This is a genomic window from Neoroseomonas marina, from assembly GCF_012927745.1.
Lineage (GTDB): Bacteria > Pseudomonadota > Alphaproteobacteria > Acetobacterales > Acetobacteraceae > Neoroseomonas > Neoroseomonas marina.
Window position 1 is genome coordinate 1 of record NZ_JABBKX010000007.1, and the last position, 54,203, is coordinate 54,203.

Consider the following 54,203-nt stretch of genomic DNA (forward strand, 5'->3'; position numbering starts at 1 on the left):
CCCACCGGCCCCCGGGCGGGGGCGACCGGGGCGGGGCCCCCCTGGAGGGCCACGGGCGCAGGCCCCAGGGAAGGGCGAGCCCCCCCCGCCCGCCCGGCGCGGCGGGGCCCCTGCCGACAGTGGAAGGCGGCGTCAGGCGGCCGGGCGGTTGCCGGCCTGCGGCTGGGCCTGGGTGGCGGAAGCCTGGCCCTGCTGGGGGCCGGGAATGTTCCCGGCCGGCGCCTGCGGGGCCTGCGCCTCCATGGAGGCGTCCTTCTCGTCTTCCTTGATGTTCTGCTTGAAGGACTTGATGCCCTTGGCGAGGTCGCCCATCAGGCCGCTGATCTTGCCGCTGCCGAACAGCAGCAGAACGACCAGAAGCACGACCATCCAGTGCCAGATGCTGAACGAACCCATAGCGGCGCCTCAATCCCGTTATGGCCGCGCCTGACGGGCGGCCGTCTCTGTCTGAACGGGCCGCAACCTAGTGTCCCGGACGCGCCCGTGCAAATCCACATGGGCCATCCGGCGCCCCGCCGCAACGGGTCTTGACGCCGGAACCTCCCGAAACCATCTGCGCGCCTGATCCGGGCCCCTCTGGCGGCCGCCCTTCCGCGTGGAATGAGGCGTTCGCGATGTCGGATCGCGTGGAAATCGCGCGATCCGGGCCCTCTTTGGCCGATGTCGGATCGCGCCAGAGAGGAGATGTTTTGGGGATGGAATTCTTTTCTGCGGAATGGCTCGGCAAGCCCCTCTGGATGTGGAAGGGCTTCCTGGCGGTCGTGCTGGTGCTGCTCGCCTTCGACCTCGGCGTGCTGAACCGCAAGGACAAGGAGATGGGGATCGCCCAGAGCCTGTGGCTCTCGGCCTTCTACATCGGCTTCGCGATCCTTTACGGCGCGGGCATCTGGTGGGCCTATGAGGCCGGGGAGCTCACGACGAGCGACGGGGTGCATGCGGGCGTCGCCTATTTCACGGGCTTCTTCATCGAAAAGGCGCTGTCGATCGACAACGTCTTCGTCATCAGCCTGATCTTCACCTACTTCGCGATTCCGCGGGCCTACCAATACCGGGCCCTGGTCTGGGGCATCATCGGCGTGATCGTGCTCCGCGGCCTGATGATCGGGGCCGGCGCGGCGCTGGTGCAGCAGTATTCGTGGGTCCTCTACATCTTCGGCGCCTTCCTGATCGCGACCGGCATCAAGATGCTGGTGGTGCCGGAGGGCGACACGGACATCGCGCAGAACCCCGTGGTGAAGTTCATGCGCAAGCACATGCGCGTGTCCGACACCCTGCATGGCCAGAAGTTCTTCGTGAAGGAGACGGACGCGAAGACCGGGAAGCTGGTGCGCGTCGCGACGCCGCTGTTCCTGGCGCTGGTGGTGATCAACATCGCCGACCTGATCTTCGCGGTGGACAGCGTGCCGGCCATCTTCGCCATCACGACCGACACCTTCATCGTCTACACGGCGAACATCATGGCGATCCTGGGCCTCCGCGCGCTGTACTTCGCGCTCGCGGCCATGGTGCACCGCTTCCACTACCTGAAGTACGCGCTGGCGCTGGTGCTGGTGTTCATCGGCGCGAAGATCTTCTGGAACCAGATCGTGGGGAAGGTGGATCCGGCCATTTCGCTCGGCGTGACGCTCGCGACGATCGCGGGTGGCATCGCCTGGTCGATGTGGAAGACGCGCAAGGACACGCCCATCGCCGCCGGGTAAGCGGCACCGCACGACTCTTCGGCCCGAGGCACCCGCCTCGGGCCGGGAGCGCGGAGCACGACCGCGCCCAGACCGGCAGCCGCGCCCGGCGCGTCGGTCCAAGGCGCGCAAGCCAAGCGCGCGGATGCGCGCGCCGGCGCCTGAGGCCAAAACCTACGCCGCGCGCGGCGCGCGCAACCGCCGGACCTTGGTCCCGCTGTCCGCCGGCGGCGGCTCGCCGGCGAAGATCCTCTCCACCTCGGCCATCCGCCGCGCCTCCTCGGGCGGCATGTCGCCCGCCGCCTCGGCGACGGCGCGGATCGCGGCCAGGGCCTTGGCCCGCAGCGCCGGATCGTCCGGCAGCAGCCCGGGCAGCGTCTCGATGGCGCGCTCCTCGTCGATCAGCAGCATGAAGTACTGCAGCCGCACCACCTCCTTGAAGGTGGCGAGCGGCAATGACTCGCGCCCCACCGCGGCACGGATGCGGCGGATCACGGCGAAGGACCGCTCGTCGGCCGCGCGGGTCGGCAGGCGGACCCACAGCACCGCGCGGACCAGCGCCTCATGGATGCCGCCCTCGGTCATCGCAGCGCGCAGGCGCTCCACCGCCATGGCGACGAAGCGATGGTGCTCCGGGCTCTCGGTCGGGCGGGGACGCGGCGGCACCGTCGCGGCGGCAAGCCCCGTCGCGGCCTGCACCGCGGGGGCGGCATAGACCTCGCGGAAGATGCGCTCGCTCAGCGCATCGCGCTGGGCGCCATAGGCTTCGAGCATGCGGGTGACGGCCTCGGACACCTGGCGTTCAGCCACGCGGCCCGGATTGTCGTCCGCCACCGGCTGGCGGGAGGCGCGGGCGATCTCGGCCGCCCCGCGGATCCAGGCCATGGCGGGGTTGCGATCGGAGAAGAGCGTGTAGGACAGCCGCGAGGGGTGGAGCTGCTCGAGCGCCCAGGTCACGGGGGGCGTCGCCATGGCGCGCACCGCCGGCTGCAGGAACTGGCGGTAGAGCGCGAGGTTGCGTTCGGACACCCGGCGCACCGCGGCGAAGCGCTGCTCGTCCTCGGGGCTGGTGCCGCCATGCTGCGCCAGATCCTCGAAGTCACGGGCGTCGAAGGAGACGACCCAGTCGCCCGGCACCAGATCGGCGTTCGGGATGCCCTTCGCGGGCTGCAGCACCGCCTCGTAGAGGCCGGGCGGCAGCACGTCGATCATGTCCATGTTGGAGGCGAATTCGGCGTGTTCCTTCCGCGCCACGCCGCCCGAAACGAAGATGCCGAGGTGCCCGATGCTGCCATGCACGGAATAGACGATCGTCTGCCCATGCGTGCGCAGCGCGTCGAGGTCGCCGTAGAGGTCGCTGACCCAGGACAGCGCCTGGGCCGGCGGCGTGATGTCGTCCCCTTCCGAGCAGAACACCACGATGGGCGACTGGATCGCCTTCAGGTCGATGCGCGTACCGTCGGAGAAGGTCAGTTCCCCGGTCGCGAGGCGATTGCCGACGAAGAGCTGGTCGACGATGAACTGCATCTCCTCGGCGTTGAGGCGGACATGCCCGCCCCACCACTTCTCGAATCCGAGGTAGCGGTCGGCTGCCTTGTCGACGTCGGCCCAAACTTCGTACTGCTTGGTCCAGTAGGTGTTGGCGGGATTGCCGCTCTCGAAGTTCGACACCAGCCAGGCGCCGTCGAACTTGCCGCCCCCGAGGTCGCCGGTCATGGCGGTGAGCCAGGACCCGCCGAGCAGGCCGCCGAGGTAGCGCATGGGCGCCTTGCCCTGCACGCCCGCCCAGTAGGAGATCGGGGATCCCGCGACCATCAGCGGGCCGAAGGCTTCGGGGCGGAGGGCGGCGGCCATCAGCAACGCCCAGCCGGCCTGGCAATTGCCGATCGCGACCGGCTTGCCGTCGGCGTGGGCGTGACGGTGGCCGACGTCCTCGGTGAAGGCGACGATGGCGCGGACCACGTCCTCGATGGTCTGGCCGGGCTCGGGCTCGGGCCGGAAGCCGACGAAGTAGCAGGGATGGCCGGCGGCGATGGCGACGCCGATCTCGCTGTCCGCCTTGAAGCCGCCGATGCCCGGGCCGTGGCCGGCACGCGGGTCGATGACGATGAAGGGGCGGTTCAGCGGGTCGGTCGGCGGCGCGCCCGCGGGGGGCGTGACGCGCGCCATCCAATAATTCACCGGCCTTGGCAGGTCGCGCCCGTCCTTCACCACCTCGAAGCCGAAGGTGAGGACGTTGCGCATCGGGTCGTGCTCGGCGGCGAGAAACGCGTTGCCGCGTTCCCGCAGCACGTCGAGGAAGATGACCGAGCGCTGCCAGGCGTCGATGCCATAGGCGAGCCAGGGAAACGGCGACAGGTCGGCGGCCATAGGGGGGGGGCTCCGTGGCGTGGCGAAGCCCTCTTCTACCTCATCCGGGGGGGCCGACCCCATGATCTCGCGCAATCGCGCGGCCGGGAATTCGGGCACCCACCCAGTCGGAGCCCTGTCGGTGCGGCCCGGGTGGCGGCGAGCGCCGGTGCCCAACCGGCTCTCAGTTTTCCGGCCGCAGGCCAAGCCGGCGGATCAGCCCGCCCCAGCGCTCGATCTCGGCGGCCTGGAAGGCGCGGAAGGTGTCCGGATCGCTGCCGACCACGGTGAAGCCCGCCCCTTCCAGCGCGCGGCGCTGCTCCGGAATCTGCAGGGCGCGGGCGGTTTCGGCCGAGACACGGGCAATGCGGTCCGCCGGCGTGCCGGTCGGCGCGAACAGGCCGATCCAGGCCACGGCAGGGTCCGCGTTCACCCCGGCCTGGCGCATGGTCGGGACCTCCGGCAGCGCCGCCACGCGTTCCCCGCTCGTCACCGCCAGGGCGCGGACCTTGCCCTCGCGGATCTGCTCGAACAGCGTGCCGCTGGTCGCGGCGAAGAAGGCCTGGATGCGCCCGGCGATCAGGTCCAGCACCGCCTGGCCGACCGCGCGATAGGGCACATGCACCGCCTGGAAGCCCTGGGAGGCGGCGAGGTCCTCCATCGCGAGGTGCGACAGCGTCCCCGGCCCGGTCGAGGCGTAGGAGACCACCCCCGGATTCGCCTTGGCATAGGCGATGAATTCCGCCGCCGTCGTCGCCGGCACCGACGGATGCACCACCAGCACGAAGGGCAGCCGCGCCAGCAACGAGACCGGCATGAGGTCCGTCGCCGGGTCGTAGCCCAGCGCGGGGTTCAGGACCTTCGCCGTGCTGCCGGGTCCGCCGATGGTGACGCCGAAGGTATGGCCGTCGGTCGCCCGCGCGATGGCCTCGGTGCCGATATGCCCGCCGCCGCCGCCACGGTTGTCGACCACCACGGGTTGGCCCAGCACCTGCTGCAGGTGCGGCGCGATGGCACGGGCCGCGAGGTCCGGGGTCGAACCGCCGGGGAAGGCCACGATGATGCGCACCGGCCGGTCGGGCCAGGTTGCCTGGGCCCGCGCGGTGGCCGGCAGCAGCGAAAGGGCAGGCAGCGCGGCGCCCAGGGCGCGACGGGTGAGGCTCATGGCGGTGCTCCCGAAAGGCGGAATACCGCGGGGTTCCAGCATGGCGAGGATCGCTCGGCAAGCGGCCGAGGCAGATGACAAGGACCCTCGATTAATGATTGAGTGTTACTTGAAACTTCAATCTGGACGGGCTCCTGGCCTGGAAATGCAACCCATGACTGCATGGATGCGCGCCGCCTGCCTTCTCGGCCTCGCCGCGACCCTTCCTGGCTGCGCGACGGCAGCCATGAACGCCGCCCTGCGCGCCGCCCACCCGGAACCCGCCTGGGACGGCAAGGTGACGATCGCCTCCGAACCCGCCGGCGCCGCCTGCCGGGTGCTCCGCGGAGACCGCGTGGTGGCCGAGGTGCCCGCCACCCCCGGCACGGTGGAACTCACCCGCTCCCATGCCGTCCTCGAGGTCCGCTGCCAGGCGGACGGCCATGTGGAGACGGTCGACGTGCTGCGCCCGCGCGACGACCCCGCGGTGTTCCGCATGGCACCGAACGGCATCATCGGGGCCACGGCGACGGTCATCAGCCTCGCCGGTGCGCTGACCATGCGCTACCCCGGCGAGGTCACCGTCGCCCTGCCGCCCGAGGCCTTCGCCTCCGACGCCGAACGGGAACGCTGGTTCGCCGAGCGCCGCGACCGGATCCTGGCCGTGCGCGCCACCGCCATCGCGCTGGCCGAGGACCGCTGCCGGACCGTGACCGAGGGAAGCTGCGATCCGAACCTGATGGTCATGCGGCAGGAACAGGAGGACGACCTCCGGCGCCTCGACGCGCTGCGCCAGCGGGCGGGCCTCGCGACGCAGATGGCCGAGGCGCGCTGATCCCTATCGCGCGTCGGCGACCAGCCGGCCGCCGTGGATGAAGCCGTAGGTCGGGAAGTTGGTCTGGCCGAGCGCATTCGACGGCGGGTACCAGACGCGCACCAGCGACCAGTCGTTGTTCGGCGAGACGTCGACGATCGGCTGGTCGCGCGCGATGCGTCCCCGGTTCCGTCCCGAGGCCCAGTTCGCGTGGTCGACGCGGATCTCCCGCGAGGAGACCACCCGCGTGACCACCGAAAGGTGCCCGGTACGGTTGCGGGACGTACGCATGAAGACGAGCACGGCGCCGACCCTGGGCGAGCGCGAACGGTCGTAGCGGCCCGAACTTGCGGCGGCATCCCACCACTGCCAGGCATCCCCCTGCAGGTCGATGCCCGACCGCGCCCGCGCGTAGGGCACGCAGGACGTGTCCCCCCCGGCATAGCCGGGCACACCGCTGTGCGGCCCCGTGGTGCGCGAACTTCCGCAGGCCGCGAGCGACAGCGCCACGACCAGCATCGCGATCATGCGAAGCATGACCCCGAACCCCCTGATTCCCCTGGATTCAGTCTAGCGCGACTCGGGGCGGAAGTGGAGCCTTTCCATGGCCGGGGGATGGCCGGGCCCCGAAGCGTGGGGCCCGGGCCACAGGGTCAGGACAGGGTGGTCAGGTCCTGGAACCAGTGCTGCGCCTGGGTGTAGCCCCGCACGTTGCGGCCCAGGGCGCGGGCATTGGTGTCGTGGACGACGAAGACGAGCAGCGCCTCGTTCACCGCTTTCTCATGCACCTTGCGCATCAGCGCGTCCTGCTCGGCCGTGTCGAAGGATTGCGTCGCGGCGTCGATCAGCCGGTCCATCTCCGCATCCCGGTAGTGGGACCAGTTCACGCCGGTCGGCGCGATCTGGTTGGAATGGAAGAAGCGGATGAAGGCGTAGAGCGGATCCGACGTCACATAGGCGACGTTGTTCGCGGTGATGTTGCCGCCACGCGCGATCTCGCCCGCCGCGCCCTGGCGCCAGCAGGTGTAGGAGACTTCGAGCTCCACAACCTGGAATTCGACCTGGATGCCGACCTCGCGCCAGGCGGACTGGATGTACTCGTTCATCGGCATGGACAGCATCTGCCCCGAGCCGCCCGAGGGGACGAGGAAGCGCGTGCGCAGCGGGTTCTGCGGGCTGAAGCCGGCCTCGCGCACCAGTTTCCGCGCCTCGTCCATGTCGGTGCGGATGCGGAATTCGGGCTGGCCGAACCAGGGTGAGGACGGGTCCACGACGCCCACGGCGGGCTTCGCAAGCCCGTTCAGCAGGGCCACCACCTCGTCGCGGTTGATGGCGAGGTTCGCCGCCTTGCGCAGCCGGATGTCGCGCCAGGGCGAGCCCTCGAGCAGGCTGAGGTGGTAGTTCCACACATGCGGCGTCACGTTCTCGACGATCCGCGCACCGGATTGGCGCAGGCGCGGTACGATGTCAGCCGCCGGCGTCTCGATGACGTCGACCTGGCCCGAGATGAGCGCGTTCGATCGCGTCGTGGCCTCCGGCGCGACCACCAGGATCAGCCGGTCGACCTTCGGCACGCGCTTCGGGTCCCAGTAGCCGGTGTTCTTCACGAGTTCCGCGCTCTGCCGCGGCGTGAGCCGGGCGAGGCGGAAGGGGCCGGTGCCCGAGGGTTCCGAGGCGAAGCGGTCCCAGGAATTGCCGAGCCTCGCGTACTGCGCCGGGGAGGAGATCAGGAACCACAGCATCTGGTAGGGAAAGAAGCTGTCCACCGCGCGAGTGGTCACCTCGACCGTCATCGCATCGATCTTCCGGTAGGACGCGACGGACGGCAGGCGCGGCCGGACCTGGGCGGCCTGGCGCTGATCGAAATGCGGTGCCTGGGCGTTGAGCACCTTCTCGAAGTTCCAGATCACCGCATCGGCGTCGAAATCGCTGCCGTCGTGGAACTTCACGCCCTGGCGCAGGCGGAAAACCCATTTGCGGCGATCGGCCGGGTCGGCCTCCCAGGAGGTCGCGAGGCCCGGAACGAGCTTCCCGGGGCGGTCGGCGACGTCCATCTCCCAGGCGACGAGAGGGTCGTAGAGCGTGTAGCCGGTGAACTGGTAGGCGCCCGCCCCGCGATCCGGCTGACCGGTGGTCTGCGGGATGTCGGCCATGGAGATGCCGTAGCGCAGGACTCGTTCCTGCTGAGCGATGGCCTGCGGAGACGGCAGGCCGGCCACGCCGGTGGCAGCCGCACCCATCAAGGCGCGTCGGGTGAAGGTCATCGGTGAAGCCCCCTGTCTGGACCGGGGGGCGGGTTAGCAATCGGCGTGCCGAAGGCAGGTCGGGGGAGGGGAACCTCCCCCGAGCCCCCTCCCTTCTCTGGCTATTGGTGCCAAAGAAGGTTGAGGGGGGTGCGGGGGGAGAAGTTCCCTTCTCCCCCCGCCGACACTCAGACGGGCGTGAACATCGGCACGGGCGCGCCGCCGTCCTCGGTCGCCTTCAACACGACCTTCACCTTCATCCCGATCTTCAGCGTATCGAGGTCGCAGTCGACGATGTTGGTGAACATGCGCGGGCCTTCGTCGAGCTCGACATAGGCTGGGGCATGCGGCTCCTTCGAGCGCATCACCGTGAAGGAATAGATGGTCCCGGTCCCCTTCGCCTCGACCAGCTCCACGTTGTTGGACAGCGTGAAGGGCGAGCAGCCGCGCGGATACCAGAAGTGCTTGCCGGTGTCCTTGCACTTGCCGATCAGGAACTTGCCCGCGCGGGCGGCGTCCCAGAACGGCTTGGTGGTCGGGTCTTCCTTGGGGGCGGGGATGGCGCGGTTGGCGGCTTGGGTCGCCATGGTGATCACTCCCGTTCCATGATGAGCGTGGCGGAGCCGTGCCGATGGCCGAGCAGCCCGCCGATGCCGTTGGCCAGCGCCAGCTTGCAGCCCGGCACCTGGACCTTCGCATGCGCCTCGCCGCGCAGCTGGCGCACCGCCTCGATGACCTTGGTCATGCCGCCGCGGTTCGCCGGGTGGTTGTTGCAGAGCCCGCCGCCATCGGTGTTGAAGGGCAGCTTGCCGACGCCGCTGATGAGGTTGCCGTCGGCGACGAAGGCGCCGCCCTTGCCCTTCTCGGCAAAGCCCAGATCCTCGATCTGCATCAGCACCGTGATGGTGAAGCTGTCGTAGATCGAAGCGTACTGGATGTCGGTCGGCTTCACCTTGGCTTCGGCGAAGGCCGCCGCACCCGACTGGCGCGCCGCCGAATAGGTCAGGTCGAGCTGGCCGCCGGCCTGGTTCTTGGTGGCCTCGGCACAGCCGAGCACCTTCACCAGCGGGCGCTTGAGCGACTTCGCGATCTCCGGCCGTGCGACGATCAGCGCGCCGCCGCCATCCGAGATCACGCAGCAGTCGAGCCGGTGCAGCGGGTCCGCCACCATGGGCGAATTCACCACGTCCTCGACCGTCACGACCTTGGGCAGCATGGCGTGCGGGTTGTGCTGCGCATGCTGGGAGGCCGCGACCTTGATCCAGGCGAGCTGCTCCGAGGTCGTGCCGTATTCGTACATGTGGCGCGACGCGACATTGGCGTAGGAGGTCACGACGGTGCGCGCCATCGGGATCTCGAAGGGATCGTCCGGGATGTTCGGCGCCCAGGAACGCGGCACGGTGCCGGTCGCCATGCCCTCGGCGCGCGGGCGGCCGGCGAGGGTGATCAGGGCGATGTTGCAGCGGCCTTCCTTGATCGCCTGCGCGGCGTGGCCGACATGCATGACGTAGGAGCAGCCGCCCATGTCGGTGCTGTCCACGTGGCGGAGCTTCGTCAGGCCCATGTAGTCGGCCTGGTTGAGCGGCCCGAGGCCCGGCGCGGCGCCGGTGCAGAAGAAGCCGTCCACGTCGTCCTTCGACAGGCCCGCATCCTGGAGCGCGCCGAAGGCGACCTCCGCATGCAGCTGTGCGACCGACTGGCCCTCGGCCTTGCGCGTCGGGTGCTCGAAGGCCCCGACGATATAGGCTGCGCCGTTGATGCTCATGGCGGGGGCGGTTCCTCCTGGTGGTTCGTACGGCGCGCAGGGAAGCAGCGCAGGCCCCCGCTGTCGAGGGGGCCCACGCCCGTCCGTCAGCGGAAGGGCATGCCGTAATGCAGCCCGCCACGGGAGACGACATTGTTCTGCCCGCGCGGCAGGTTGATCGGCGTGTCCGGACCGAAATTGCGGTCGTAGACCTCGCCGTAATTGCCCACCGCCTCGATCACCTTCACGACCCAGTCGCGCGGCAGGCCGAGCATGCCGCCGAGATCGTCCTCGGTGCCGAGCAGCCGCTTCAGCGCGGGGTCGGTGGCGGTGCGCGCCATCTCGCGCGCATTGGCGCGAGTCACGCCGCGTTCCTCGGCCTCGATCAGCGCGAACAGCGTCCAGCGGGCGATGGAGAACCATTCCGCATCGCCGCGCGCGACGGCCGGGCCGTAGGGATCGCGGCTCAGTACCTCCGGCAGCACCATGTAGTCGCGCGGGTTCGTCACCTGCACCGAGACCGCGCCGGCGAGATCCGCGGCGCCCGCGGTGACCGCGTCGCAACGCCCGGCCAGGAAGGCCTCCAGCACGACGGCGAAGCGGTCGAAGGTCAGCGGCGTGAAGGGCTTGTTGCGGGCGCGGAGGAAGTCGGCGACCTCGGGCAGATTCGATCCGCCCTGGCTCGCGCAGATCGTCGCACCGTCGAGCTGGTCCATCCGCGCGACGCCCGAAGCACGGCGCACCATGACCCCCGTGCCCGTGTAGAAGCTGACGCCGACGAAGGTGATGCCGAGGTTCACGTCGCGGGAATAGGTCATGACCGTGTCGCGCGAGAGGATGTCGATCTCGCCGGAGGACAGCGCCGTGAAGCGGGTCTGCAGCGTCACCGGCACGAAGGTGACACGCGCAGGATCGCCGAGGACGGCGGTCGCCACGGCGCGACAGTAGTCGACATCGAGGCCGTGCCATTCCCCGCGGGAATCCGGCAGCGAGAAGCCGGCCAGCGAGCCGCCGACGCCGCAGCGCACCGTGTTGCTCTGCCGCACGCGGTCGAGCACCGGCCCGGCCTGCGCGGCCGAGGCCGCGACGAGCAGCGCCGCGGCGCCCATCAGGAAACGCAGCATGGTCAGACCTCCGTCGCCAGGGTGGATTGCACGAGCCGGTCGGCGATCAGCGCGATCTCCGCCTCGGTCATCGGGGTGGACAGCGCGCCGGAGCAGTTCGGCGTCAGCAGCACGCCCGCCGCGAGCATCGCGGCATGGATGCGCGGCAGCGCCGCGGCCTCGGCCGGCAGGGGCCGCGCGCTGCGGTAGTCCACGACTTTCCGCGCGCCGAGATGCAGCCGGAACAGCGATCCCATCCCGCCGAGCCGCGCCGCCGCGCCGGCCGCGGCGAAGCCCGCATTGACCCTGGTGCGCAGCGCGTCGCCGAGCGCGTTGAGCCGCGCCACGGCGGCGGCATCGTAATGCGTGAGCGAGGCGAGCCCCGCCGCCATGGTGAGCGGATTGGCGCTGAAGGTGCCGCCGAGCGCGACCTTCGGCTTGCCCTTCGCGTGGTCGAAGACCGCCATGGCCGAGGCCGGGCCCGAGACCGCGCCGACCGGCAGCCCGCCGCCGATGATCTTGCCTAGGGTCACGAAGTCGGGCCGCAGCCCGAAGGCCGGCGAGATGCCCCCGAAGCCGAGGCGGAAATTCACCACCTCGTCGACGATGAGCAGGATGCCGTCCCTCGCGCAGGCTTCCTGCACGACGGCGACGACCTCGGCCGGCATCGCGACCATGCCCGCCTTGGACGCATGCGGGTCGAGCACGATCGCCGCGAGCGTCGGCCCGTGCTTGCGCAGGATCGCCGCGCAGCGATCCGCATCGGCATAGGGCAGCACCACCGTGTCGGCGAGCACCGCGGGCGGCGTGCCCTTGGCATAGGGGACACAGGCGGGATTGCCCTCGGCGTCGTCCCAGTTCTCCGGCGTACTCTCGAGGCTGACTTCCATGTGGTCGTAGGAGCCGTGGTAGCAGCCCTCGAACTTCGCGACGCGATGGCGGCCGCTGGCGCCGCGCGCGCCCTTCACGGCGGCGAGCAGCGCCTCGGTGCCCGAATTGCAGAAGCGCGTCTGCGCCAGGTTCGGGTTGCGCGCGGCCAGCGCCTCGGCGAGTGCGATCTCGCCTTCCGTCGGCAGGCCGAAGGCGGTGCCACGGCTGATCGCCGCCGTCAGCGCCTCGACGATCGGGGGGAAGGCGTGGCCGTGCACCAGGGAGAAGAAGTTGTTGGCGCAGTCGAGGATGCGGCGGCCGTCGATGTCGACGATCCAGCAGCCCTCGCCCCGCGCGGCATAGGGCGGATGCGGCGGGAACCAGGACGCGTGGCGCATGGACCCGCCGGGAACCACCGCCTGTTCCCGCAGGAAGGCGGCCGCGGAGCGCGAGATGGGCGGTTCGAGCCCGGCTTCGTTCGCGCGGACGGGCGAGGATTCGTTCATCGGGCGGCCTCGGACGGCTGTTGCGTCAGCGATGGAACCATATGATCCATGACCGACGCAATTGGATCATTTGTTTCAATCGCCCGCCCCTGCGATGATCCGCCCATGGATACCGACGACACGGCCGCCGCGCTGACCGCCCTCCTGCCCGAGCTCGGGACGCAGATGGCCGGCGCGGCCAGGCACATCCTGGCCCAGCCGCAGGACGTGGCGGTGTTCTCGATGCGCGAGCTCGCGCGGCGGGCCGGGGTGCCGCCGGTGACGCTGGTGCGGCTCGCCCAGCGGCTCGGCCTGCCCGGCTATGCCGCGCTGCGGCGGCGCTACGTGGACGGCGTGCGCCAGGGACGCCTGTTCGGCGCGGCGGCGACGCGCAACACCGAAGCCGCCCGCGGCATCGCCGAGGCCATGGCACGGGGCAGCGACGCGTCCGCCTTCGCCGGCGAGTTCTTCGCCGCCGAGCACGCCATCCTGGAGAGCGCCGCCGCCGGGCTCGATGCCGGGGCGCTCGAGGAAGCGGCGGAGTTGCTCGCCGGTGCGCGGCGCGTCTTCGTCCTCGCCCGGCGCACCGCCTGGCCGGCGGCCTTCGTGCTGGCCTATGCGCTGCGGAAGGCGCGGGCGGACGTGCAGTTGCTGGACGACGTCGCCGGCGCGCCCGAGGCCGCGCTCGAGGATGCCGTGCGCGGCGACGTGCTGGTGGCCGTGACCTTCGCGCCCTACAGCCGGCTGACCTTCGGCCTCGCGCAGCGGGCCGCGGCGGAGCGGCTTCGCGTCATCGCGGTGACGGATTCGCGGACCGCGCCGATCGGTCAGTTCGCGGGCCGCCTGCTGTTCGCCGCGCCCACCGCGTCCCGCGCCTTCCCGGAATCGGCCCTCGGGGCGGTCGCCCTCGCCAATCTGCTCGTCGCGCTGGCCGTCGCGCGGCTGGGCCCGGCGGCACAGCGCCGCATCCGGGCCAATGAGCGCCGGATCGTCGCGTCGGGCGAGTATGTCGAGGCCGGACCGTCCGGGCGTCGCGGATAAAAAGACCCGCCGGGGCCAAGGCACGATTGCCCGGCATCCCGGCGGGGGTTCACTGCCTGCTGGGGGGCATTATCAGCGCGGCAGGAACTCGGCGAAGTATTCGTAGCTGTCGGCGTTCATCTGGGCGGCGCGCGGGTCGTCCTTGGCCAGCGCCTCGGCGCCGCGCGGCTGGTAGGCGTGGTCGCGGGTGCCGAGGGCGAGGTGGCTCATCTCATGCACGACGATGCCGCCCTGGCTGTCCTGGCCGCTGCGGTCGGCGCGGAAGAAGGCCTGGCAGAAGCCCATCGTCTCGCGCGCCCCGCCGCCCCAGCGGACATAGGCGAAGGTGTTGCCGCGGCAGGATTCCGCCCGGTTGCATTCATAGGCGAGGCGCGGTTCGCGCTCATCGAGGCCCGCCGAGATGGCGCGGAAGTTCTTGGCGACGGCGCCGGCCGGGTTGGAGCCGAAGAAGCGGGCGAGGTGCGGCCGGGTCGCCTCGGCATCCAGGGCCAGGGCGGCGATGGAGGCGTTGGTCATCTGGCGGGCATCGGCGAAGGCCCGGCGGATCGTGACGCGCTGCTGGTCGGTGCAGGTGCCGTCGCGGGTCGCGATCTGGCGGTCCCCGCCCTTCACGCCCTGCGCGGAGAGCGGCAGCGGCGCGAGGGTCAGCGCGGTCAGGGCGGCGACAGCGGCGAGGGTCTTGCGCATCTCGGTCTGCCTTCCTCTCGGGGGTGGCAGGCAGACCTTGACGCAGCCGGGCTGCCCCGGCGCTGAAATGGTTCAGGCGGCGGGGGCCGGGGCGGTGCGCTTCTCCCGCGCATGCCGCAGCAGGGCGATGCCGCGATAGAGGCCGTGGACCATCTTCGAATAGGGCATCACCAGGAAGAAGGCGAAGACCAGGCCGAGATGGATGGCGAGCATCGCCCCCATCGCTCCGGTATGCCGCACCGCCAGCAGCAGCAGCCCGGTCGCCGCGATCAGGAAGAGCAGCGCGAGGATGGCGAACTCGCCCCCCGCCAGCTTCTTCGCCACCGGCCCGGGATCGGTGATGACCTTCACATGCGCGAGGCCCGCCGCGCCGATCATCATCAGCACGCCGCCCCAGAAGCCGAGCTGCACCGGCAGGGAGAGGAAGGCGTGCGGCGACTTCCAGCCGAAGACGTAGTGATACAGCGTGCCGGTGCAGGTCGCGGCGAAGCAGAGCATGAAGCCGCCGAACAGCGCCTGGTGCAGCCAGCGCCGGCGCGTCGAGAATCCCTCGTCGAGGTCGTTGCAGCCGTGCCCGCCGCCGCCGAGATTGCGCATGGTGACGATGTCGACCGCCGCTTCCGTCGCCGGGCCCGGGTCGAAGCCGCCCTGCGGGCTGCCGGTGGAGCGGCAGTAGTTCCGGGCGCCCATTGCCATGGCGAGGATCGCGTAGCCGAAGGTGACGACGCCGAGCGTGATCATCAGCCAGTGCGGGATGACGCGGAAGAAGGCGCCGACGCCGCCCTGCGCCGACCACAGCACCGCCGGATCCTGCAGCGCCACCACCAGGATCAGCGCCAGCGCGACGCCGAGGGCCGCGAGCAGCGAGACGACGGTGCCGCTGCGCTCGAACAGCCGCCCCATCGGCGCCGGCCAGGCGTTCTTCGCGTAGGATTCCTGGCGCAGCTCCGCGAAGGTCGCCGGGATGTTGATGCCGAAGGCGTGCGGCGGCGCATACTGGCAGGCGTGGTAGCAGCCCTTGCAGCCATGGCAGAGATTGGCGAGGTGCGTCAGGTCCCCTTCGGTGAAGGACCGGCGCATCGTCATGGCGGGGAAGACCGCGCAATAGCCTTCGCAATAGCGGCAGGCGTTGCAGATCTCCATCTGCCGCCGGGCTTCGGCGACGGTCTCTGATTCCTGGGCCATCACCTCAATTCCTTACCAACTTCGCGGCCTGCTCGCCCGCGATGCGGCCGAAGACGGTGCCGATCGCCATGCCGAAGCCGGCGAGATAGCCCTGGCCGAGGATGTTGCCGGACATGATCTCGCCCGAGGCGAACATGTTCGCTGACGGCTTGCCGTCGGCCATCATCACGCGGGCCTGTTCGTTCACCTTCACGCTGAGGAAGGTGAAGGTGATGCCGGGACGCAGCGGGTGGCAGTAATAGGGCGGGGTGTCGATGCGCCGGGCCCAGTGGGACTTCGGCGGCGTCAGGCCCTCGGTGCGGCAGTCGTCGAGCGACTGCGCCTTGAAGGTGCCGGGCTGCACCGCGGCGTTGTAGTCGGCGACCACCTTCTCGAGCTTCGCCGCGTCCAGGCCGATCATGCCGGCGAGCTCGGCGATGCTGTCCGCCTTGTGGGGCGCGAAGACCGGCGGCAGGTAGTTCATCTGCGCCTTGGAATCGTTGATCGCGAAGGCGACCTGGCCGGGCTGCTGCGCGATCAGCCGGCCCCAGATGGCGTAGCGCTTCGGCCAGACATCCTCGCCCTCGTCGTAGAAGCGCTCGACGTCGCGGTTCACCACGATGGAGAAGGGCACGCAGTCGAGGCGCATGGCGAGGCCGCCATCCTCCATCGGCGCGCGCGCGTCGTTGGCGACGGCGTGGAACTGCGTGGGGTCGCCGACCTCCTGCACGCCTTGCGCGAGCAGGTCCTTCAGGATCCGCCCCTGCGCATAGGGCGTGCCGCGGATCTGGAAGTTGTCCGCCGCATCGCCCCAGTACTTCCGCAGCCATTCGCGGTTAGCTTGGAAGCCGCCGGCCGAGGCGACGAAGGCCTTGAACCTGATTCGCGCGGGGAAGCCGCGGTGGGAGACGATCGCCTCGGTGGCGAAGCCGTCCTTCACCGCGATGTGCTGCACCTCGGTGTCGTAGAGGATGACGATGCCGAGCGCTTCCGCCGTGCGGTAGAGCGCATTCACCAGCGCCTTGCCGCCGCCCAGGAAGAAGGCGTTGGTCCGCGACAGGGACAGCGTGCCGGACAGCGAGGGCTGGAAGACCACGCCGCAGGATTCGAGGAATTTCGGCGCCTGCTCACTGGCGCGGATGCACATGCGCGCGAGCGGTTCGTCGGTCTTGCCCGCCGTGACGCGGCGCAGGTCGTCCCAGTATTCTTCCTCGAGGTAGGAGTCCGTCAGCACGCCCGTGGGGCCGTGGTGCAGCGCGCGCACGTTGCGGGTGTGGCGCGAATTGCCGCCGCGCATCGACTTGGGCGCATGCTCGGCCAGCACCACGGTCGCGCCGGCGCGGCGCGCGGTGATGGCGGCGCAGAGCGCGGCGTTGCCGCCGCCCGCGATCAGCACGTCGAAGGTCTGCGTCAGGTCCGCCATGGCGCGTCCTGCTCCTCGTGTTCGCTGTCATGTATACAGTTGTATCCAAAGCTGTCCAGAGGGTGCTAGGCTGCGCGCCATGGACGCCACCGCCCCTTCCCGCGACCTCGGCGAAAGCGCCTATGCGCGCATCCGCGCGGCGATCCGCGAGGGCAGCCTCGCGCCGGGCGAACGGCTGACGGAAACCGACCTCGCCGCGCGCTTCGGCGTCTCCCGCACGCCGGTCCGCCAGGCGATCGCGCGGCTGGAGGCCGAGGGGCTGCTGACGCACGAATCGCGTCGTGGCCTGACCGTGACGCGCCCCGACCACCAGCAGGTCGTGGAACTGTACGTGATGCGGGAGGTGCTGGAGGGTGCCGCCGCGCGCCTCGCGGCCCAGCATGCGAGCGAGACCGAGATCGCCGCCATGGCCGAGATCGTCGCGCAGGAACCCGCGGCCTATGGCGATGCCCGCGCGCTGGCCGAGGTGAATCAGCGGCTGCACGGGCTGCTCTACCTCGCCGCGCACAACCGCTACCTGCTGCGCAGCCTCGAGCAACTCGCGGCCACCATGGCGCTGCTGCCGACGCTGCTGACGCGCGGCGGCCGCGCCGAGGCCGCGCATGCCGAGCACCGCGCCATCATCGAGGCGATCGTCGCGCGCGACGGCGACGCCGCCGAGGCCGCCGCGCGCGCCCATGCCCGCGCCGCGCAGAAGCATCGCCTGGCCTGGATGGTGCGGACGCTCGGCGTGCCCTTGGCGGTGCCGGGCGGAGATGCCTAGGCCAGCGCCCGCTTCGGTTCCGCCGCGAAGGGGCTGAGGCCGAGCCAGGCCTGCATGTCGCGGGCCATGTCGCGGTCGCCGTCGAGCGCGATCCGGTCGCGCTCCTTCTCGATGGTCGTCACGCCCATCCAGATCGCGGTCATGGTCCGAAGGTCGGTCCGCACATGCAGGTCGATCTCGAATCCGGGATGGGACCAGCAGAGATCCACATCGCCATCGGGCTCGACCACCAGCCACCACAGGCGCTTCGAGGCCGGAAGGCCGCCGTAGAGGAACTCGATCACCACCCGCCGCTTCGGCAGGGGCGCCGGATTGAGGTTCCGGCGCATGTCCCACATCAGCAGGGCGGGATCGAGGTTCTCGAGCGACAGCCGCGCCTCGACCCATCGCTGGCCCCACAGGCCGAGGGCCTCGACGACCTGGCGGCAATCCTGGCCGGCCTCGGTCAGGCGATATTCATGGACGCCGCGCTCGGTGCGGGATTCGCGGCGCTCGATGATGCCCGCGCGCTCGAGTTCCTTCAGCCGCTGGGACAGCAGGGTGGGCGACATCTTGGGCACGCCGCGACGGAGGTCGTTGAAGCGCGTGGATCCGGCGACGAACTCGCGCATCAGCACCAGGGTCCAGCGGGTGCACAGGATCTCGGCCGCCATGGCGACCGGGCAGAACTGCTTGTAGCCGGGCGTGCCCATCCGCTGCTCCTCCCGTCCTCGTGAGGGCCAGCCTGCGCCAGGCGGGGCGCCCGGGGCCAGTCCAGAATATGGATCGGCCGGTACAGTCCCTGCACTGGAGGGTCCCGCCCTTGCCGGTGTCCGATGGTGCCGCAGGGATCAGCCAGGAGCACCGACCATGACCGTCTTCGTGATCGCCGACATCCAGGTAACCGACGGCGCCTGGGTGCCGGCCTATGCGGCGAATGTCCACGACATCGTCCACCGGCACGGCGGCCGCTACCTCGCGCGCAGCGGCAATGTGCAGGTGCTCGAGGGCGACCCGCCGGAGACGACCCTGATCGCGCTGCTGCAGTTCCCTTCGCCCGAGGCCGTCGCGGCCTTCGCCGCCGACCCCGACTACGCGCCCCACGGCGCCGCGCGCCAGGCGGGCAGCGTCAGCCGCTTCACCATGATCGACGACACCGACCTCGCCGGCACGATCGTCTACCTCCGCAAAGGATGACGCCGCGCCCGCGTTGACAGGGCCGCCGTCGTGCCGAAGGCTTCGGGCATCCACCGGAGCGCCATGCCCGATGCCGCGTCTTCGCCTCGCCCTCGTGGCGGCCTGCCTTCTGTTCAACGCCGCCCTCGCGCGGGCGCAGACCCTGACCATGGCGGTCGAGGCGCCCTTCGGCCTCGACCCGCACTACCTCTTCGCCGGGCCGAACATGGCCGCGGCGCGCAACGTCTATGACAGCCTGATCAACCGCGACGCCGAGAGCCGCTTCGTGCCCGGCATCGTCGAATCCTGGGAAGCGACCGGCCCGCAGAGCTGGGACCTGCATCTGCGCCGCGGCGTCACCTTCCACGACGGCAGCCCCTTCACGGCGGATGACGTCGCCTTCTCCATCGCGCGCGTGCCGAACCTGCCGAACAATCCGGGCCCCTATACCTCGAACCTGCGGACGATCTCCCGTGTCGAGGTGGTCGACCCGCAGACCGTCCGGCTGCACACGGATCAGCCGAACCCGGTGCTGCCGGGGCAATTGACCAACATCTTCGTCGTCTCGAAGCGCGTGGCGGAAGGTGCCTCGACCTCGGACTTCAACAGCGGGCGCGCCGCGATCGGCACCGGCCCCTTCCGCGTGGAGCAGGTGCGCGGCCAGGAAGGCATGACCATCACGCGCAACCCAACCTATTGGGGCGAGGCGCCGGCCTATGCGCGCGTCGAGATCCGCGTCATCGGCAACGACGCCTCGCGTCTTGCCGCGCTGCTGAGCGGCGATGTCGACCTGATCGAGAGCGTGCCGCCCGCCGATGTCGAGCGGCTGCAGCGCGATGCGCGCGTGTCGGTGTTCCGGCGCAATTCCGACCGGATCATGTACCTGCTGCCGAACCTGCGGCTCGACCAGTTCCCGCTGCTGACCGACGCCGCGGGGCAGCCGCTGGCGCGCAACCCGCTGCGGGACGTGCGGGTGCGCCGGGCGCTGTCGCTTGCCATTGATCGCCAGGCGCTCGCGGCGCGTGCGCTGGACGGCCAGGCGGTGCCGACGGTGCAGATGGTGCCGGAGCAGTTCGGCGGCTTCGACCCCAGCATCGCCCTGCCCGCCGCCGATCCCGCCCGCGCCCGGGCGCTGCTGGCGGAAGCGGGGTATCCCAACGGCTTCGGCCTGACGCTGGGCTGCCCGAACAACCGCTTCGTCAACGATGCCCGGGTCTGCCAGGCGGCGGGGCAGATGCTGACGCGCGCAGGCTTCCAGGTGCGGGTCGAGACGCAGCCCTGGAACGTCTTCTCCCCGCGCACGCTGGCGCATCGCAACGACCTGCCGCTGATGCTGTATGGGCTGTCGCTCTCCTCCTCCCGCGATGCCTCCTACATCCTGTCCACGGCGGTCCATACGCGGGTGCCGGAACAGGCCTTCGGGCAGGGCAATCGCGGCGGGTTCAGCGATGCGCGTCTGGATGCGATGATCGACGCAGTGATCGGCCGCGCCGATGCGGGGCGGGACGCGGAACTGCGCCGCGTCGCCGCGGCGGCCGCCGAGGAGGTGCCCTTCATCCCGCTCTACAACCAGGTGGTGATCGCCGCGGCGAAGCGCGGCGTGACCTACACGCCGCGGATGGATGAGCAGATGGTCGCGATCCAGGCGCGCCCGGCGGCGCGCTGAGGTAGCGAGCGGCGTCGTCTGAACGGAAGATACCCTCAGCCCAGTTCCTGCCCGACGATCCCGACCCAGAAGGCGATGCCATGCGGCATCGCCGCGTCGTTGAAGTCGTAGCGCGGCGTGTGCAGCGCATGGACGCTGCCATCCGGCGCGGTGCCGTTGCCGAGGAAGACCATCGCGCCCGGCTTGGCGTCGAGCATGAAGGAGAAATCCTCCCCGCCCGTCACCGGCACGGCGTCGAGGTCGAGGCTCGCCTCGTCGCCGGTGAAGCGCGCCGCCTCGGCCATGACATCGGTCTCGCGGCCGTGGTTGACCAGCGGGACCGTGCCCCAGGACAGCGACGTTTCCGCCGTCGCGCCCTGCGTCGCGGCGGCGATGTCCGCGAGTTCGCGGATGCGGCGTTCCAGCAATTCCTGCATCGGCTTGTTGAAGGCGCGCATGGTGCCGCCGATCAGCAGCTCCGAGGGCAGGACGTTGAGCGCGGCGCGCTGGCCTGCATTGATGTGCCCGACGCTGACGACGATGCTTTCGAGCGGCGGCGCGTTGCGGCTGACGATGGTCTGCAGCGACTGGATGAAGAAGGCCTGCACCACCGCGAGGTCGTTCGACATGTGCGGCGAATTGCCGCCATGCCCGCCGGCGCCGCGGAAGGTCACCTCCCACCGGCCGGAGGCCGCCATGAACGCGCCCTTGCGCATCGCGAAATGGCCGAGCGGCATGCCCGGCATGTTGTGCAGCCCGTAGACGGCATCGCAGGGGAAGCGCTCGAACAGTCCGTCGGCGAGCATCGCCTTCGCGCCGCCGCGGCCTTCCTCGGCGGGCTGGAAGATGAAGTGGACGGTGCCGGCGAAGTCCGGGTTCTCCGCCAGCACGCGCGCGGCGCCGAGCAGCATCGTGGTGTGCCCGTCATGCCCGCAGGCATGCATCCGTCCGACATTGGCGGAGGCATAGGGCAGGCCGGTCGTCTCGGTCAGCGCCAGCGCGTCCATGTCGGCGCGCAGGCCGATCGCCCCCTGCCCCGGCCGCTTGCCGCGCAGCGTGCCGACCACGCCGAACCGGCCCACGCCTTCCGTCGTCTCGATGCCAAGGGCGCGGAGTTCGCGCGCCACCAGCGCGGCGGTGCGTTCCTCCTCCATGCCCAGTTCGGGATGGGCGTGGATGTCGCGGCGGATCGCCACGAGCTCGGGCAGGTGGCGTTCGATGCGGGTGCGGGTGTCGGTCGGGTCCAAGGTGGCCTCCGGGGCGATGCGGCTATCGGACCGCCGAGAAGGCGGTCGGCTGCAGGATGGCGTTGACGATGTTCGCGACGATCGGGCCGTCCTTCTCGGATTCGGCACGCTTCGCGATCCATTCGGGATCGGATTGGAAGGCGGCCCACTTGGCCTCGCGCTCGGCGAGCGATTCCCAGGCCAGCAGGTAGTGCAGGTCCTGGTTCGACTCGCCGATGACGGTCGTCCAGAAGCCCGCCTGGCGGATGCCGTGCTTCTCCCACAGCTTCAGCGTGGTCGTCTCGAACCGCTTCAGCAGCGCGGGCAGGCGCCCGGGCAGGCAGCGATAGACGCGCAGTTCGTGGATCATGCCGAAGGTCCTTCCGCGGTTCTTCCTGGACGTGCCCCGAGCATGGAACCAGCCGCCCCCGCGGTCCAGACGCCCCCGGCTGACACGCCGGCCCATCCGTCGCAGTCTGCGCCCCCGTTCAAGACCCGAGGAACGCCGCATGGAACTGAAGCAGTACGAGACCCTCGCCCTCGAGACCCCCGAGCCGCACATCCTGGTGGTGCGGCTGAACCGGCCGCAGGTGTCGAACGCGCTGAACACGCAGATGGGCCGCGACCTCCATGCCGTCTGGTCCAGCCTGATCGCCGAGCCGGGCGAGGTCCGCTGCGTGGTCTTCGCCGCGGCGGGCGAGAAGGCCTTCTGCGGGGGCGGCGACCTCAAGGAGCGCAACGGCATGACCGATGCCGCCTGGCGCCACCAGCACGAGATCTTCGAGCGCGCCTATTGGACGCAGATCGACTGCCCGATCCCGATCATCGCCGCGGTGTCGGGGCATGCCTATGCCGGCGGGCTCGAGATGGTGCTGGCGTCCGACTTCGCCTACGGCGTCAGCGCGGCGCGCTTCGCGCTGACCGAAGTGACGATCGGCATCATGCCCGGCGCCGGTGGCACCCAGACCCTGCCGCGCATCGTCGGCGAGCGCCGCGCGAAGGAGATCATCCTGACCGGCCGCCCCTTCACCGCGGAACAGGCCTGCGAGTGGGGCATCCTCAACCGCGTGGTCGAGACGCGCGAAGAATTGTGGGAGGCGGTGATGGAGACGGCGCGCACCATCGCGCGCAACGCGCCGCTGTCGGTCCGCCAGGCCAAGCGGTCGATGCATTACGGCCTGCAGATGGACATCCGCACGGCGCTGCGCTTCGAGGTGGAGTGCTACAACCAGCTCGTCGGCACGGAAGATCGCCGCGAGGGCATCGCGTCGTTCAACGAGAAGCGGAAGCCGGTGTTCAAGGGGCGGTGATCCACGTCGCGGCCGAGACGCCGCACCAGGCGGAGATCGCCGCGCTGCTGCGGCTGTCCGATGCGGTGGCGGCGGTGCTCTATCCCGGTGCGTTTCGCCGCGCGATCGATCCCGCGGCGCTCGATCGACCGGATATCGCACTGCTCGTCGCGCGGGAGGACGGCCGGGCGGCCGGCTGCTGCGCGGTCTTCGACCGCGGCGACGGCAGTGCCGAGATCAAGCGCATGATCGTCGCCGAGGCGCACCGCCGGAAGGGCGTCGGCGAGGCACTGCTGCAGGGCGCGGAAGCACTGGCGTGCGGGCGTGGGATCTCGCTGCTGTTGCTGGAAGTCGGCACCCGCAACGAGGCCGCCTATGCGATGTACCTCCGCGCGGGCTTCACCCCGCGCGGCCCCTTCGCACCCTACGGGGCCAACCCGATCAGCCGGTTCCTCGAAAAGCCGCTCAGTTCGCGTTCGCCCCTGCCCGCTCGATGATCGGGCGCCACTTCGCGGTCTCCGCGCGGATGAAGCCGGTCAGGTCCTCGGGCGTGCTGGGGGCGGGCTCGAGCCCATGCTTGGCGAGGTTCGACGCCACCTCCGGGTCGCGCATCGCCTCGTTCATCGCGGCGTTGACGCGGTCCACGATCGGCCGCGGCAGGGCCCGCGGGCCCATCATCGCGTACCAGTTCGCGACTTCGTAGCCCGGCAGGTTCGCCGCCTCGGCGACCGTCGGCACATCCGGCAGCAGAGCACTGCGCCGCGCGAAGGGCACGGCGAGCGCGCGCAGCCGCCCGGCCTCGATATGCGGCAGCACCGTCGCCGCCGTGGCGATCGAGAAATCGACCTTGCCGGAGAGGATGTCGGTGATGAGCTGCCCGCCGCCGCGATAGGGCACGTGGATCGTCTCGATGCCCGCCATGGAATCGAGCAGCGCGCCGCCGAGATGCCCCGCGCCGCCAACGCCCGAGGACCCATAGGACAGCGTGCCCGGCCGCGCCTTCGCCGCCGCGACGAGGTCCGCAAGCGTGCGCCAGGGCTTCTCCGGCGCGACGACCAGGAAGTTCGTCACCTCGACCGACCGGCCGATGGTGGTCAGGTCGGCCAGCACGTCGAAGGACAGCCGCGTCATGATCGGGTTCATCACCAGCGAGGCGATGGTGCCCATCATCAGGGTCGTGCCGTCGGACGGCGCGTTCACGGTCGCCTCGGAGGCGAGGTTGCCGCCGGCGCCCGGGCGGTTCTCGACCACCATCGGCTGGCCGATCAGCGCCTGCATCCGCCCTGCGATGGTGCGCGTCGTGATGTCGGTTCCCCCACCGGGGGCGAAGCCCACGAAGATGCGGATCGGTCGTGTGGGCTGCCATTGCGCCAGGGCAGGTGCCGCAATGGCGGTCAGCGCCGCCGTCCCGAGCGCGCGTCGCGTGATCATGTCCGTTTCCCTCCGCCCCGTCCCGGGGGTCTTGCGGGAAAGCTACGCTGGGTCGGACCAACCGGCCAGGGCACGAACCTCGGCCGGGCTGCGGCCCGCCGTGCGCAGGTCGCGCAGCGTCGCGGCGCGGTCGCGCTTGGCGAGCCGACGGCCGGACCCATCGGTCAGCAGCGGATGGTGCGCATAGGCCGGTTCGGGCCAGCCCATCAGGTGTTGCAGCAGCCGATGCAGATGGGTGGCGGGGAGAAGGTCCTCCCCGCGCGTCACCAGCGTCACGCCCTGCAGCGCGTCGTCATGCGTGACGCAAAGGTGGTAGGAGGCGGGGACGTCCTTGCGCGCCAGCACCGCATCGCCGAACTGCGCGGGATCGCAGGTCAGGCGCCTTCCGTGCTCGACGAAGGTCAGCGGCGCATCGAGCGTCGCGAGCGCCGCCGCCATGTCGAGCCGCAGCGCATGCGCCTCGCCGCGCGCGATCCGCGCCGCACGGTCGTCGGGCGTCAGCCGCCGGCAGGTGCCGGGATAGAGCGGCCCATCCGGCCCGTGCGGCGCCGAAGCACTCGCCGCGATCTCCCGCGCGATGTCCGCGCGCGTGCAGAAGCAGGGATAGAGCAGGCCACGCGCCGCCAGCGCATCGAGCGTGCGGCGATACGCCGGCAGGTGCTGCGACTGCACCCGCACCTCGCCATCCCAGTCGAGGCCAAGCCAGGCCAGGTCCTCGAGGATCGCGTCGGTGAATTCGGCGCGGCAGCGGCCCGGGTCGATGTCCTCGATGCGCAGCAGGAAGCGTCCGCCGGCCTCGCGCGCCATACGCCAAGCGTAGATCGCCGAATGCGCGTGGCCGAGATGGAGATACCCGGTCGGGCTCGGCGCGAAGCGGGTGACGATGGTGGTTGCGCCCATGATCCGCAGCCGGTAGCGGGCGGGGGCCACGCATCGCAAGGGGGATCGGCGCATGGAGGCATTGGACGGGCCGACCTACGGGCCGGCGGAAGGCGGTGCGCCGGATGCGATCGTCGTGCTGGTGCATGGCTTCGGCGCCGACGGGAACGACCTGATCGACCTCGCCGCGCTGTGGGCGGAGGCGCTGCCGCGCGCACTGTTCCTGGCCCCCCATGGCCCCGAGGCCTGCGACGGCATCCCCTTCGGCCGGCAATGGTTCCCGCTGTGGGATCGTTCCTCCGCGCAGCTCGAAGCGGGCGTCGCGTCGGCCGCGGCGGCCCTCGGGCGCTTCGTCGCGCGCGCCTGCGCGGCGCATGAGGTCGAACCTTCGCGCGTCGCGCTGATGGGCTTCAGCCAGGGCGCGATGACGGCGCTCGAGGCCGGGCTGCGCGGCGCGGTGCCGGAGGCGGCCTGCATCCTCGCCTATTCCGGCGGCATGATCGGCGCGGAGCGGCCCGTCACCGCCCATCCGCCGGTGCTGCTGGTCCATGGCGAGGATGACGAGGTGGTGCCGGCCGCCGCCTCGCGCGCTGCCGAATCGGCGCTGGAGGCCGCAGGCGTGCCGGTGCGCGCGCTCTACCGGCCGGGGCTCGGGCATGGGCTGGACGAGGTCGGGCTTGCCGCCGGCGCCGAAGTGTTGCGCGGCGTGCTCGGCGGCGAATGACATCTCCCTGACACGCCGCGCCGAGGGTTGCGGCGGCCCGGGCCGCGTGGCAATCATGCACCGCACACGCGGCGGCGCCACTGTATCTGGGGCCTTTCCGCCGGGTCAGGCCCCAAGATCTTGGTGGCGCACCGCTGGAAGGAGCGGCGCTTGCCAGACGGCGGTCAGTTCACCGGCGCTCAGTCGTACCCGGCCCTCGTGCTGAACGCGGATTTTCGGCCGCTGTCCTATTTCCCGCTGTCGGTCTGGTCCTGGCAGGACGCGGTGAAGGCGGTCTTCCTCGACCGTGTCTCGGTGCTGAGCGAATACGAGGTGGAGGTGCATTCGCCCTCCCTCGCGTTGCGCCTGCCCTCGGTCATCGCGCTGAAGGAATACATCCCCGCGGCGCGGCGCCCGGCCTTCACACGCTTCAACGTCTTCCTGCGCGACCGCTTCGAATGCCAGTACTGCGGGGAAGGCCGGCCGACCCCGGAACTGACCTTCGACCATGTGATCCCTCGGTCGCGTGGTGGGCGGACCACCTGGGACAACGTCGTCACCGCCTGCGGGCCGTGCAACCTGCGCAAGGGCAGCCGCCTGCCGCGGGAATGCCACATGCTGCCGCGGCAGGAGCCGCGCCAGCCGACCTCGTGGGAATTGCAGGAGAACGGGCGCGGCTTCCCGCCCAACTACCTGCACCAGTCCTGGCGCGACTACCTGTACTGGGACAGCGAGCTGGAGGGCTGAAGGGCCCTCATCGTTTCCCCCGACGCCGGGCGGGCCGCATCCCGGGTGCCCATGCACGTTGCTGAGCAACGCGCATGGGGCCCGTCCGCGGCCCTGGGCTTCGCGGCACCAGCCGCGGCGCCCATTCGGGCGCTCGGCCCTGCGGGCCGCCAAGCCGATATCGCGCCGGGTCGCCCTCAGACCCGCTCGCTGATCCTGATCGCGACCTTGCAGCCCGCCTTGATCGCCGCCGAGAGCAGCCGGTAGGCCGGCGCGAGTTCCGCCTCGTTCTCGAGGCCGATGTCCCGGTGTTCCAGCTCCTCGGCGCGGAACTGCGCGATATGCGCCTTCAGCTCCGCCTCGTCGTCGCCGAGCGTTTCGTCCTGCGCGCGGTAGTGCTCGTCGATCGCTTCCTCGACGGCGACCGTGCAGGCCATGGCACCCCGGTGGCCGAGCAGCGCGGTGGCGGCCCCCAGCGCGAAGCCCGCCACGTGCCAGACCGGCAGCAGCGCAGTCGGGCGCACCTTCCGTTCCCCGATCAGCCGGGAAAAGGTGTCGAGGTGGACCTGCTCCTGCGCCTTCATGTGCTCGAGCGTCGGGCGCCACCTGGTGCGGCCGAGCACGGCCAGCTGGCCTTCATAGATCCGCTTCGCGCCGTATTCCCCCGCGTGGTCCACGCGGATCATCCGTTCCACCAGATGCCGGGGCGTCGGATCGCCAGGCAGGCGACGCTCGCCGGTCGTCTCGGTCATGTCTTCGCTCCCCTGCGTGCCAGCCCCAGCGCCAGCGCGCCGAGGCCGAGCCCGTAGATGAGGTTCATCGCCGCCATGGAAAGCGGCAGGCCCTCGATCAGATAGGTCGCCGCGTCGCAGGGCTTGTTCGGCGCCGCCGCCAGGCTGCGCATCATGTCGTCGAGCGAATTCGACCCGCCCGCGGCCGTCGCCGCGGCGCAGCCCGGCAGGGGGGACGGCCACCAATGCTGCTCGACCCCGACATGGAAGCCCCCGATCGCCGCGGAGACCAGGACCGCGATGCCGGCCAGGCCCAGCAGCACCGTCCGCGCCCGTCCCGGGGCGAAGGCGCCGAGGGCCGCCAGCCCCGCCGCCACCCAGTAGGGCCAGCGCTGCCAGAGGCAGAGCTCGCAGGGGGCGAGCCCCCACCAGGTCTCGCTGCCAAGGGCGAAGAGCGGCGCGGCGGCCGCCAGGACGGCGATCAGGAGGGCAGGTGCCATGCGCCCCACATCGCGCTTCGCGCGCCCCGGCGCAACTGGACCGCCGCCCGACCCGCGCCTAGCCTGCCCCCGCAAGGCGGGAGGAAGCCCATGATGAAGCTGTGGGGCCGGACGAGTTCGAGCAACGTGATGAAGGTCCTCTGGACCCTGGACGAGCTCGGCCTGCCCTATGACCGGATCGACGCCGGCGGCGCCTTCGGCCGGACCAAGGACCCCGAATACCGGGCCATGAACCCGATGGGCCTGGTCCCGACCCTGCAGGAGGAGGACGGCTGGTCGCTCTGGGAGAGCAACAGCATCGCCCGCTACCTCTGCAACGCCCATGCGCCCGGCGGCACGCTCTACCCGGCCGAACCCCGCGCCCGGGCCAAGGTCGAGACCTGGATGGACTGGACCCTCGGCCACGTCACCGCGCCGATGGTCGTGATCTTCTTCACCCATATCCGCCTGCCCGAACCCCAGCGGGACTGGAAGGCCGAGGCCAAGGCCCGGGAGGATTCCGGGCGGCTGTGGAAGATTGTCGACGCGACGGTCGCCAAGTCCCGCTTCCTCTGCGGGGACGACCTGACCCTCGCGGACATCGCGCTGGGGTGCTGGGTGCATCGATGGCATGCCCTGCCGATCGAACGGCCGGACCTACCGAACCTCGCGCGCTACTACGAGACGCTGAAGACGCGGCCGGGCTTCGTGAAGCACGTGGCGCTGCCGCTCGAATGACGGTCGGGGGAGGCGAACCTCCCCCGATCCCCCTCCCTTCTTTGGGAGTCCGCCCTCGCAACGGGTCATGGAGGAAACAAGAGATGGGCAAGACCGCGACCAGCCACGCCGACGGCGCCGAGTTCAAGCGCGGGCTGCGGGCCTTCTTCGAATACCGCGACCTCGGCATCAAGGACGCGACCGACGGCGCCTTCGGGGCGCATGTGATCCGCGCCATTCCGGGCGAGCACGCCACCGGCCAGTGGCACACCCACGACCTGCCCTTCCAGATGTTCTTCGTCCTGAAGGGCTGGGTGAAGTTCGAGTACGAGGACATCGGCGAGAAGACCTTCAAGGCCGGCGACTGTTGCTACCAGCCCCGCCTGGTCCGCCACCGGGAGATCGCGCATTCGGACGACGTCGAGATCCTGGAGATCACCGGGCCGGCGGAATTCGAGACGAAGAACGTCGAGGCACCCGCCCAGGCGGCCGAATAGGCCCGAACCGGTCTGGACGACCCCCGCCGCCCCCGGCTACCCAGGGGGCGGCCCGGGCCCCCGTGGCGGAACGGTAGACGCAGGCGACTCAAAATCGCTCGCCCGAGAGGGTGTGGGAGTTCGAATCTCCCCGGGGGCATGGGGCCGGAGGGGCCCCCGAGGGGTCGGATGCTTGCCTTCCGCCCCCATTCGCGCCAAAGACGCCCCCCGATCCCTAAACCCACCCCGGATTCCGGAGGGCCACCCATGGCCTCGTCCTTCGACCGCATCGCCGACATCATCGCCGAGAACAGCGAAGTCCCGCGGGACAAGATCCTGCCGGACAGCCACGTCATCAACGACCTCGGCATCGACAGCCTCGACTTCCTCGACATCGTCTTCGCCATCGACAAGGCCTTCGGAATCAAGGTCCCGGTCGAGGCCTGGACGCAGGAAGTCAACGCGGGCAACGCCCCGGCGGAGCAGTACTTCGTGATGAAGAACCTCGCCGCCCGCATCGATGAGCTGGTGGCGGCGAAGGGGGGCTGACCCCCCTCCCCGCGGAGCGACCCGCGTGCGCCTCGAATACTTCCAGATGATCGACAGGGTGGCCTCGCTCGACGGCGAGGCCATCGTCGTCGAGAGCACCATCCCCGACGCCTCCCCGGTCTTCGAGGGCCATTTCCCCGGCTATCCGCTCATGCCCGGCGTGCTGCTGGTCGAGACGATGGCCCAGGCCTCCGGCTGGCTGCTGCTGAAGCTGATGAACTTCGAGCGCATGCCCTTCCTGATGGGGGTGAAGGAGGCCAAGTTCCGCTCCTTCGTCGGCCCCTCGACGCCCGTGACCGTGCACGCGAAGCGCATCCATGACGGGTCGGGCTATGCCGTGACCCAGGCGCGCATCGAGGCGAACGGCAAGCGCATCTGCGACGCGGAACTGACGCTGCGCATCATGGATTTTCCCGCCCCCGAGCTCGCGGCCGCGATGCGCGGGCGCGGGCAGGAGCTCGGCCTCGCATGACCCGCAAGGATGTCGTCATCACCGGGATCGGCCTCGTCTCGTCGCTCGGCGAGGGCCCGGACACGCATTGGGAGGTGCTGTCGAAGCCCGGCGCCGCGCCGGTCCTCGACGAGGCGGCCTTCGCCCCCTACGCGGTCCATCCGCTGCCGGCGCTGAACCTCGACACGCAGATCCCGAAGAAGGGCGACCAGCGTCAGATGGAGCCGTGGCAGCGCCTCGGCACCTATGCCGCCGGGCTTGCCATCGACCAGGCGGGCGCGCGCGGGCTGGTCTCCGACATGCACCTGATCGTCGCGGCGGGGGGCGGCGAGCGCGACATCGCGGTGGATGAGGCGGTGGCGACGGCGCTCTGCACCACGCCGCCGGCGGAAGCCGGCCCGATCCTGAACGAGAAGCTCGGGACCGAGCTGCGGCCGACGCTGTTCCTCGCGCAGCTGTCGAACCTGCTCGCGGGCAATATCTCGATCGTCCATGGCGTCACCGGCTCCTCCCGCACCTTCATGGGCGAGGAGCAGGCGGCGGCCGATGCGGTGCGCATCGCCGCGGCGCGGCTCGCCGAAGGGCGCGGCGGCATCGCGCTGGTTGGCGGGGCCTATGTCTCCCAGCGCTGGGACCTGGTGCTGCTCTATGGCGCCGGGGGCGCCTGCTGGCGCGGCCCCTTCGCCCCCGTTTCCGCCCGCACGGGTGCGGGCGGCTTCGTCGGCGGGGCGCTCGGCGCCTTCCTGGTGCTCGAGACGGCGGAACATGCCGCGGCGCGCGGAGCGACGCCGCTGGCACGCCTCGCGGGCGTGGCCTGCGATGCGACCCACCGGCGCGCCGGCGGGGCTTCGGCCGCGGCGGCCAAGGCGCTGCATGCGAAGCTCGGCGCGCCCGCGGGCGCTGGCCTCGGCGTGATCTCCGGCATGACCGGCGTCGCGGAAGCCCGGGCCGAGGAGGACGCCTTCCTCGCGAGCCTCGGCAGCGCGGCGGTCCGGCGCACCGGCTCGCTGATCGGCCATGGGGTGGAAGCCACCTTCCCCGCCAATGTCGCGCTCGGCGCGCTGGCGCTGTCGCGCGGCGGCTTCTACCCGGCGATGGACCCGGCGGATGCCGGGGACGGCCCGGTCGAGCGCATCCTCGTCACCGGCTTCGGCCAGTGGCGCGGCGAGGCCCTCGCTTTGCTGGAGCGCGCGGCATGAAGGACCATCTCGGGCGGCCGCTCGTCGCCGTCACCGGCATCGGCATCGTCACCCCGCTGGCCTGGGGCCGCGAGGCGAACTGGTCGGCGGTGAAGGCCGGCACCTCCGGCATCTCCCGCATCCGCCGCTTCCCGGTCGACAAGCTGCGCACGACCATCGCCGGCACCGTCGAACTGCCGGAGGAAACCGCCGGCGGGGAGATCGTCTCCTCCCCCGTGAGGGTGGAGCGCATGGCCGCCGCGGCGGTCGAGGAAGCCCTGGCCCAGGCCGCGCTCGGCGCCGAAGGCGCTTTCCCCGGCCCGCTCATGGTCGGCATGCCGCCGGTCGAATACGAATGGCCGCAGCGCTTCGACCTGGCGCGGCGGGCCAATGGCAACGGGTCCTATCGCGCGGCGATCGAGGTCGCGACGGGCCGCGAGGATCTCTACGAGACCTTCCTGTTCGGCGGCGTCGGCGAGCGGCTCGCGGCGCGCTTCGGCACCACCGGCGCGCCGATCGCGCTGACCACGGCCTGCGCCACCGGCGCCTCGGCCATCCAGATGGCGGTGGAATCGATCCAGCGCGGCGAGTCCGATGCCGCCATCGCGCTCGGCGCCGATGGCTCGGTGCAGCCGGAGGCGGTGATCCGCTTCTCCCTGCTCTCCGCCCTGACGGCGCGGAACGAGGAGCCGACCAAGGCCTCCCGCCCCTTCGAGAAGACGCGCGACGGCTTCGTGATGAGCGAGGGCGCCGCCGCGCTGGTGCTCGAGAGCCTCGAGCACGCGACGAAGCGCGGGGCGACGGTGCTCGGCATCCTCTCGGGCTGCGGGGAACGGGCGGACAATTTCCACCGCACGCGGTCGAACCCGGATGGCTCGGCGATCATCCGGGCCATGCGCAACGCGATCGACGATGCCGGACTGCAGCCTGGCGACATCGGCTACGTCAACGCGCACGGCACCGGCACGCCGGAGAACGACAAGATGGAGACGCTGGGCATGCGCGCCGTGTTCGGCGATGCGCCGCCGCCGATCTCCTCCAACAAGTCGATGATCGGCCACACGCTGTCGGCCGCCGGCGCGATCGAGGCGGCGTTCAGCCTGCTGACGATCCGCGACCAGGTGTTGCCGCCGACGATCAACCACAACGAGCCCGATCCGGCGATCACGCTCGACGTGGTGCCGAACGTGGCGCGCGAGGTGTCCGGGCTGCGCCACGTGCTGTCGAACTCCTTCGGGTTCGGCGGGCAGAATGTGTGCCTCGTGGTGAGCGCGGCGCCTTGACGTGAAGACGGGGGAGGAGAACCTCCCCCGAACCCCCTCCCTTCTTTGGTTCCTTGGTGCCGGCCGATGTGGTCAGGCTCCCAATGACAAAGAAGGTTGAGGGGGGTTCGGGGGGAGAAGTTCCCTTCTCCCCCCGAGTTCAGGAGAGTTCCCACATGCGTGCCCTTCGCCTGCATGCCGACCGCGACCTGCGCCTCGAGGAGGTGCCGCCCCCGCCGCCGCCCGGCCCGGGCGAGGTGACGCTGCGCATCCACGCCGTCGCGCTCAACCACATCGACGTCTGGGGCTTCCGCGGCATGGCCTTCGCGAAGCGCGAACTGCCGCTGATCGTGGGCGCCGAGGCGGTGGGCGAGGTCGTCGCCATCGGCCCCGGCGTCACGGACTGGAAGGTCGGCGACCGCGCCGCGCCCTATGGCGCGCTGACCTGCGGCACGTGCCGCCGCTGCATGAAGGGCGAGGACAACCTCTGCGAGAACGTGCGCGGCGTGAAGGGCTTCCACGTCGACGGCTTCGCCTGCGAACTGGTGAACCAGGAGGCGCGGCTGCTGGTGCGCGTGCCCGCGGGGATCTCGTGGGAGGATGCCTCCTGCGGGACGATCACCTTCTCGACCGTCGAGCACATGCTGTTCGACAACGCCAGGCTGGAACCGGGCGAGACGATCCTGGTGCATGCGGCCGGGTCGGGCATCGGCACGGTGGCGGTGAAGATCGCCAAGGACATGGGCTGCACCGTCATCGCGACCGCCGGCGACGACGAGAAATGCGCCAAGGCGAAGGCGCTCGGCGCCGACCACGTGGTGAACTACTCGACGCAGAACTTCCCGACGGTCGCGCGCCGCGCCACGGGCAAGGTCGGCGTGGACGTGGTGTTCGAGCATGTCGGCGCTGCGACCTGGGCGGGTTCGCTGCTGTCGCTGCGCATGGGCGGACGGCTGGTCACCTGCGGGTCCACCTCCGGCGTGTCGGCCGAGACGAACCTGATGATGCTGTTCCAGCGCCAGCTGCGGATCTTCGGGTCCTTCGGCGCCTCGATGCGCAATATCGCCGACGGCTACGCGAAGATGGCGCGCGGCATCCTGCCGGTGCTCGACACGGTGCTGCCGATCGAACGCTTCACGGAAGGGCTCGACCGGCTGGAAAGCCGCCGCGTCTTCGGGAAGATCGTTGTTACGCTTTAAGTACCGCCTCTGGCTCTTCGCGGACCGGCTGTTCGGGCTTCTGATCCGGGCGGTCTTCGCGCTGCTGCGCCTGCTCGGGCCCGATCGCGGGCCGCGCATCGGGGCGTTCCTCGCGCGGCACCTCGGCCCGTTGACCGGCGCGAACCGCATCGCCCGGGAGAACATCGCCGCCGCCTTCCCCGAGAAGACCGAGGCCGAGCGCGCGGCGATCCTGGCGGAAGCGTGGGACAATCTCGGCCGTGTCGCCTGCGAATACGTCCATATGGACCGGATCTGGGATTTCGACCTGGACCACCCGATGGACGGGCGCATCACCGCGACGCCCGAGACGATCGCGCTCTACAACCGGCTGCGCGACGACGGGAAGCCGGCGATCGTCTTCTCGGCGCATCTGGCGAACTGGGAACTGCCGGCGATCGCCGCGGCGAAGCACGGCATCGACAGCGCGGTGCTGTACCGCACGCCGAACAGCCCGGCGGTGGCGAAGGAAATCCTGCGCCTGCGCCGCGACAGCATGGGCACGCTGGTCGCGGCCGGCATGTCCGCGCCGTTCAAGCTCGCCAAGGCGCTCGAGCGCGGGCAGCACATAGGGATGCTGGTGGACCAGCGCTTCGGTCGCGGCCCGAAGGTGACCTTCTTCGGGCGCACGGCGGCGGCCAACCCGCTGCTGGCGCAGCTGGCGCGCCGCTTCGACTGCCCGGTGCATGGCGCGCGCGCCATCCGCCTGCCTGACGGCCGCTTCCGGCTCGACCTGACCGAGGAGATCCCGATGCCGCGGGATGCCGAAGGCCAGATCGATGTCGACGCCGCGACCCAGGCGATGAACGCGGTGATCGAGGGCTGGGTGCGCGAATACCCCGGCCAATGGCTCTGGATGCATCGCCGCTGGCGGTAGAGGATCGACCCTTCGCTGACAGGAGGGCCGTTCATGACTCACATCATGGTCACCGCCGGGGTGCTGGACGTTGCGGTGGAACTGCACGGGCCCGCCGATGGTCCGGCCGCGATCCTGCTGCATGGCTTCCCCGACGACGTCCGGACGTGGGACGGCGTCGCCCCGGCGCTGGCGGCGCAAGGGCTGCGCGTCGTCGTGCCCTATCTGCGCGGCTATGGCCCGACGCGCTACCGCGACCCGTCCACGCCGCGATCGGGGCAGCAGGCCGCGCTCGGGGCGGATCTGCTGGCGCTGATGGATGCGCTGGGGATCGGGCAGGCGGCGCTCGCGGGCTATGATTGGGGCGGGCGGGCGGCCTGCATCGTCGCGGCGCTGTGGCCGGAGCGGGTGCGCGGCCTGGTCTCGGCCACCGGCTACAACATCCAGGACATCGCAGGATCGGCGCGGCCGGCGTCCCCCGAGGCCGAAGCGCGCTACTGGTACCAGTGGTACCTGCACACCGAACGCGGCGTGGCTGCGCTGGAACAGGACCGCGCGGCCTTCTGCCGGCTGCTGTGGCGGATGTGGTCGCCGACCTACCCGCTGACCGATGCCGAATACGCCCGCACCGCCGCCAGCTTCGACAATCCCGACTTCGTCGCGACGGTCGTGCAGTCGTACCGGCATCGGCACCGCGCGGCCGCCGGCGATCCCGCCGTCCAGCACATCGAGGACCGCCTCGCGGCGCTGCCGCCCATCACCGTGCCGAGTGTGGTGCTGCACGGAGCCGAGGACGGGGTGGACCCGCCAGCCAACAGCGAGGGGAGCGCCCGCCGTTTCACCGGCCCCTTCCGGCGCGAGGTGGTACCAGGCGTGGGTCATTTCATGCCGCGCGAGGCCCCACAACCCTGGATTGCATCGATCGCAGAACTGACCTTAACCCCTCCATGACAGAAACGTCTCGTTAATCGGGATTTTTCGCAAATTACGCTCAATCTGCCATTCTTGATGCGAACATTTGGTGAAAATCCGCTTGAATGTGCACGCACAGGTGGTATGTTTCGCCCATAGAGTGAGAGGGCACCAAAATGCGCGTCTTATTAGTTGAGGATGATCTCACAACTGCGCGTGGCATCTCGCTGATGCTGAAGCAGTCTTCGATGATCGTGGACACGGCGGACACCGGCGAAGAGGCCGTGGAACTCGCCCGCCTCTACGACTACGACATCGTCATCCTCGACCTGATGCTGCCCGACATCGACGGATCCGAGGTGGTGCGCCGCCTGCGCGCCGCGCGCATCGAGACGCCGGTGCTGATCCTGTCGGGCGTGTCCCGCCCGCAGACCAAGGTGAAGGTCTTCGGCATGGGCGCCGACGACTTCATCACCAAGCCCTTCGACCAGCAGGAACTGGTCGCCCGCATCCAGGCCATCGTCCGCCGCGCCAAGGGCTTCAGCCAGCCGACGCTGTCGGTCGGGCCGCTGAACCTCAACCTTGGATCGCGGGAGGTGACGGTCGCCGGCCGCACCGTCCACCTGACCGGCAAGGAATACGCGATCCTCGAACTGCTGGCGCTCCGCAAGGGCGTGGTGATGACGAAGGAGGCGTTCCTCAACCACCTCTACGGCGGCATCGACGAACCCGAGGTGAAGATCATCGACGTCTTCATCTGCAAGCTGCGCAAGAAGCTGGCCCAGGCGGGCGCGACGGACCTGATCGGCACGGTGTGGGGCCGGGGCTATGTGTTGCGGGATCCGGCGTCCGGCCGCGGGTCCGCCTGGCAGCCGGCCGGTGCCGGCGCCCCGGCGCCCGCCGCCGACATGCGCGCCGCCTGACGCGATCCGGCCAGGGGCGGCGGCCGCGCCGCCCCGGCGCGCGCGATTCACGGGAAACATGCGGTGCTCAGTCGGCCTTGGCGGCCGAGCGCGCCGGTTCGTAGGCGCCGCGTTCCCCGGCCGCGGGCATCAGGCGGTCGGTCAGGCCGAGCACCGTCTCCGCCCCGCCGAGGTAGACCACCCCATCCGCCGCCACCATGCCGGCGAGCATGCCCAGCACGCGCGACTTGGTCGGCGCGTCGAAGTAGATCAGCACGTTGCGGCAGAAGATGACGTCGAAGCGGCCGAGGCCGCGCGCGTCGTCCAGCAGGTTGAACGCCTGCCAGCGCACCATGGCGCGCAGCTCGGCGCTGACGCGCCAGCGCGAGCCCTCCTGGCGGAAGTGCTTCACCAGCATCTGCACCGGCAGGCCGCGCTGCACCTCGAACTGGCTGAAGAGGCCGTCCTGCGCGCGGTCGAGCATCTCCCGCGACAGGTCGGTGCCGAGGATCTCGACCCGCCGCCCGCCCAGCGCCGCGCCGAGCTCGGCCGCGACCATGGCGACGGAATAGGCCTCCTGCCCCGAGGAACAGGCCGCCGACCAGATGCGCAGCGGCTGCCCCGGCGGCCGGGCGGCGGCGAGGCGCGGCAGCAGGCGCTTCAGATGCTCGAAGGGCTTGCCGTCGCGGAAGAAGGAGCTCTCGTTGGTGGTCAGCGCCTCGACCAGCTCGGCGGTCAGGGCTTCGGCGCGCGGGGCGCGCAGGCGCAGCGCCAGCGCATCGAGGCCGGGAAGCCCCTCCCGGCGCAGCAGCGGACCGAGCCGCGTCTCGAGCATGTAGCCCTTGTCCGCTGTCAGCACGATGCCGGACCGCGCCTTCACCAGCCCGGCGAGGAAAGCGAAGCTGTCGGGCGTCATGCGACGGCCCTGTCGGCCGTGAGCGCGGCGATGCGCTCGGCCAGCGCCTCGGGCGGGGCAAGCAGCGCCGCGAGCCCCGCCCGCGCGACCGCGCCGGGCATCCCCCAGACGACCGAACTCGCCTCGTCCTGCGCCAGCACCGTGCCGCCGGCGGCAGCGACCGCGCGGCAGCCCTCGAGCCCGTCATGGCCCATGCCGGTGAGAATGACGGCAAGCACCTTGCCCCCCGCCGCGCGCGCCGCGCTGCGCAGCATCGGATCGACGGCGGGGCGGCAGAAATTCTCGGGCGCGTCGCTGGTCAGCCGCGCGGCGAAGCCGCCGGTCGTCGCATCAACCAGCAAATGGCGGTCGCCGGGGGCGAGGTGGATGCGGCCGGCGGACAGGGTCTCGCCCTCCAGCGCCTCCGCGCAGCGCAGCGCGCCGAGCCGGTCGAGATGCTCCGCCAGCATGGTCGTGAAGCCCGCAGGCATGTGCTGCACGACCACCACCGGCACCGGCAGGCGCGGCAGCCGCTGCACCAGCGCCGCCAGGGCCTGCGGCCCGCCGGTCGAACACCCGATCGCGACCAGCGACGGCCGCCCCTTCGCTGCCACCGGCGCAGCGCGCGGCAGGGCCGGACGCGGCGGCGGGGCGCCGGCCTGGCGCTTCATCCGCGCCCAGCCGCGCACCTTGGCGATCAGTTCCGCGCGGAAGGCCGGATCCGCCGCACCGCCCGCCGCTCCCTGGGGCTTCGGCACGTAGTCCGCGGCACCAGCGGCCAGCGCGGCGATCGCCGCCTTCGCCCCGCGCTGCGTCAGCGCGCTCGCGACGATCACCGCGGCCTGCGGCGCCGCCTTCAGGATCAGCGGCAGCGCCGTCATGCCGTCCATCACCGGCATCTCGAGGTCGAGCAGCACCACGTCCGGCTTCACCGCCGCGACCGCCGCCACCGCCGCGCGCCCATCCGCCGCGCGATGCACCACGCGGATGCCCGCTTCGGATTCCAGCAGCCGCGCGAGGATGCTGCGCGCCGTCGCGCTGTCGTCGCACAGCATCACCCGCACCTCCTCCGCCGCAGATGGCGAAGGGATCACGCCGCGTCCTCCAGCAGCCCGGCCTGGGTGAACTTGTCGCGGATGATCTCGGCGTCGAAGGGCTTCATCACGTATTCCTGCGCGCCGGCCTCCAGCGCCTCGACGATGCGGGCGAATTCGGATTCCGTGGTGCAGAGCACGATGCGCGGATGCTCCGCGCCGAATTCCGCGCGCGCGGCGCGCAGGAAGCTGATGCCGTCCATCACCGGCATGTTCCAGTCGAGCAGCACCCCGTCGGGCAGGCGCGCGCGGCAGGAGTCCAGCGCCTCCTGCCCGTCCTTCGCCTCCGTCACGGCGAAGCCGAGCCCTTCGATGATGCGGCGCGCGGCCTTGCGCACCACCAGGCTGTCATCCACCACCAGGCAGGTTCGCTGCGTCATCGCCGTCCCCTTCAGCCGATCGCCAGGACGCGCTCGACTTCGAGCGCGATGAGCAGGCGGTCCTCCTGCCGGTGCACCCCGCGCGAGACCTCCCGCCACAGCGGGTCGAGCGTCGGCGGGTTGGGTTCGAAGCGGGCGGCGGGCAGCGGGATCACCTCCCCCACCTCATCCACCAGCAGGGAGTAGAGCTCGCCGCCCTGATCGACGACGACGCTCATCGCCACCGCCCCGGGCGGGCGCGCCGGCAGGCCGAGGCGCAGCCGCAGGTCGACCGCGGTGACGATCCGCCCGCGCAGGTTCAGCGACCCGGCGACCTCCGGCGGCGCCAGCGGAATGCGCGTGATCGCCTGCGGCCCCAGCACGTCGCGCACCAGCAGCACCGGCACGGCGCAGCCCTGGCCGGCGACGGTCAGGGTCAGGAAGACCTGCTCGCCGGCCTCGGCGCGGCCGCCCATCGCCGGGGTTGCCCCGGCCGGCGGCATGCCCATTCCATCCATCGCCGTCCTCCCCTCAGGCCGCGACCGGCGCGGCGAGGCAGTCGCGCAGCGATTGCAGCAGCGCGTCGCGGTCGTACTTGCCGACATAATCGGTGAAGCCGGCATCCCGCCCGCGCGCGATGTCGGCCGGATCGGTGCGGGAGGAGAGCGCGATCAGCGGCACCGCCGACCAGGGCCCGCCGGCGCGCAGCGCCTCGGCGAAGGCGATGCCGTCCATCTCCGGCATCTCGATGTCCGAGATCACCGCGTCGAAGGGCACGCCTTCCTCGCGCAGCCGGAGCGCGATGGCGGGGTTCTCCACCGCGGCGACGTCGTAGCCCGCGGCGGCGAGGCCCGGCACGACCAGGTGGCGGAAGAAGGCGCTGTCCTCGACCAGCAGCACGCGCGGGCGCGCGGCCCCCGTCGCGGCGGGGCGCGGTGTGCGGAACCAGTCCTCCCCGGCCTGGGCGAGCCAATGCGCGGTGTCGATCACCTCCGTCACCCGGCCCGCCACCACGGCGCTGCCGATGAAACCCGGCCGGCCGGAGCCGGGCTGGATCACGAGCCGTTCGTCGATGACATCGAGAATCTCCTCGACCATCAGGCCCATGGCGCGGTCGTTCTCGGTGAAGACCAGCACTGCCTGGCGCGCCGCGGCGTCCGGGCGCGTCCAGCCGGGCGCGACCGAGACCAGCGGCATCAGCCCGCCGCGGTACTGCACCACCGGCGTCGTGCCCGACATCTCGATGCGCTCGGCGGGAATGTCCTCGAGCCGCGCGACGAGGCCGAGGGGCACCGCCTTCGGCGCCCCCTCCCCCGCGCGGAACAGCAGCAGGGAGGTGCTGCGGTCCGAGCGCAACCCCGCCGCCGGCGTCGCGCGCCGGTCCTCGGCACCCCCGGCATCGAGCCCGACCCCCGCCGCGCGCCCGATCCCGTTGGGGTCGAGGATCATGATGACGCTGCCGTCGCCGAGGATGGTGTTGCCGCTGAACATCGTCACGTGCCGCAGGATCGGCGCGACCGGCTTCACCACGATCTCCTCGGTGTCGAAGACGCGGTCGAGGATGATGCCGAAGGCCTGCCCACCCACCTGCATCACCGCGACGAAGCCTTCGGTCGCCGCATCGCCCGGGGGCACGAGGCGCAGCAGCCCGGCGAGCGAGACCAGCGGCAGCAGCCGGTCGCGCAGGCGCAGCACCGGCGTGTCCTTGATGCGCTCGATGCGCGGCGCGCCGTCCTGGCCGCCACCGACCCGGACCAGTTCCACCACGCCGATCTGCGGCAGGGCGAAGCGTTCGCCCCCGGCCTCGACGATCAGGGCCGAGACGATGGCGAGGGTCAGCGGGATCTTGATGGTGAAGGTCGCCCCGCGCCCTTCCTTCGAGGCGAGCTCGACCGTGCCGCCGATCTTCTCGATGTTGGTCTTGACCACGTCCATGCCGACGCCGCGCCCCGAGACCGAGGTCACCTGCTGCGCCGTCGAGAAGCCCGGGGCGAAGATGAAGCGCAGGATCTCGCGTTCGCTCATCTGCGCGAGCTCCGCCTCGGTCGCGAGGCCGTTGGCCAGCGCCTTGGCGCGGATCCGATCGACCGGCAGGCCGCGCCCGTCGTCGCCGATCTCGATGATGATGTGCCCGCCCTCGTGATAGGCGTTGAGCGTGATCCGCCCGGTCTCGGGCTTGCCGGCGGCGCGGCGCTCGGCCGGGGTCTCGAGGCCGTGGTCGCCGGAATTGCGCACCATATGCGTCAGCGGGTCGCGGATCAGTTCCAGCACCTGCCGATCCAGTTCCGTCTGCGCGCCCCGCATGTCGAGGTCGATCTTCTTGCCGAGTTCATGCCCGAGGTCGCGCACCAGCCGCGGCAGCTTCGCCCAGGCATTGCCGATCGGCTGCATGCGCGTCTTCATCACCCCTTCCTGGAGGTCGGAGGTGATGTGCGACAGTCGCTGCAGCGGCACCGCGAAGGCATCGGACTGATGCACGCGCGCGAGCTGCAGCAGCTGGTTGCGCGTCAGCACGAGCTCGCTGACGAGGGTCATCAGGTCCTCGAGCACCTCGACCGAGACGCGGATGGTCTGCGCGGCGAGGGCGCCGCCCTGCTCCGGGGCGGGATCGGCCGCGGCCTCGGCGGGCAGGGCTGCGGCGGCCTCGACCTGCCCCTCGGCCGCGGCGTTCAGCGCGGCGATGAGCGGCGCGTCCTCCCCCGCCGGCTCCGCGCCGGTGGCCTCGAGGCCGGCCACGATCTCCTTCACCCGGTCGAGCGCGGAGAGGATCAGCGTGATCCCCCCGGCCGTGACCGGCAGCGTCCCGTCCCGGTAGCGCCCGAGCACGTTCTCCGCCGCATGGGCCACGGCCTCGAGGCGCGACAGGCCGAGGAAGCCGCAGGTCCCCTTGATGGTGTGGACCAGGCGGAACACCTCGGACAGCGTGGGCTGGTCGTCGGGCGTGCGTTCCAGCCGCACCAGCGCGGAATCGAGCGCCGTCAGCCCCTCATGCGTTTCCGTCAGGAAGTCGGCCAGCAGGTCGTCCATCGCATCCCATGCCCCGTGCGGACAGGCAGGATCGCGGGGCGGGGCCGAAGATTCCGTAAAGCGGGCCGGTCAGGATCGGCTCCGGAAGGCGCCCCGCGGCGCATCCCCCCGCCACCCGCTCGACGGCTGCGGAGGGGAGCTGGCGCGGAACCGCCTGCGGGCACTCAGCCCGGCAGGGTCAGCATCAGCGGCCCCGCCGCCATGCCCGCCGGCATGGCGAGGCCAAGCTGCACCCCCGCCGCCGCGGCGACCGAGGCGAGCCAGAGCGGCAGCACGTCCCGCCCCGTCGGCTCGGCGGCGAGCCGGCGCCCGGCCACCACCTGCAGCAGCGGCACCGGCCAGGCCGCGCGCGGCCCGTCCGGCAGCACGAACATCTCCCGTCCCGGATCCCCCGCGAGGCGGACCGCACCGCCGCGCGGCAGCGCCTCCCCGCCCAGCACCAGCGCCGTCAGCAGCACGGGCACCATCGGTTCCGGCACCTGATGCGCGGGGTCGAGCCCCTTGGCATCGGCCGTGGCCCGTCCGCCGGCCAACTGGCCCTCGACCAGGCCGAGCAGGGTGCCGAGCGTCGCCTCGCCCTGCCCGCCCAGCAGCGCACGCCAGAGCAGCAGGCGCTTGCGCAGCACCGTCGCCGCTTCAAGCGCGAGCGCGGCCGCCTCGTCCCCCGCGGTGTCCATCATCTCGAGCGCATTGCCGACCGTGCCGGCCACGCCGCCCAGGTCGTGGCACAGGCGCAGCCCGACCAGCCGCGCGAGATGCGGCTCGAAGGTCGGCTCATCGGCAGGCATCGGTACTGGCATCCCTTGCGTCATGGGCGGAGACGGTATCCTCTGGGGTGCTTCCGCGACATTAGCATCAGGCCCGTGACCGCGATCATCGAACCAGGCATGCGCGTCCGCCACCCGGATCGTCCCGAATGGGGGACCGGCCAGGTGCAGTCGGTGGTGGGGGAACGCATCACCGTCAATTTCGAGCACGCCGGCAAGGTGCTGATCAACGCCGCCGTGGTGCTACTCGACATCGAGGACGAGGCGCGGCGTTGACCGAACTGCTCGACCGGGCCTGGCCGGTCCTCGCGGACTGGCGCCTGCCCGCCGCGGTGATCGCGACGATCGTGGCCGGGCTGATGCGCGGATATTCCGGCTTCGGCACGGCGGTGATCCTCGCCCCGGTCTATTCCCTGCTCTGGGGGCCGCGCGCCGGCGTGCCGGTGATGCTGCTGATGGAACTGCTCGTCTCGCTGCAGCTGGTCCCCTCGGCGCTGAAGGACGCCGACCGGCGGGTGGTGCTGCCGCTCGGCGGCGCCGCGGCGCTGGCGACGCCGCTCGGCGCCTGGATCCTGCTGACCGCCGATGGCGACACGCTGCGCCGCTTCATCGGCGGCTTCGTGCTGGTGTTCGGGCTGCTGCTGATGTCGGGCTGGCGCTACCACGGGTCCCGGCCGCTGCCGCTCAACCTCGCGGTCGGGACGCTGGCGGGGCTGCTCAAGGGCTCGACGGGGATGAGCGGGCCGCCGGTCATCCTCTACCTCCTCGCCGGACTCGAGGAAGCGAAGCGCCATCGGGCGAACCTGATCCTGTTCTTCGCGACGATCGCGGTCGTCTCGGTCATTCCGCCCCTGATCGGCGGGCTGATCGACCTGGCGGTGCTGGTGCGCCTCGCCATCGTGCTGCCGGTCATGGCCATTTCGGTGCCGATCGGAGCGCGGCTGTTCCACGTCATCCCCGAGCGGCTCTACCGGCCCTTCGCCATGGGCGTCCTGCTGGTCGCCGGGGCGCTTGCGCTGTTCGGCTGAAGGGCGGCCCCCGGAACGCCGAATGGGGCTTGCGGGCGGCGCCCCTCAGGCCCCAAATCCCGGCCATGCAGGCCTCCTCCTCCGCCGCGGCCCCGCTCACCGACCCCTTCGGCCGCACCGTCTCCTACCTCCGCGTGTCGGTGACGGACCGCTGCGACCTCCGCTGCGTCTACTGCATGGCGGAGGACATGACCTTCCTGCCCAAGAAGGACATCCTCACGCTCGAGGAGATCGACCGGCTCTGCGGCGCCTTCATCGCGCTCGGCACCGACAAGATCCGCCTCACGGGCGGGGAGCCGCTGGTGCGCAAGGGGGTGATGACGCTGGTGCAGACGCTGGGCGCGCGGATCGGCGCGGGCGGGCTGCGCGAGCTGACCGTCACCACCAACGGCACGCAGCTCACGAAGATGGCGGGCGAGCTGTACGCGGCGGGCGTGCGGCGCATCAACGTCTCCATGGACACGCTCGACCCCGCGACCTTCGCCGCGGTGACGCGCTGGGGGAAGCTCGAGCAGACGATGGACGGCATCTTCGCCGCCAAGGCCGCCGGCCTCGCGGTGAAGATCAACGCGGTCGCGCTGAAGGGCGTGAACGAGGACGAGTTCGACCGCATGGTCGCCTGGTGCGGCGAGCACGGCTTCGACCTCTGCCTGATCGAGACCATGCCGATGGGCGAGATCGGCGAAGACCGCACCGACCAGTACCTGCCGCTGTCGCTGGTGCGGTCGCGGCTGCGCCAGTCCTGGACGCTCGAGGAGAGCGACTACCGCACCGGCGGGCCGGCCCGCTACGTGACGGTGAAGGAGACGGGGCGGCGCATCGGCTTCATCACGCCGATGACCCACAATTTCTGCGAATCGTGCAATCGCGTGCGGCTGACCTGCACGGGCACGCTCTACATGTGCCTCGGCCAGGACGACGCGGCCGAGTTCCGCAGCCTGCTGCGCGACCCGTCGGTGGACGAGGCCGGGCTGGCGCAAGCCATCCGGGATGCAATCGCGCGCAAGCCGAAGGGACATGACTTCGTGATCGATCGTCGCCGCAACCGCCCTGCCGTGGCGCGCCACATGAGCCTCACCGGTGGCTGACCGGCTCCAGGACCTCGCCGGCATGCTGGCCATCCCGGGCCTGCCGGCCTGGGTCGGCTTCGTCCTGTTGCTGGCGATCGTCGTCTCGGCCCTGTCGCTGCTGGCGATGCCGTATTCGGTGTTCGGCGTGAAGTCGCGGCTCGAGGCGATCGAGGCGGAGATCACCGACCTGCGCACGGAAATCCGCGCCCTGGTCCGCCAGCCGTCGACCGCCGTGCCGGCCCGCGCAACCGAGGAGGACTGGGTGGGCCCGCCCTCGCGCGCCACGGCGCGCCGGGTGGAGGAACCCCGCATCACCCCGCCGGTACCGCCGCCGCCCGCGCGCGTCGAGCGCCGCGGCCGCGCCGAGCCGCGGCTGGACTGGCCGCGCGAGGACGCCTCGGGCAACTGACCATGGCCCCTTGCCGCCGCCCGCGCGCGGCGGCTTGATGGCGCGGTTCGGCGAAGGAAGCGGCGGATGCGCGTCAGCGTGATCCAGATGAACCAGGGCAGCGACAAGGCGGCCAACCTCGACCAGGCGCGCCGCCTGATCGAATCCGCCATCGCCGCCGACCGTCCGGGCCTCGTGACCCTGCCCGAGACCTGGACCAACCTCGGCGGCGGACGCGAAAGCCGCCGCGCCGCGGCCGAGATCCTGCCCGAACCCGGCGGCACGGGCGGGGCGGCCTACGAGTTGCTGCGCGGCCTCGCGCGCGCGCACGGCATCACCGTCCATGGCGGCTCGATCATCGAGGATGGCGGGGAAAAGCTGTTCAACACCACGCTCGTCTTTGGCCCGGACGGGGCCGAGATCGCGCGCTACCGCAAGATCCACCTGTTCGACATCACCGCGCCGGACGGCACCGGCTACAAGGAAAGCGCGCTGTATGGCGGGGGCAGCGACCTCGCCTTCTTCGAGGCCGGCGGGATCCGCTTCGCCTGCACCATCTGCTACGACGTGCGCTTCCCGGAGCTGTACCAGGAGCTGCGCCGCCGCGGGGCGGAGGCGATCCTGGTGCCGTCCAACTTCACGCTGCAGACCGGCAAGGACCATTGGGAAGCGCTGCTGCGCGCGCGCGCCATCGACACCCAGTGCTGGATCCTCGCCGCCGCCTCCTACGGCACCTACGAGGAACGTGGCGCGGTGCGCAGCGTCTACGGCCATTCGCTGGTGGCCGATCCCTGGGGCCATGTCGTCGCGAAGTGCAGCGACGGCATCGGCTGGGCCACGGCGCGCATCGACACGGCGACGACGCAGCGCGTGCGCGCCGGCATGCCGCTCGAGGAACACCGCGACGCGGCCCGTGCGTGGCGCGCGAAGGCCGCATCGTGAGCGAGGCCCCGCGGCTCGCCATCCTCGCCGCGCAGAACGAGACCGCCCGCGCCGCGCAGGATGCGCTCGCCGCCCGCTACGGCGCGGCACCGCCGGAGAAGGCCGATGTCATCGTCGCCCTCGGCGGCGACGGCTTCATGCTCGAGACGCTGCATCGCTTCCTCGGCCGCGGCATCCCGGTCTACGGCATGAACCGCGGGTCGGTCGGCTTCCTGATGAACGACTACCGGGAAGAGGACCTGCCGGAGCGCATCGCGGCCGCCCAGGCCGCCACCCTGCACCCCTTGCGCATGCGCGCCCTGTCGAACGGCGGCGAGCCGGTCGAGGCGCTGGCGATCAACGAGGTCTCCCTGCTGCGCGAAAGCCGCCAGGCGGCGAAGATCCGCATCATCATCGACGGCAAGGAACGCCTGGCCGAGCTGATCTGCGACGGCATCCTGGTCAGCACGCCGGCGGGCAGCACAGCCTACAACCTGTCGGCGCACGGGCCGATCGTGCCGCTGGATGCAAGCCTGCTGCCGCTGACGCCGATCTCGGCCTTCCGCCCGCGGCGCTGGCGCGGCGCCCTGCTGCCGGCCAGTGCCGAGGTGGTGTTCGAGATCCTCGAGCGCGACAAGCGCCCGGTCGCAGCGGTCGCCGACTACACGGAAGTCCGCGACGTCGCCCGCGTCGAGGTGCGCGAGGCGCGCGACGTGTCCCTGACGCTGCTGTTCGACCCCGACCACGGCCTGTCGGAACGGATCATCGCGGAGCAGTTCACGGTGTGAGCGGCCGCGGCATTCCGGACCGGACCCTGCTGTGGGGAACGGCGGCGACGCAGCTGATCGGCTGGGGAACGCTCTACACTCCCTTCCCCCTGACCGTGGCGCCGATCGAGGCGGAACTCGGCTGGTCGCGGGTCCTGCTCAACGCCGCCTATACCTGCGGGCTGCTCGCCGCCGGCCTCGGCGCCATTCCGGCGGGGCAGTGGCTCGACCGGCACGGGCCGCGGGCGATGATGCCCCTCGGCGCCTTCGGGGCGTCCGGCCTGCTGGTGGCCATGAGCCTGGTGCAGCACCCGCTCGCCTACTTCGCCTTGTGGATCCTGATCGGCGCGGCGCAGGCGATGTGCCTGTGGGGGACCGCCATGGCGGTGGTGGTGGCGGAGGCGCGTGAGCCCACCCGCACCATCACGGCGATCACCTTCCTCACCGGTTTCACCGCCACCATCTTCCTGCCGCTGACCGACTGGCTCATCGGCACGTTCGGCTGGCGCGGCGCGCTGCAGGTCCTGGCGGCGATGCAGTTCGTCGCGGCGGCGATGACATGGGCGATGCTGCGCGAAGCCCGTGCGCCGGCCCGCGCTGCGGCGATGACGGCCGGACCGAGCCTCTGGGCACGGCTGCGGCAGCCGGCCTTCGCGGGGCTGGCGCTCTGCTTCGCCGCGCATGCCTTCATCGGCACGGGGCTCGGCGCGCACCTGATCCCCCTGCTGCGCGAACGCGGCTGGCCGGAGAGCATGGTGCTGCTGCTCGCCGCCGCACATGGTCCGGCGCAGGTCGCCGCGCGGGGCGTGCTGTTCGTGCTCGGGCGGCGCGTGACGATGCGCGGCGTGGGGCGCCTGGCGACTGGGTTGCTGCCGATCGCGATGCTCGCCCTGGCCGCAGGGCCGTCGAGCCTGCCGCTGACGCTGGTCTTCGTCGGATCCTTCGCGGTGGCGGACGGGTTGCTGACCATCGTGCGGTCCGCGGGTGCGGCCGAGATCCTGGGGCGCGAGGGCTTCGGCGCGATCAACGGCGCGCTGTCGGCGGTCGCCATGCTGCCGCGCACCTTCGCGCCCTTCGCCCTGGCACTGGTCTGGGAAGGCGCCGGCGGTTACGGGCCGGTGCCGTGGATCCTGGTGGGGGTCGCGCTGATGGCGGCGGGGAGCTTCCTGGTCGCCGCCACGGCGCGTCAGCCCGCGCCGCCCGGCGCGGCGACGTAAAGGAAATCGGTCGGCCCCAGGGCGCGCTGACGCACATAGCCGAGCGCCTGCAGGGCGGCATCCCCCGTCTCGACCTCCCCGCGACCGGCGCGGAGTTCGATCCAGACGAGCGGCCGCAGTCGCTGCAACGTCGCCCGTGCGCCTTCGAGCACCGCGACGTGGCTCCCCTCGACATCGATCTTGAGCAGATCGCAGCGCTGCAGGTCGAGCGCGTCGATCGTCGTCACGTCGTAGCCGGCATCCTTGCCAAGGTCGAAGGCCGAGGCTCCGAGATTGCCGTGCATGAAATGCGTCAGGGCGGCGCGGCCTTCACGCGCGCCGAGGGCGGCGTTGATGCAGCGCACCTGGTGCAGGTTGTTGAGTTCGACGTTGCGCTTGAGGATGGGGAAGACCGTCCGCAGCGGCTCGAAGGCCACGATCTCCGACGCACCGCAGATGAGGCCGAAGAACAGCGTGTGGTTGCCGATGTTCGCCCCGGCATCGATCACCACCGGGCGCGGCGGCAACAGGCGCCGGATCTCGGAGAGCATGTGCGCTTCGAAGAAGGTGCCGCTGGTCAGGATGCTCCGCTGGATCAGGTCGGTCACGGCCGAGGGCAGATACATGCTGACCGGCGTGTCGTAGGCCGCGAACTCGAGAATGCGGTCCGGACCCAGCGCCTGGAACAACGTCGCGGTCCGCAACGCTTCCATCCGCGTCGCGAGATGGCCCAGCGCCGTCGTGATGTCCTGGCTCATGCCGCGTCGTTCAGGTGGCAGGCGCTGCGCTGTCCCGGCGCGACCTCCTTCAGGATCGGGCGTTCGACGCGGCAGCGTTCCATCGCGTGCGGGCAGCGCGGATGGAAGTGGCAGCCCTGTGGCGGGTTCAGCGGCGAGGGGATCTCTCCCTTCACCACGGAGAAGGCCCGCTTGCGGCTTTCGATCCGCGGCACGGCGTCCAGCAGCGACCTGGTATAGGGGTGATTGGGCTGCGCGAAGACGGTCTCGCTCGGCGCTTCCTCGACGACGCGGCCGAGATACATGATCACGACGCGGTCGCTGATGTGCTCCACCACGCCAAGGTCGTGGCTGATGAAGAGGTAGGTGAGGTCGAGCTCCGTGCGGAGCTTGATGAACAGGTTCAGGATCTGCGCCTGGATCGACACGTCGAGCGCGGCGACCGCCTCGTCGCAGACGATGAAGTCGGGCTTCACCGCGAGCGCGCGCGCGATGCCGATGCGCTGGCGCTGCCCGCCCGAGAACTGGTGCGGGTAGCGACGCTTGAAGGCAGGGTCGAGGCCCGCGCGCCGCATCTGCTCATCGACATAGGCGTCGTAGCCGGCGCGGCTGACGATGCCGTGGACCAGCGGCGCCTCGCCGACGATGTCCGCAACGCGCATGCGCGGGTTCAGCGAGGCATAGGGGTCCTGGAAGATCATCTGCGTGCGCAGCTTCATCTCCCGCGCGGCGGCGGCGTCGAGGGAACGGATGTCCACGCCGTTGCGCTGGATCGTGCCGCCGGACGGCGGCAGGATTCCCGCGACCATGCGGCCGAGGGTCGACTTGCCGCAGCCGGATTCGCCGACGAGGCCCACGACCTCGCCCTTGCGGATGGTGAGGTCGACGCCATCCACCGCGTGGACGACCTCTTCCTTCACCGGGGCACCGAGGCGCCTGGCGATGCGCCCGGCGAGATCGAGCTTCTTCTCGAAGCGGCGCGCGATGTCGCGCAGTTCCATCATCGGCGCGCCGGCGTCGATGGCGCGGATCGGGGGAGCAGTCATGGCGGCGCTCATGCGGCCTGCTCCGCGGCTTCGGTCATGGGACGGAAGCAGCGGACCTGTCGGCCGGGCAGGGTCTCACGGATCTCGGGCTCGGCGAGGCAGGCCTCGGCCGCGCGCGGGCAGCGCGAACGGAAGGCGCAGCCCGGCGGCAGGCTGAGCAGGGAGGGCGTCATGCCGGGGATCTGGCGCAGCGGCTCGCCACGCTTGTTGCGCGACGGCACGCTGCCGATCAGCCCGGCGGTGTAGGGATGCAGCGGACGGTCCAGCACGTCCGAGACGGCGCCGTGCTCCACCACGCGCCCGGCGTACATCACCGCGATGTCGTCCGCGAGGCCCGCGACGACCGAAAGATCATGCGTGATCCAGATCAGCGATGTACCGGTGGTCTGCGCCAGCTTCTGCACCTCGGCCAGGATCTGCCCCTGGATCGTCACGTCGAGCGCGGTGGTCGGTTCGTCCGCGACGATCAGGTCCGGTTCGTGCAGCAGCGCGATGGCGATGGCGACGCGCTGTCGCATGCCGCCCGAGAACTGATGCGGATAGGATTTCAGCCGCTCATCCGGCGACGGGATGCCCACCATGCCGAGCGTGTCGCGGGCGCGCTGGCGGGCTTCCTCGTGGCTGACCTTCTTGTGGGCCAGCACCGTCTCGATCATCTGCGTGTCGATGCGCAGGACCGGATTCAGCGTCATCATCGGGTCCTGGAAGATCATCGCGATGCGGTTGCCCCGCAGGCCGCGCATCTCCGCCTCGGTCGCCGTCGCGAGGTCCCGGCCCTGGAACAGGATCTGACCGCCGACGATCCGCCCGGGCGGGTCGACCAGGCCGATGATGGAAAAGCCGGTGACGGTCTTGCCCGAACCGGATTCGCCCACCAGGCCGAGCACCTTGCCGCGTTCGACGGTGAAGGACACGTCGTCGACGGCCTTGACCACGCCCGCGCGGGTGAAGAAGTGGGTCCGCAGGTTGCGGACCTCGAGGGTCGGTGCGGCCATCGTCACTTCTTCAGGCGCGGGTTCAACACGTCACGCAGCTGATCGCCCACCAGGTTGATGGAAACGATCGTCACCAGCAGCGCGATGCCGGGATAGAACGAGATCCAGTACTTGCCCGAGAGCATGTACTCGTAGCCGTTCGCGATCAGCAGGCCGAGCGAGGGCTCGGTGATCGGCACGCCGAGGCCGAGGAAGGACAGCGTCGCCTCGAGCGCGATGGCGCGGGCCACCTGCATCGTGGCCACCACGATCAGCGGCGGCAGGCAGTTCGGCAGCAGGTGCCGGAACAGGATGCGGTGCGTCGGCAAGGCGAGGCATTGCGCGGCCTCGATGTACTCGCGCCGGCGTTCCACCAACGCGGTGCCGCGCACGGTGCGCGCGTAGTAGGCCCATTCCACGATGACCAGCGCGATGACGACGTTCATCACGCCCTTGCCGAGGAAGGCGAGGATCATCAGCGCGACCAGGATGGACGGGAAGGAGAGCTGCAGGTCCACCAGGCGCATGATGACCGTGTCGGTCCGTCCGCCGGCATAGGCGGCGAGCAGCCCGAGCGTCGCGCCCACCATGCAGGCGATCAGCGCCGAACCCGCGCCGACCGAGAGCGAGATGCGCAGCCCGTACATGATACCGGACAGCATGTCGCGGCCCTGGTCGTCGGTGCCGAGCCAATAGGTGAAGCCCGCGCCGCCCACCGTGCCGGGCTCCATGCGCCCGTCCATGATGTCGAGCTGCGCGAGGTCGTAGGGATTCTGCGGCGCGAGCCATGGTGCGAAGATCGCCACCAGCGCGATGATCGTGAAGACGATCAGCCCGCCGAGCGCGATCTTCGATTCCGCGAATTCAGATACGAACCGGCGGAAGGGCGTCTCGACCTTGTCCTTGCGCGGGGCGGCGGGCGCCGCCCCGTCCATCACGGCCTGGCTCATGTGCCTTTGCTCTCCAGCCTGACGCGCGGATCCAGCAGTGAATAGGTGAGGTCGACCACGAGGTTGATGGTGATGAACATCAGCACGATGATCATCAGGTAGGCGACGATCACCGGTCGGTCGAGCACGTTGATGCTGTCGATGATCAGCTTGCCCATGCCCGGCCAGGCGAAGACGCTTTCCGTCACCACCGAGAAGGCGATGGTCGAGCCCAGTTCCAGACCGACCACGGTCACGACCGGGATCAGGATGTTCTTGAAGACATGCACGAAGGTGACGCGGGAGGCCGAAAGCCCCTTGGCGCGCGCGAACTTCACGTAGTCCATCAGCATCGTTTCGCGCACACCCGCGCGGGTCAGGCGGATCACGAGGCTGATCTTGAACAGCGCGAGGTTGACCGCCGGCATGACCATGTGCGCGAGGCCGTCACCGGTCAGCCACGACCATTGCAGCCCCGCATTGCAGGGTTGCAGGCCGATGAAGCCCAGCACCGAGCACGTCTCGCCCCGCCCTGTCGAGGGCAGCCAGCCGAGCTGCACGGCGAAGACCATGATCAGCATCAGCCCGACCCAGAAGGTCGGCAGCGAGAAGCCGAGGATGGACCCCGCCATGATGGTCTTCGACGCCGGGGAGTTCGGCCGCAGCCCGGCGTAGAGGCCGAGCGGAAGGCCGATCAGGATCGACAGGAACATCGCCCCGAAGGCGAGTTCCAGCGTCGCGGGCATGCGCTGCAGGATCAGCTTCAGCGCCGGTTCGTTGAACACGAAGGACCGGCCGAGATCGCCCTGCAGCGCGTTGGTGAGGAAGACCAGGTACTGCTGCCACAACGGCAGATCGAGGCCGAGGGCGCGGATCGCGCGCTCGCGCTCGAGCTGGTCGGCGTCCGGACTGATCAGGATCTCGACGGGATCGCCGATGGCGTAAACGCCGACGAAGACGATCATCGACATCGCCAGCACGACGAGCAGCGCCTGCATCAGGCGCCGCACGAGGTAGACGGCCATCGGCTATCCCTGTCGTCAGCGAGCCGCCGGGCGCAGATCCTGCGCCCGGGTCAGCTCGTCGTTGCGCGCGGTGTGCTCGAAGTTGCGCCGCGAGGCCCAGATGTTGGTCTGGATGTGCAGCGGCACCACGCCCACGTCCTGCATCGCGATGCGCATGGCGTCGACCACCTGCCGCTCGCGCTTGGCCTCGTCGAGCTCCGTCAGCGACTGCGCCAGCAGGTCGTCCACCTGCGGGTTGGAGTAGCGCCCGCGGTTCGACGCGCCCCAGCCGCGCTCGCTGTTGAAGGTCGCCATGATGTTGCGCAGCGGGTGCGACCCGTCGGGGTTCGAGCCCCAGCCGATCAGGAAGGCCGAATAGTCCTGGCGCCCCGCGCGGCCGACGAAGGTCGTCCAGGGCTGCGCCTCGACGGCCGTGCGCACGCCGATGCGCGTCCACATCTGGCCGATCGCCTGCACGATGCGGGCGTCGTTGATGTAGCGGTCGTTCGGCCCGTTCAGCTGGATGCGGAATCCGTTGGGATAGCCGGCCTCGGCCAGCAGGCGCTTCGCGCCATCCGGATCATAGGCCGGCGCCGGCAGGTCGGCGACGAAGCCGAAGACGCCCTGCGGCAGGAACTGGTTGGCCGGCACCGCCGCACCTTCCATCACGCGGTCCACGATGGCGCGGCGGTCGATCGCCATCGACAGCGCACGCCGCACGCGTACGTCGCGCAGCGGGTTGCGGCCCAGCGGCCGGCCGTCGTTGTCGGTGATGAAGGGCGAGTTCTCGTTCGCCGCGCGCTGGAAATCCAGCCCCAGGAAGATCAGCCGAAGGCCGACGGTCTCCGAGATGCGCACCCGGTTGTCGCTGCGCAGCCGCGCGAGATCCGAGGTGGGCACCTGGTCGATCAGGTCGACGTCGCCCGCGAGCAGCGCCGCGGTACGCGCGGCGTCGTTGGTGATCATGCGGTAGTTGACGCGCTGGAAGGGTGCGCGATCGCCCCAGTAGCCGTCCCAGCGCTCGAATTCGATGCGGTCGCCGTTGCGGTGCGCGACGGCGCGGTAGGGCCCCGTGCCGGCCGCGGCGCGCAGGGCGTTGAAGTCCTCGGTCGTCGCGTTCTCGGCGGTTTCCTTGTCGAGGATGCGGACATTGGTCATGTCCAGCGGCATCAACGGATAGGGCTGCGCCGTGTGCAGCCGGATCGTCAGCGGATCGACGATCTCGACGCGCGTGATCGGCCGCGAATAGACCGCGAAGGAGGATGGGCTGTTCGGCACGTTCGGCAGGCGCTGGAGCGTGAAGGCCACGTCCTCGGCCGTGAAGGCGTTGCCGTTGTGGAAGCGCACATTCGGGCGCAGGCGGAATTCCCACACCGTCGGTTCGACGGCGCGCCATTCGGTTGCAAGGCCCGGAACGTTGCGGGACTGCGCGTCGGTGTTGACCAGCTTGTCGAAGATGGTGTCCGCGACGGCGTTGTTGGGGGAGAGCTGATGGTAGTGCGGGTCGAGCGAGGTAACCGGTGCGCCAACGGCAATGGTGGCGGTCTGCGCCAGGGCCTGCGAGCCGGCCAGGGCGACCCCGGCAACGGCGACCGCAGACGCGGCGATGCTGCGCCGACGGATCCACGTCTTCATTGAAGCACTCCCGAACATTCTACTTGCATGCCCCTTGTAGCAGCCCGCCGGAAGCGCCGCTAGGCTGCCACCT

58 protein-coding genes and 1 tRNA gene are annotated in these 54,203 nt (G+C 70.8%); 28 read left to right on the top strand and 31 right to left on the bottom strand.

Annotated features, from left to right (window positions below):
• Positions 1-132: 132 nt before the first annotated feature.
• Positions 133-396, bottom strand: coding sequence for a twin-arginine translocase TatA/TatE family subunit (locus tag GWK16_RS17990; RefSeq protein ID WP_168043891.1), 264 nt, complete (start codon positions 394-396; stop codon positions 133-135).
• A 299-nt stretch (positions 397-695) separates the two neighbouring features.
• Here GWK16_RS17990 and GWK16_RS17995 point away from each other — a divergent pair, with 299 nt between their 5' ends.
• Positions 696-1,700, top strand: coding sequence for a TerC family protein (locus tag GWK16_RS17995; RefSeq protein WP_170055372.1), 1,005 nt, complete (start codon positions 696-698; stop codon positions 1,698-1,700).
• Between the two features lie 153 nt (positions 1,701-1,853).
• On the opposite strand, the gene GWK16_RS18000 is transcribed toward GWK16_RS17995, so the two are convergent.
• Both GWK16_RS18000 and GWK16_RS18005 read right to left on the bottom strand, forming a co-directional pair.
• Entirely contained in the window at positions 1,854-4,049 is a 2,196-nt protein-coding gene (locus GWK16_RS18000) for a DUF3141 domain-containing protein (RefSeq protein ID WP_170055373.1), read from the bottom strand.
• A 163-nt stretch (positions 4,050-4,212) separates the two neighbouring features.
• Complete coding sequence (locus GWK16_RS18005) at positions 4,213-5,193, bottom strand: Bug family tripartite tricarboxylate transporter substrate binding protein (protein WP_170055374.1); 981 nt, start codon at positions 5,191-5,193, stop codon at positions 4,213-4,215.
• 154 nt (positions 5,194-5,347) lie between these two features.
• Here GWK16_RS18005 and GWK16_RS18010 point away from each other — a divergent pair, with 154 nt between their 5' ends.
• The gene (locus GWK16_RS18010) at positions 5,348-6,007 is read left to right on the top strand and encodes a hypothetical protein (protein WP_170055375.1); all 660 of its coding nucleotides are present in this window, start codon (positions 5,348-5,350) and stop codon (positions 6,005-6,007) included.
• Between the two features lie 3 nt (positions 6,008-6,010).
• Here GWK16_RS18010 and GWK16_RS18015 read toward each other — a convergent pair whose 3' ends face one another.
• The 6 genes from GWK16_RS18015 to GWK16_RS18040 all read right to left on the bottom strand — a co-directional run bounded on the left by GWK16_RS18015 (position 6,011) and on the right by GWK16_RS18040 (position 12,452).
• A complete protein-coding gene (locus GWK16_RS18015) occupies positions 6,011-6,523 on the bottom strand; it encodes a CHAP domain-containing protein (RefSeq protein ID WP_170055376.1) in 513 nt (170 codons plus the stop codon).
• A 116-nt stretch (positions 6,524-6,639) separates the two neighbouring features.
• On the bottom strand, positions 6,640-8,250 hold the full coding sequence (locus tag GWK16_RS18020) for an ABC transporter substrate-binding protein (RefSeq protein WP_170055377.1): 1,611 nt from the start codon (positions 8,248-8,250) through the stop codon (positions 6,640-6,642).
• Positions 8,251-8,417: 167 nt separating this feature from the next.
• The gene (locus GWK16_RS18025; protein ID WP_168043787.1) at positions 8,418-8,816 is read right to left on the bottom strand and encodes a Zn-ribbon domain-containing OB-fold protein; all 399 of its coding nucleotides are present in this window, start codon (positions 8,814-8,816) and stop codon (positions 8,418-8,420) included.
• A gap of 5 nt (positions 8,817-8,821) precedes the next feature.
• Positions 8,822-9,994, bottom strand: a complete 1,173-nt coding sequence (locus GWK16_RS18030; protein ID WP_168043788.1) for a thiolase domain-containing protein — start codon at positions 9,992-9,994, stop codon at positions 8,822-8,824.
• A gap of 86 nt (positions 9,995-10,080) precedes the next feature.
• Positions 10,081-11,097: an amino acid ABC transporter substrate-binding protein gene (locus tag GWK16_RS18035; RefSeq protein WP_170055378.1), complete on the bottom strand. Its 1,017-nt coding sequence runs from the start codon at positions 11,095-11,097 to the stop codon at positions 10,081-10,083.
• A gap of 2 nt (positions 11,098-11,099) precedes the next feature.
• The gene (locus GWK16_RS18040; RefSeq protein ID WP_170055379.1) at positions 11,100-12,452 is read right to left on the bottom strand and encodes an aspartate aminotransferase family protein; all 1,353 of its coding nucleotides are present in this window, start codon (positions 12,450-12,452) and stop codon (positions 11,100-11,102) included.
• Between the two features lie 105 nt (positions 12,453-12,557).
• On the opposite strand from GWK16_RS18040, the gene GWK16_RS18045 reads away from it, so the two are divergent.
• Complete coding sequence (locus tag GWK16_RS18045) at positions 12,558-13,472, top strand: MurR/RpiR family transcriptional regulator (RefSeq protein WP_170055380.1); 915 nt, start codon at positions 12,558-12,560, stop codon at positions 13,470-13,472.
• A gap of 72 nt (positions 13,473-13,544) precedes the next feature.
• On the opposite strand, the gene GWK16_RS18050 is transcribed toward GWK16_RS18045, so the two are convergent.
• The 3 genes from GWK16_RS18050 to tcuA all read right to left on the bottom strand — a co-directional run bounded on the left by GWK16_RS18050 (position 13,545) and on the right by tcuA (position 16,746).
• Positions 13,545-14,159 carry a M35 family metallopeptidase gene (locus GWK16_RS18050; protein ID WP_170055381.1) on the bottom strand — a complete coding sequence of 205 codons (615 nt, stop codon included), beginning with the start codon at positions 14,157-14,159 and terminating at the stop codon, positions 13,545-13,547.
• A 72-nt stretch (positions 14,160-14,231) separates the two neighbouring features.
• A complete protein-coding gene (tcuB, locus tag GWK16_RS18055) occupies positions 14,232-15,344 on the bottom strand; it encodes a tricarballylate utilization 4Fe-4S protein TcuB (RefSeq protein WP_170055382.1) in 1,113 nt (370 codons plus the stop codon).
• A gap of 4 nt (positions 15,345-15,348) precedes the next feature.
• Positions 15,349-16,746, bottom strand: coding sequence for an FAD-dependent tricarballylate dehydrogenase TcuA (gene tcuA, locus GWK16_RS18060; RefSeq protein ID WP_211187531.1), 1,398 nt, complete (start codon positions 16,744-16,746; stop codon positions 15,349-15,351).
• A 79-nt stretch (positions 16,747-16,825) separates the two neighbouring features.
• Here tcuA and GWK16_RS18065 point away from each other — a divergent pair, with 79 nt between their 5' ends.
• Positions 16,826-17,509 carry a GntR family transcriptional regulator gene (locus GWK16_RS18065; protein WP_170055383.1) on the top strand — a complete coding sequence of 228 codons (684 nt, stop codon included), beginning with the start codon at positions 16,826-16,828 and terminating at the stop codon, positions 17,507-17,509.
• Here the strand turns inward: GWK16_RS18065 and GWK16_RS18070 are convergent.
• On the bottom strand, positions 17,506-18,201 hold the full coding sequence (locus tag GWK16_RS18070) for a winged helix-turn-helix transcriptional regulator (protein ID WP_170055384.1): 696 nt from the start codon (positions 18,199-18,201) through the stop codon (positions 17,506-17,508). The genes GWK16_RS18065 and GWK16_RS18070 overlap by 4 nt on opposite strands.
• Before the next feature lie 157 nt (positions 18,202-18,358).
• Between GWK16_RS18070 and GWK16_RS18075 the strand changes: the two genes are divergently transcribed.
• Together GWK16_RS18075 and GWK16_RS18080 are read left to right on the top strand one after the other, a co-directional pair.
• A complete protein-coding gene (locus tag GWK16_RS18075; RefSeq protein WP_170055385.1) occupies positions 18,359-18,685 on the top strand; it encodes a DUF1330 domain-containing protein in 327 nt (108 codons plus the stop codon).
• A 70-nt stretch (positions 18,686-18,755) separates the two neighbouring features.
• Positions 18,756-20,330, top strand: a complete 1,575-nt coding sequence (locus tag GWK16_RS18080) for an ABC transporter substrate-binding protein (protein WP_170055386.1) — start codon at positions 18,756-18,758, stop codon at positions 20,328-20,330.
• A 35-nt stretch (positions 20,331-20,365) separates the two neighbouring features.
• Here the strand turns inward: GWK16_RS18080 and GWK16_RS18085 are convergent, their stop codons facing one another.
• Together GWK16_RS18085 and GWK16_RS18090 are read right to left on the bottom strand one after the other, a co-directional pair.
• Positions 20,366-21,556, bottom strand: coding sequence for a M20 aminoacylase family protein (locus GWK16_RS18085; protein ID WP_248291474.1), 1,191 nt, complete (start codon positions 21,554-21,556; stop codon positions 20,366-20,368).
• 22 nt (positions 21,557-21,578) lie between these two features.
• Positions 21,579-21,905: an NIPSNAP family protein gene (locus GWK16_RS18090; protein WP_168043798.1), complete on the bottom strand. Its 327-nt coding sequence runs from the start codon at positions 21,903-21,905 to the stop codon at positions 21,579-21,581.
• A 139-nt stretch (positions 21,906-22,044) separates the two neighbouring features.
• Between GWK16_RS18090 and GWK16_RS18095 the strand changes: the two genes are divergently transcribed.
• Together GWK16_RS18095 and GWK16_RS18100 are read left to right on the top strand one after the other, a co-directional pair.
• On the top strand, positions 22,045-22,845 hold the full coding sequence (locus GWK16_RS18095) for an enoyl-CoA hydratase/isomerase family protein (protein ID WP_170055387.1): 801 nt from the start codon (positions 22,045-22,047) through the stop codon (positions 22,843-22,845).
• Positions 22,842-23,321: a GNAT family N-acetyltransferase gene (locus GWK16_RS18100; RefSeq protein ID WP_170055388.1), complete on the top strand. Its 480-nt coding sequence runs from the start codon at positions 22,842-22,844 to the stop codon at positions 23,319-23,321. The genes GWK16_RS18095 and GWK16_RS18100 overlap by 4 nt, the downstream gene beginning before the upstream one ends.
• Here GWK16_RS18100 and GWK16_RS18105 read toward each other — a convergent pair.
• Together GWK16_RS18105 and gluQRS are read right to left on the bottom strand one after the other, a co-directional pair.
• The gene (locus GWK16_RS18105) at positions 23,290-24,255 is read right to left on the bottom strand and encodes a Bug family tripartite tricarboxylate transporter substrate binding protein (protein ID WP_170055389.1); all 966 of its coding nucleotides are present in this window, start codon (positions 24,253-24,255) and stop codon (positions 23,290-23,292) included. The genes GWK16_RS18100 and GWK16_RS18105 overlap by 32 nt on opposite strands.
• A 42-nt stretch (positions 24,256-24,297) precedes the next feature.
• Positions 24,298-25,155, bottom strand: a complete 858-nt coding sequence (gene gluQRS / locus GWK16_RS18110; RefSeq protein WP_170055390.1) for a tRNA glutamyl-Q(34) synthetase GluQRS — start codon at positions 25,153-25,155, stop codon at positions 24,298-24,300.
• A gap of 52 nt (positions 25,156-25,207) precedes the next feature.
• Between gluQRS and GWK16_RS18115 the strand changes: the two genes are divergently transcribed.
• Together GWK16_RS18115 and GWK16_RS18120 are read left to right on the top strand one after the other, a co-directional pair.
• On the top strand, positions 25,208-25,858 hold the full coding sequence (locus tag GWK16_RS18115) for an alpha/beta hydrolase (RefSeq protein WP_170055391.1): 651 nt from the start codon (positions 25,208-25,210) through the stop codon (positions 25,856-25,858).
• A gap of 150 nt (positions 25,859-26,008) precedes the next feature.
• Complete coding sequence (locus tag GWK16_RS18120; protein WP_170055392.1) at positions 26,009-26,584, top strand: HNH endonuclease; 576 nt, start codon at positions 26,009-26,011, stop codon at positions 26,582-26,584.
• Between the two features lie 176 nt (positions 26,585-26,760).
• Here GWK16_RS18120 and GWK16_RS18125 read toward each other — a convergent pair whose 3' ends face one another.
• Positions 26,761-27,315: a demethoxyubiquinone hydroxylase family protein gene (locus GWK16_RS18125; RefSeq protein WP_170055393.1), complete on the bottom strand. Its 555-nt coding sequence runs from the start codon at positions 27,313-27,315 to the stop codon at positions 26,761-26,763.
• On the bottom strand, positions 27,312-27,794 hold the full coding sequence (locus GWK16_RS18130; RefSeq protein WP_170055394.1) for a disulfide bond formation protein B: 483 nt from the start codon (positions 27,792-27,794) through the stop codon (positions 27,312-27,314). Before GWK16_RS18130 ends, GWK16_RS18125 begins: the two co-directional genes overlap by 4 nt.
• 90 nt (positions 27,795-27,884) lie before the next feature.
• Here GWK16_RS18130 and GWK16_RS18135 point away from each other — a divergent pair, with 90 nt between their 5' ends.
• The 11 genes from GWK16_RS18135 to ctrA all read left to right on the top strand — a co-directional run bounded on the left by GWK16_RS18135 (position 27,885) and on the right by ctrA (position 36,314).
• On the top strand, positions 27,885-28,511 hold the full coding sequence (locus GWK16_RS18135; RefSeq protein WP_170055395.1) for a glutathione S-transferase family protein: 627 nt from the start codon (positions 27,885-27,887) through the stop codon (positions 28,509-28,511).
• Between the two features lie 83 nt (positions 28,512-28,594).
• Positions 28,595-28,987 carry a cupin domain-containing protein gene (locus GWK16_RS18140; RefSeq protein ID WP_168043807.1) on the top strand — a complete coding sequence of 131 codons (393 nt, stop codon included), beginning with the start codon at positions 28,595-28,597 and terminating at the stop codon, positions 28,985-28,987.
• 56 nt (positions 28,988-29,043) lie between these two features.
• Positions 29,044-29,126 (top strand) — tRNA-Leu (locus GWK16_RS18145).
• A gap of 107 nt (positions 29,127-29,233) precedes the next feature.
• Entirely contained in the window at positions 29,234-29,515 is a 282-nt protein-coding gene (locus GWK16_RS18150) for an acyl carrier protein (protein ID WP_168043808.1), read from the top strand.
• 25 nt (positions 29,516-29,540) lie between these two features.
• Positions 29,541-29,987 (top strand): 3-hydroxyacyl-ACP dehydratase FabZ family protein, encoded by a 447-nt coding sequence (locus tag GWK16_RS18155; protein WP_170055396.1) that lies wholly within the window; start codon positions 29,541-29,543, stop codon positions 29,985-29,987.
• Positions 29,984-31,165 (top strand): beta-ketoacyl-ACP synthase, encoded by a 1,182-nt coding sequence (locus GWK16_RS18160; RefSeq protein WP_170055397.1) that lies wholly within the window; start codon positions 29,984-29,986, stop codon positions 31,163-31,165. The genes GWK16_RS18155 and GWK16_RS18160 overlap by 4 nt, the downstream gene beginning before the upstream one ends.
• Entirely contained in the window at positions 31,162-32,427 is a 1,266-nt protein-coding gene (locus GWK16_RS18165; RefSeq protein ID WP_170055398.1) for a beta-ketoacyl synthase N-terminal-like domain-containing protein, read from the top strand. The genes GWK16_RS18160 and GWK16_RS18165 overlap by 4 nt, the downstream gene beginning before the upstream one ends.
• A 155-nt stretch (positions 32,428-32,582) precedes the next feature.
• On the top strand, positions 32,583-33,605 hold the full coding sequence (locus GWK16_RS18170) for a zinc-binding dehydrogenase (protein WP_170055399.1): 1,023 nt from the start codon (positions 32,583-32,585) through the stop codon (positions 33,603-33,605).
• A complete protein-coding gene (locus GWK16_RS18175) occupies positions 33,592-34,500 on the top strand; it encodes a lipid A biosynthesis lauroyl acyltransferase (RefSeq protein ID WP_170055400.1) in 909 nt (302 codons plus the stop codon). Before GWK16_RS18170 ends, GWK16_RS18175 begins: the two co-directional genes overlap by 14 nt.
• A 33-nt stretch (positions 34,501-34,533) precedes the next feature.
• The gene (locus tag GWK16_RS18180) at positions 34,534-35,430 is read left to right on the top strand and encodes an alpha/beta fold hydrolase (protein ID WP_170055401.1); all 897 of its coding nucleotides are present in this window, start codon (positions 34,534-34,536) and stop codon (positions 35,428-35,430) included.
• A gap of 137 nt (positions 35,431-35,567) precedes the next feature.
• A complete protein-coding gene (gene ctrA, locus GWK16_RS18185) occupies positions 35,568-36,314 on the top strand; it encodes a response regulator transcription factor CtrA (RefSeq protein WP_170055402.1) in 747 nt (248 codons plus the stop codon).
• Positions 36,315-36,381: 67 nt separating this feature from the next.
• Here the strand turns inward: ctrA and GWK16_RS18190 are convergent, their stop codons facing one another.
• From GWK16_RS18190 to GWK16_RS18215, 6 genes are all read right to left on the bottom strand, one after another.
• Positions 36,382-37,209 carry a CheR family methyltransferase gene (locus GWK16_RS18190; protein ID WP_170055403.1) on the bottom strand — a complete coding sequence of 276 codons (828 nt, stop codon included), beginning with the start codon at positions 37,207-37,209 and terminating at the stop codon, positions 36,382-36,384.
• Complete coding sequence (gene cheB / locus GWK16_RS18195) at positions 37,206-38,282, bottom strand: chemotaxis-specific protein-glutamate methyltransferase CheB (protein ID WP_338144508.1); 1,077 nt, start codon at positions 38,280-38,282, stop codon at positions 37,206-37,208. Before cheB ends, GWK16_RS18190 begins: the two co-directional genes overlap by 4 nt.
• Entirely contained in the window at positions 38,279-38,662 is a 384-nt protein-coding gene (locus GWK16_RS18200; protein WP_170055404.1) for a response regulator, read from the bottom strand. Before GWK16_RS18200 ends, cheB begins: the two co-directional genes overlap by 4 nt.
• Before the next feature lie 11 nt (positions 38,663-38,673).
• On the bottom strand, positions 38,674-39,159 hold the full coding sequence (locus GWK16_RS18205) for a chemotaxis protein CheW (RefSeq protein WP_170055405.1): 486 nt from the start codon (positions 39,157-39,159) through the stop codon (positions 38,674-38,676).
• Between the two features lie 13 nt (positions 39,160-39,172).
• On the bottom strand, positions 39,173-41,668 hold the full coding sequence (locus GWK16_RS18210) for a hybrid sensor histidine kinase/response regulator (protein WP_170055406.1): 2,496 nt from the start codon (positions 41,666-41,668) through the stop codon (positions 39,173-39,175).
• Positions 41,669-41,832: 164 nt separating this feature from the next.
• Positions 41,833-42,456: a histidine phosphotransferase family protein gene (locus tag GWK16_RS18215; RefSeq protein ID WP_170055407.1), complete on the bottom strand. Its 624-nt coding sequence runs from the start codon at positions 42,454-42,456 to the stop codon at positions 41,833-41,835.
• 99 nt (positions 42,457-42,555) lie between these two features.
• Between GWK16_RS18215 and GWK16_RS25340 the strand changes: the two genes are divergently transcribed.
• From GWK16_RS25340 to GWK16_RS18250, 7 genes are all read left to right on the top strand, one after another.
• Positions 42,556-42,711: a DUF3553 domain-containing protein gene (locus GWK16_RS25340; RefSeq protein ID WP_248291485.1), complete on the top strand. Its 156-nt coding sequence runs from the start codon at positions 42,556-42,558 to the stop codon at positions 42,709-42,711.
• Positions 42,708-43,463 (top strand): sulfite exporter TauE/SafE family protein, encoded by a 756-nt coding sequence (locus GWK16_RS18225; RefSeq protein ID WP_170055371.1) that lies wholly within the window; start codon positions 42,708-42,710, stop codon positions 43,461-43,463. The genes GWK16_RS25340 and GWK16_RS18225 overlap by 4 nt, the downstream gene beginning before the upstream one ends.
• Before the next feature lie 65 nt (positions 43,464-43,528).
• A complete protein-coding gene (moaA, locus tag GWK16_RS18230; protein ID WP_170055409.1) occupies positions 43,529-44,551 on the top strand; it encodes a GTP 3',8-cyclase MoaA in 1,023 nt (340 codons plus the stop codon).
• A complete protein-coding gene (locus GWK16_RS18235; protein WP_170055410.1) occupies positions 44,544-44,942 on the top strand; it encodes a hypothetical protein in 399 nt (132 codons plus the stop codon). The genes moaA and GWK16_RS18235 overlap by 8 nt, the downstream gene beginning before the upstream one ends.
• A gap of 66 nt (positions 44,943-45,008) precedes the next feature.
• On the top strand, positions 45,009-45,863 hold the full coding sequence (locus tag GWK16_RS18240) for a carbon-nitrogen hydrolase family protein (RefSeq protein WP_170055411.1): 855 nt from the start codon (positions 45,009-45,011) through the stop codon (positions 45,861-45,863).
• Positions 45,860-46,630 (top strand): NAD kinase, encoded by a 771-nt coding sequence (locus GWK16_RS18245; RefSeq protein WP_170055412.1) that lies wholly within the window; start codon positions 45,860-45,862, stop codon positions 46,628-46,630. Before GWK16_RS18240 ends, GWK16_RS18245 begins: the two co-directional genes overlap by 4 nt.
• On the top strand, positions 46,627-47,826 hold the full coding sequence (locus GWK16_RS18250; RefSeq protein ID WP_170055413.1) for an MFS transporter: 1,200 nt from the start codon (positions 46,627-46,629) through the stop codon (positions 47,824-47,826). Before GWK16_RS18245 ends, GWK16_RS18250 begins: the two co-directional genes overlap by 4 nt.
• Here GWK16_RS18250 and GWK16_RS18255 read toward each other — a convergent pair.
• From GWK16_RS18255 to GWK16_RS18280, 6 genes are read right to left on the bottom strand one after another with little or no spacing between them, the layout of a single operon-like run.
• On the bottom strand, positions 47,796-48,563 hold the full coding sequence (locus GWK16_RS18255) for an FkbM family methyltransferase (RefSeq protein ID WP_170055414.1): 768 nt from the start codon (positions 48,561-48,563) through the stop codon (positions 47,796-47,798). The genes GWK16_RS18250 and GWK16_RS18255 overlap by 31 nt on opposite strands.
• Entirely contained in the window at positions 48,560-49,588 is a 1,029-nt protein-coding gene (locus tag GWK16_RS18260) for an ABC transporter ATP-binding protein (protein WP_248291475.1), read from the bottom strand. The genes GWK16_RS18255 and GWK16_RS18260 overlap by 4 nt, the downstream gene beginning before the upstream one ends.
• A gap of 8 nt (positions 49,589-49,596) precedes the next feature.
• A complete protein-coding gene (locus GWK16_RS18265) occupies positions 49,597-50,583 on the bottom strand; it encodes an ABC transporter ATP-binding protein (RefSeq protein ID WP_170055416.1) in 987 nt (328 codons plus the stop codon).
• A gap of 2 nt (positions 50,584-50,585) precedes the next feature.
• Positions 50,586-51,512, bottom strand: a complete 927-nt coding sequence (locus GWK16_RS18270) for an ABC transporter permease (protein ID WP_170055417.1) — start codon at positions 51,510-51,512, stop codon at positions 50,586-50,588.
• Positions 51,509-52,516, bottom strand: a complete 1,008-nt coding sequence (locus tag GWK16_RS18275; protein ID WP_170055418.1) for an ABC transporter permease — start codon at positions 52,514-52,516, stop codon at positions 51,509-51,511. The genes GWK16_RS18270 and GWK16_RS18275 overlap by 4 nt, the downstream gene beginning before the upstream one ends.
• A gap of 15 nt (positions 52,517-52,531) precedes the next feature.
• Complete coding sequence (locus tag GWK16_RS18280; RefSeq protein WP_170055419.1) at positions 52,532-54,130, bottom strand: ABC transporter substrate-binding protein; 1,599 nt, start codon at positions 54,128-54,130, stop codon at positions 52,532-52,534.
• Positions 54,131-54,203 lie beyond the last annotated feature (73 nt).

Excerpts from the sequence above, each read along its gene's own strand:
- GWK16_RS18170 (WP_170055399.1), top strand. The coding sequence starts at position 32,583 with ATGCGTGCCCTTCGCCTGCATGCCGACCGCGACCTGCGCCTCGAGGAG.
- GWK16_RS25340 (WP_248291485.1), top strand. The coding sequence starts at position 42,556 with ATGCGCGTCCGCCACCCGGATCGTCCCGAATGGGGGACCGGCCAGGTG.
- GWK16_RS18160 (WP_170055397.1), top strand. The coding sequence starts at position 29,984 with ATGACCCGCAAGGATGTCGTCATCACCGGGATCGGCCTCGTCTCGTCG.
- GWK16_RS18115 (WP_170055391.1), top strand. The coding sequence starts at position 25,208 with ATGGAGGCATTGGACGGGCCGACCTACGGGCCGGCGGAAGGCGGTGCG.
- GWK16_RS18105 (WP_170055389.1), bottom strand. The coding sequence starts at position 24,255 with ATGATCACGCGACGCGCGCTCGGGACGGCGGCGCTGACCGCCATTGCG.
- GWK16_RS18275 (WP_170055418.1), bottom strand. The coding sequence starts at position 52,516 with ATGGCCGTCTACCTCGTGCGGCGCCTGATGCAGGCGCTGCTCGTCGTG.
- GWK16_RS18030 (WP_168043788.1), bottom strand. The coding sequence starts at position 9,994 with ATGAGCATCAACGGCGCAGCCTATATCGTCGGGGCCTTCGAGCACCCG.
- GWK16_RS18265 (WP_170055416.1), bottom strand. The coding sequence starts at position 50,583 with ATGGCCGCACCGACCCTCGAGGTCCGCAACCTGCGGACCCACTTCTTC.
- GWK16_RS18035 (WP_170055378.1), bottom strand. The coding sequence starts at position 11,097 with ATGCTGCGTTTCCTGATGGGCGCCGCGGCGCTGCTCGTCGCGGCCTCG.
- GWK16_RS18025 (WP_168043787.1), bottom strand. The coding sequence starts at position 8,816 with ATGGCGACCCAAGCCGCCAACCGCGCCATCCCCGCCCCCAAGGAAGAC.
- GWK16_RS18045 (WP_170055380.1), top strand. The coding sequence starts at position 12,558 with ATGGATACCGACGACACGGCCGCCGCGCTGACCGCCCTCCTGCCCGAG.
- GWK16_RS17995 (WP_170055372.1), top strand. The coding sequence starts at position 696 with ATGGAATTCTTTTCTGCGGAATGGCTCGGCAAGCCCCTCTGGATGTGG.
- GWK16_RS18270 (WP_170055417.1), bottom strand. The coding sequence starts at position 51,512 with ATGAGCCAGGCCGTGATGGACGGGGCGGCGCCCGCCGCCCCGCGCAAG.
- GWK16_RS18090 (WP_168043798.1), bottom strand. The coding sequence starts at position 21,905 with ATGATCCACGAACTGCGCGTCTATCGCTGCCTGCCCGGGCGCCTGCCC.
- tcuA (WP_211187531.1), bottom strand. The coding sequence starts at position 16,746 with ATGGCGGACCTGACGCAGACCTTCGACGTGCTGATCGCGGGCGGCGGC.
- GWK16_RS18080 (WP_170055386.1), top strand. The coding sequence starts at position 18,756 with ATGCCGCGTCTTCGCCTCGCCCTCGTGGCGGCCTGCCTTCTGTTCAAC.
- GWK16_RS18005 (WP_170055374.1), bottom strand. The coding sequence starts at position 5,193 with ATGAGCCTCACCCGTCGCGCCCTGGGCGCCGCGCTGCCTGCCCTTTCG.
- GWK16_RS18200 (WP_170055404.1), bottom strand. The coding sequence starts at position 38,662 with ATGACGCAGCGAACCTGCCTGGTGGTGGATGACAGCCTGGTGGTGCGC.
- moaA (WP_170055409.1), top strand. The coding sequence starts at position 43,529 with ATGCAGGCCTCCTCCTCCGCCGCGGCCCCGCTCACCGACCCCTTCGGC.
- GWK16_RS18260 (WP_248291475.1), bottom strand. The coding sequence starts at position 49,588 with ATGACTGCTCCCCCGATCCGCGCCATCGACGCCGGCGCGCCGATGATG.
- ctrA (WP_170055402.1), top strand. The coding sequence starts at position 35,568 with ATGCGCGTCTTATTAGTTGAGGATGATCTCACAACTGCGCGTGGCATC.
- GWK16_RS18205 (WP_170055405.1), bottom strand. The coding sequence starts at position 39,159 with ATGGATGGAATGGGCATGCCGCCGGCCGGGGCAACCCCGGCGATGGGC.
- GWK16_RS18150 (WP_168043808.1), top strand. The coding sequence starts at position 29,234 with ATGGCCTCGTCCTTCGACCGCATCGCCGACATCATCGCCGAGAACAGC.
- GWK16_RS18010 (WP_170055375.1), top strand. The coding sequence starts at position 5,348 with ATGACTGCATGGATGCGCGCCGCCTGCCTTCTCGGCCTCGCCGCGACC.
- GWK16_RS18015 (WP_170055376.1), bottom strand. The coding sequence starts at position 6,523 with ATGCTTCGCATGATCGCGATGCTGGTCGTGGCGCTGTCGCTCGCGGCC.
- tcuB (WP_170055382.1), bottom strand. The coding sequence starts at position 15,344 with ATGGCCCAGGAATCAGAGACCGTCGCCGAAGCCCGGCGGCAGATGGAG.
- GWK16_RS18215 (WP_170055407.1), bottom strand. The coding sequence starts at position 42,456 with ATGCCTGCCGATGAGCCGACCTTCGAGCCGCATCTCGCGCGGCTGGTC.
- GWK16_RS18165 (WP_170055398.1), top strand. The coding sequence starts at position 31,162 with ATGAAGGACCATCTCGGGCGGCCGCTCGTCGCCGTCACCGGCATCGGC.
- GWK16_RS17990 (WP_168043891.1), bottom strand. The coding sequence starts at position 396 with ATGGGTTCGTTCAGCATCTGGCACTGGATGGTCGTGCTTCTGGTCGTT.
- GWK16_RS18095 (WP_170055387.1), top strand. The coding sequence starts at position 22,045 with ATGGAACTGAAGCAGTACGAGACCCTCGCCCTCGAGACCCCCGAGCCG.
- GWK16_RS18140 (WP_168043807.1), top strand. The coding sequence starts at position 28,595 with ATGGGCAAGACCGCGACCAGCCACGCCGACGGCGCCGAGTTCAAGCGC.
- GWK16_RS18180 (WP_170055401.1), top strand. The coding sequence starts at position 34,534 with ATGACTCACATCATGGTCACCGCCGGGGTGCTGGACGTTGCGGTGGAA.
- GWK16_RS18130 (WP_170055394.1), bottom strand. The coding sequence starts at position 27,794 with ATGGCACCTGCCCTCCTGATCGCCGTCCTGGCGGCCGCCGCGCCGCTC.
- GWK16_RS18020 (WP_170055377.1), bottom strand. The coding sequence starts at position 8,250 with ATGACCTTCACCCGACGCGCCTTGATGGGTGCGGCTGCCACCGGCGTG.
- GWK16_RS18280 (WP_170055419.1), bottom strand. The coding sequence starts at position 54,130 with ATGAAGACGTGGATCCGTCGGCGCAGCATCGCCGCGTCTGCGGTCGCC.
- GWK16_RS18135 (WP_170055395.1), top strand. The coding sequence starts at position 27,885 with ATGATGAAGCTGTGGGGCCGGACGAGTTCGAGCAACGTGATGAAGGTC.
- GWK16_RS18065 (WP_170055383.1), top strand. The coding sequence starts at position 16,826 with ATGGACGCCACCGCCCCTTCCCGCGACCTCGGCGAAAGCGCCTATGCG.
- gluQRS (WP_170055390.1), bottom strand. The coding sequence starts at position 25,155 with ATGGGCGCAACCACCATCGTCACCCGCTTCGCGCCGAGCCCGACCGGG.
- GWK16_RS18240 (WP_170055411.1), top strand. The coding sequence starts at position 45,009 with ATGCGCGTCAGCGTGATCCAGATGAACCAGGGCAGCGACAAGGCGGCC.
- GWK16_RS18210 (WP_170055406.1), bottom strand. The coding sequence starts at position 41,668 with ATGGACGACCTGCTGGCCGACTTCCTGACGGAAACGCATGAGGGGCTG.
- GWK16_RS18125 (WP_170055393.1), bottom strand. The coding sequence starts at position 27,315 with ATGACCGAGACGACCGGCGAGCGTCGCCTGCCTGGCGATCCGACGCCC.
- GWK16_RS18040 (WP_170055379.1), bottom strand. The coding sequence starts at position 12,452 with ATGAACGAATCCTCGCCCGTCCGCGCGAACGAAGCCGGGCTCGAACCG.
- GWK16_RS18050 (WP_170055381.1), bottom strand. The coding sequence starts at position 14,159 with ATGCGCAAGACCCTCGCCGCTGTCGCCGCCCTGACCGCGCTGACCCTC.
- GWK16_RS18000 (WP_170055373.1), bottom strand. The coding sequence starts at position 4,049 with ATGGCCGCCGACCTGTCGCCGTTTCCCTGGCTCGCCTATGGCATCGAC.
- GWK16_RS18075 (WP_170055385.1), top strand. The coding sequence starts at position 18,359 with ATGACCGTCTTCGTGATCGCCGACATCCAGGTAACCGACGGCGCCTGG.
- GWK16_RS18255 (WP_170055414.1), bottom strand. The coding sequence starts at position 48,563 with ATGAGCCAGGACATCACGACGGCGCTGGGCCATCTCGCGACGCGGATG.
- GWK16_RS18190 (WP_170055403.1), bottom strand. The coding sequence starts at position 37,209 with ATGACGCCCGACAGCTTCGCTTTCCTCGCCGGGCTGGTGAAGGCGCGG.
- GWK16_RS18070 (WP_170055384.1), bottom strand. The coding sequence starts at position 18,201 with ATGGGCACGCCCGGCTACAAGCAGTTCTGCCCGGTCGCCATGGCGGCC.